Below are 55986 nucleotides of genomic sequence, written 5' to 3'. Positions count from 1 at the left end.
CGCATCGAGCAGGTCGAGCGCGCGGCGGCTCTGCTCATACCAGGCGGTGCCGGCCTCGGTCAGGCTCTGGTGGCGGCTGGAGCGGTGCAGCAGCCGCGCGCCGAGCGACTTCTCGAGCTGCGCCACGTGCTTGCTGGCCATCGGCGGCGACATGCCCAGGCGCTCGGCCGCGGCCACGAAGCTGCCGGCCTCGACGACTTCGCGAAACACCCGCAGGCTGGTCATTCGGTCCATGTGAACATCCTTCAAGGTTTCCTGCAAAGAACTGATTCGATGCATCGTAGCCTGTCGATTTCCTTGGAGGAAATGTCTACAGTCCGTGCAACGCCTTCAAGGAGCATCGACTTGACCCCCGACAACACGAAAACATCGCGACTGCCCACGTACTTCATTTCGCACGGCGGCGGCCCCTGGCCCTGGATGAAGAAGGAAATGGGCGCCACCTACGACCAGCTCGCCGCCTCGCTGGCCGACATGCCGCGCCAGATCGGCCGCACGCCCAGCGCCATCCTGATGGTGTCGGCCCACTGGGAGGCGCCGGCCTTCGCGGTGCAGGGCAACCCCCGGCCGCCCATGATCTACGACTACGGCGGCTTTCCCGCGCACACCTACGAAGTGCGCTACGACTCGCCCGGCTCGCCCGAACTCGCGCAGCGCGTGCAGTCGCTCATTGCCGCGGCCGGCCTGCCGGTGCAGATCGACCCCGAGCGCGGCTACGACCACGGCATGTTCTCGCCGATGGCCGCCATCTACCCCAAGGCCGAGGTGCCGGTGGTGCAGCTGTCGCTGCGCCGCGGGCTCGACCCGGCGGAGCACTTGGCGCTGGGCCGCGCGATTGCACCGCTGCGCGATGAAAACGTGCTGATCGTCGGCAGCGGCCTGAGCTATCACAACCTGCGCAACTTCGGCCCGCAGGCGCACGGCGTGTCGAAGGCCTTCGACGACTGGCTCGACGCCGCGGTGGTCAAGGGTTCGACGGCCGAGCGCAGCGCGCAGCTGCTCGACTGGGCGTCGGCCCCGGCGGCGCGCATGGCGCATCCGCGCGAAGAGCACCTGATCCCGCTGATGGTGGCTGTCGGCGCGGCCGAGGCCGAGGCCGGCGAGCGCATCTACCACGAGGACGCCTTCATGGGCGGCCTCGTCGTCTCCAGCTTCCGCTTCGGCGCGGCAGCCGCGTAAGAACGCGAAGAAAAAAGCGCGGCCCGTTCAGTCCCCGAACAGGTTGCGCTGGATCTGGTCCAGGTGCTGGACCAGCACGCGCTGCGCACCGGCTTCGTCGCGGTCGCGCAACGCCTCGACCAGCGCGCGGTGCTGCTGCTCGTACTGCGCGCGCCGCGGCCCGGTGAGCGACTTGGCCTTGAGCCGCCCCCATTCGCCCTGGTCGCGTACGCGCTGCGTCAGTTCCAGGATGTGCACGAAAAAGCCGTTGTGCGTGGCCACCGCCAGCGCCTTGTGCAACTCGCCGTCCCAGTGCTCGAAGCCCTCGATGGTCTGGGCCGCCTCCGATTGCTCGATGCAGTGCTGCATCGCCGCGAAGTCGGCCGCCGTGGCGTTGCGCGTGATCAGTGACGGCATCAACGGCTCGATCAGCCGGCGCGCCACCATCAACTCGGCCGGGCTCACGTTGCCGTGCAGCGAGGGCACCGACAGCGGCGCCGTTGTCGGCGTGGCGGCGGGCGCGGCGGTTGCCGCCACGAAGGTGCCGCTGCCGACCGATTGCGTGATCAGCCCACGCTCGCGAAACCCTGACAGCACGCGCCGCACCGCGCCGCGCGAGGCGCCGAAACGCTCGCTCAGCTCGCGCTCGGCCGGCAGCTTCACGCCCGCCTGCAGCGCGCCGCTCGCGATGCCTTCGCGCAGGTAGCGCGACAGCGCCTTCGCCCCTTCGGCCTTGGGCTGCAGGGCGGATGCTCCGGGCGCTGCCGTCATGGCCTCGTGCTCGCTCATTCGCTGCTCCCGGCAGATGTTGTTAGTAGTACCAATTGGTCCTTAAATTTGAGGAATTGGTATTGATGATGGTTCATTTTGGTTCTACATTGCGCTTCCCGCAACTGTCCTATTCTGCCGTCGCGACGACGCCTTCCATTCCCATGAAATTCGCATCCGTTTCCCTGGCCGATCGCGCCGTTCCCGCGCTCGTCGATACGCAGGCGCAGCGCTTCTGGCCGCTCGCCGACCTGGTGCCTGGCTTCGCCGGCGACCTCGTCGAGCTGATCGAACGCTTCGGCGAGCTGAAGAACCAATTGGTCGCCAAGGGCGAGGGCCAGCCGCTGGCCGGTGCCAGGCTGCTGGCGCCCATTGCGCACCCGCGCCGCAACATCTTCTGCGTGGGCAAGAACTACGCGGAGCACGCGGCCGAGTTCAGCAAGTCGGGTTTCGACAGCAGTGCCAAGGAGGGCGAGCACGCGCCCGAGGCGCCGGTGGTCTTCACCAAGCCCTTCACCTCGGTGATCGGCCCCGGCGACACCATTCCGCCGCACAAGGACGTGGTGAAGCAGCTCGACTACGAGGCCGAACTCACGGTCGTCATCGGCAAGGGCGGCCGCGGCATCCGCAAGGCCGACGCGCTGGACCACGTGTTCGGCTACACCATCGTCAACGACGTCACCGCACGCGACCTGCAGAAGCTGCACCGGCAGTGGTTCCTGGGCAAGGCGCTCGACGGCTTCTGCCCGATGGGCCCGTACCTGGTGACGGCCGACGAACTCGACGCGGCCAACCTCGACGTGAAGTGCTGGATCAACGGCGAGCTGCGGCAGAACGCCAACACCGCGCAGCTGATCTTCGACATACCCACGCTCATCGAGACCCTCTCGGCCGGCATCGCGCTGATGCCCGGCGACCTGATCGCGACCGGCACGCCGGCCGGCGTGGGCATCGGCTTCACGCCGCCGAAGTTCCTGCAGACCCACGACACCGTGCGCATCGAGATCCAGCACATCGGCGTGCTGGAAAACACGGTCGGCTGAACGCCCCTGCAAGACAACACACACAAGAACACAAGGAGACAAGCCATGTCGAAGCAAGGATCGGTGCGCGGGCTCGCCGCGCTGGCGCTCGCCGCTTTTTCGCTGGGGCAGGGCGCCGCGGCGCATGCCGAGGACGCGTCGGCCTACCCGTCGCGCACGGTGACCATCGTCGTGCCCTTCGGGCCGGGCGGCTCGGCCGACGTGTATGCCCGCGTGCTCGCTGAAAAGCTGGGCCGCGAAACCGGCAAGTCGTTCATCGTGGAGAACCGGCCCGGCGCCGGCGCGGTGATCGGCACGCAGTTCGTCGCCAAGGCCGCGCCCGACGGCTACACACTGCTCATGATGTCGAACACGCAGACCGTGAACGAGTCGCTGCTGCACCAGAAGCCCTACGAGCTGATGCGCGACTTCACGGCGGTAGCGCCGGTGAACGAGGCGCCGCTGGTGCTGGTGGTGCGCTCGGGCCTCGCGCCGAAGACGCTACCCGAACTCATCCGCCAGGCCAAGTCGAGCCCGGGCAAGCTCAACTACGCCTCTTCCGGCACGGGCACGCCGTACCACATGGCCGGCGAGCTCTTCAAGAGCATGGCGGGCGTGGACATCGTGCACATCCCCTACAAGAGCAGCGGCGGCGCACGCACCGACGTGCTCGGCGGCCAGGTCGACATGATGTTCGACGCCGTCGGCACCATGACCGACCTGATCGCCACCGGCAAGGTGCGTGCGCTGGCCACCACCGGCAAGACGCGCTCCAGCGTGATGCCCGACGTGCCCACCATGGCCGAGCTGGGCCTGCCCGACTACACCGCGACGATCTGGCTCGGCATCCTCGCGCCCAAGGGCACGCCGCAGCCGGTCGTCGACCTGCTCAACCAGAAGATCGCCAAGGTGGTGCAAGACCCGGCCACGCGCGCGCTGTGGGCCAAGAGCGGCATCGACGGCATGGCGATGTCGCCCTCGGGGTTCACGCAGTACCTGAACCAGGACATCGCGAAGTGGCGAAAGATCGTCGAGTCGGCCCACATCACGGTGGACTGATGACGCAGGGCGACGCCATCGCACTCACCGTCAACGGTGTGCCGCGCGTGCTGGCGGTGGAGCCCGACCGCACGCTGCTCGACGTGCTGCGCAACGACCTCGGCCTGCGCGCGAGCCACTTCGGCTGCGGCGCCGGCGAGTGCGGCGCCTGCATGGTGCTGCTCGACGGCCGCGCGGTGCCCAGCTGCGACACGCCGATGTGGTCGGCCGCCGGCAAGCATGTGCGGACCGCCGAGGGCCTGGGCACGCGCGCCGCGCCGCACCCGGTGCAGAGCGCCTTCGTGGCGGAGCAGGCGGCGCAGTGCGGCTACTGCACCTCGGGCATGCTGGTCTCGGCGGTGGCGCTGCTGCAGTGCAACCCTTGCCCCGGCGATGCCGACATCCGCGAAGGCATGGCGCGCAACCTGTGCCGTTGCGGCACGCACCCGCGGGTGATGCGCGCCATCGTCCGTGCGGCTGCGGCAATGGGCCAGGGGCGCGCGGCATGAGCGGCACGGCCGCGCTGCCGCCGAGCCTGCAGGCCAATCCGCGGCTGTCTACCTGGCTGCGCATGGACCGTGCGGGGCATGTAGACCATGTAGGCCATGTGGGCCATGTCGCGGTGCACTCGGGCAAGGTCGAACTCGGCCAGGGCATCCTCGGCGCGCTGGCGCAGATCGTGGCGGAAGAACTCGACCTCGACCTTGCGCAGGTGCGCATGGTGCCCGCCGCAACCGGCCTCAGCCCCGACGAGGCCATGACCTCGGGCAGCCTGTCGGTGCAGCATTCGGGCGCCGCGCTGCGTCAGGTGTGCGCGCAGGCGCGTGCCCTCCATGTCGAATGGGCGGCGGCGCTGCATGGCATCGGCCCCGCCGACCTGCGCGTGGCCGGCGGCGAGATCTACCATGGCGAGCGGCGCATCTCGGACTACTGGGAGATCGCCGCACTCGCAGGCCCGGCGCTGCTCGACGTGGACGCCACCGCCGGCACCATGCCCAAGCGGGCGGGCGACTACCGCATCGTCGGGCGTGTGCAGCCGCGCGACGACATCGCCGAGAAGGTCTTCGGCGAATTCATGTTCATCCACGACATGGTGCTGCCGCGCATGGCGCACGGGCGCATCGTGCGGCCGCCGTCGCCGCATGCCGAGCTCGTGGCGTGCCCGTTCGACGAAGTGCGCGCCTGGGGCGGCGTGCTCGCCGTGCTGCGCGACGGCTCGCAGCTCGGCGTGGTGGCCGAGACCGAATCGCTGGCCGAGCGCGCCGCCGCGCGAATCGCCAGGCTGGCGGTGTGGACCGAGGCCGAGCGGCTGCCCGACGAAGCGGCGCTGCGGCCCTGGCTGAAATCGCTGCCGTTCACCGCGCTCGAACTCGGCGCGCGTTCTGACAAGACGCCGGCGCCTGCCGCGCGCACCGTGCGCGCGTCGTACTCGAAGCCCTTCATCCGCCATGCGTCCATCGGTCCTTCGTGCGCGCTCGCGCTGTCGGCGCACGACGGGCTGCAGGTCTGGAGCCACAGCCAGGGCATCTACAACCTGCGCAAGGACCTTGCCATGGCGCTCGGCTTGCCGCCGGAACGCATCCGCGTGCAGCACGTGCAGGGCGCCGGCTGCTACGGCCACAACGGCGCGGACGACGTGGCCTTCGACGCCGCCTGGCTCGCGCGTGCCTGTGCCGGGCGGCCGGTGCGGGTGCAATGGTCGCGCGCGGACGAGTTGTGCTGGTCGCCCGTCGGCCCGGCGATGGCGGTCGACCTCGAGGCCGATCTCGACGCGGCAGGCCGCGTGGTCGCCTGGCGGCACCAGTCCTGGAGCCCGGGCCATGGGCTGCGCCCCGGGCGCGGCGCCACGCCGACGCTGCTGGGCAGCTGGTTCCTCGCGCAGCCTTTCGAACGCGTGGCATCGACCGACGCGCCGCGTGCGGCGGGTGGCGGCGGCGACCGCAATGCCGATCCGATCTACGCCTTTCCCGGGTTCGACGTCGTCTGCCGGCGCGTGCTGGACGTGCCCATGCGCACGTCGGCGCTGCGCGCGCTCGGCGCCTTCGCCAACGTGTTCGCCATCGAGTCCTTCATGGACGAGCTGGCGCTGTGCAGCGGCACCGACCCGCTGGACTACCGCATCGCCCAGCTCGAAGACCTGCGCGCCGTGGCGGTGTTGCGGGCCGTCTCGGCGCAAGCCGGGTGGCAGCCGCGCGCGGTGCCGGCCGGCGGGGGCCGCGGCCGGGGCATCGGCTTCGCCCGCTACAAGAACACCGGCGCCTACTGCGCCGTCGTCGCCGAGGTGGAGGTCGAAGAGCGCGTGCACGTGCGGCGGCTGCACATCGCGGTGGATGTGGGCCTGGCCGTCAACCCCGACGGCGTGCGCCAGCAGATCGAGGGCGGCGCGCTGCAGGCCGCCAGCTGGGCGTTGATGGAAGCCGCGCACTTCGACCGCATGCGCATGCGCGACCCCGGCTGGGAGGACTACCCGATCCTGCGCTTCCCCGATGTGCCGCACATCGACGTGCAGGTGCTGCCGGCCGACGGCTTCGCCTCGCTCGGCGCGGGCGAGGCCTCGCTGGGCCCGACCGCCGCGGCCATCGCGAACGCGGTGTTCGACGCGCTGGGCGTGCGCGTGCGCGACCTGCCGATGCGGCCCGAGCGCATCGTGCAGGCCATGGATGACATGGACGCCTGAAGCTGGCGGCGCCTGTGTTTCCTTTTCTTTTGATATCGATGGAACAACAATGAAACTGACCCTCTTCAGCGGCGGCGCCGCGCAGGCCGTGGTGACCGGCCTGCAACAGGACTTCGAGCAGGCACACGGCTGCACCCTCGCGCCGACCTTCGGTGCCGTGGGCACCATGCGCGACAAGCTGCTCGCCGGCGAGCCCTGCGACCTGCTGGTGCTTTCCGCGTCGTTGATCGAGCAGCTCACGGCGCAGGGCCACGTGGTGCCCGGCAGCGCGCGGGCGCTCGGCCCGGTGGCCACGGGCATCGCGGTGCGCAACGGCACGCCCGAGGTGGCGGTCGGCAACGGCGAGGCGCTGAAGGCCACGCTCTCGGCCGCGCGCGGCCTCTACGTGCCGGACATGACCCGGTCGAGCGCGGGCATCCACATCGCCGGCATGCTGAAGGCGCTGGGACTCGTCGAGGTGCTGGCCGGCCGGATCCACGAGTTTCCGAATGGCGCCACCGCGATGCGCGAGCTTGCGCGCAGCGAGGGCGAGGGCATGCTCGGCTGCACGCAGGTGACGGAGATCATGTACACGCCCGGCGTGCGGCTGGTGGGCGAGCTGCCCGCCGAGCACGCGCTGAGCACCGTGTACACCGCGGCCGTGTGCAGCCGTGCGCAGGCGCCAGAGCTTGCGGCCGCGTTCGTCGAGGTGCTGGCCGGCGAGGCCAGTGCCGCGCTGCGCGGGCGCAGCGGCTTCGGCCTGTGAATCTCAGCCGCTGAACGTCAGCGGCTGAAATTCAGGGGCTGAGCTTCAGCTGTTGCGCCGCTGCACGCCGTCGGCGTCGACCAGCCCGACGCGCGTCTGCCGCCCCCAGGTGCCGCGCCCCGTCAGGAAGGTCCACCAGCCCCAGGCCGCGCCGGTGTGGCGCAGGATCTGGAAGGTGAAGGGTTCGACCAGCGCGGCCAGGAAGGCCTGCGCCATGTTGGCCTCGCTGGCCTGGCCGATCCAGCGGCGGTACAGGTACACCGACCACAGGTGAAACACCAGGTCGAGCACGATCTTCGCGCCGATCACCCCGGCCACCGGCGCCAGCACGCCGAAGTTGCCGCGCACCAGGTACATCAGCAACAGCCCGAAAGCCGCCAGTCCGTACAGCGGCTGCAGCGTGTCGATGGCTTTCACCGGCAGCATCGCCACGCCGAGCCAGCCGTAGCGCCGGTCACCGACCATGGCGCGGTACCAGTACTGGGTCTGCAAAAAGCCGCCGAACCAGCGGCGGCGCTGGCGCAGGAAGGCACCGGTGCTGCTGGGCGCGTCGGTGTGCGCCTGCGCGTCGCCCAGCACGCGCACCGTCCACGGCAGGCCGTGCACCCGGGCGTGGTGGTGCAGGCGGTGAATGAGTTCGTAGTCTTCCACCAGGCAGTCGGTGTCGAAGCCGCCCACGGTGCGCACCGCGTCCGTTCTGAAACCTGCGAAGGCGCCCGAGATCAGCAGCAGCCCGTTGACCCGCATCCACGCATAGCGCGACAGAAAGTTGCGGATGTACTCGTACGTCTGGAACCACTGGAAGCAGCGCCCGGCCAGCGTGCGGCTGCACACGGGGGTGATGACGCCGGTGGCGGCCACCAGGTCGGGCTCTTCGGTGAAGGCACGGCGCACCGCGCCGATGGCCTGGCTGTCGAGCAGCGTGTCGCCGTCCACGGTCAGCACCGTGTCGGTGTCGATGCACAGGATGGCCGCGTTCAGCGCCACCGCCTTGCCGCCGTGCGGCAGGCGCAGCCAGTAAAGCGACGGGTGCGTGGTGCTGGCCGCGCTCAGAGCGCCCAGGGCGGGGGCGACGAGCCCGTAGCGCGTGGCCAGCAGCTCGGCCGTGCCGTCGCTGGAGCCGTCGTCCGCAACCACGATGCGGTCGGGCACGTCGCTCTGGCCGAGCAGGGCGGCCAGCGTGACGGGCAGCACGGCGGCCTCGTTGTGCGAGGCGACGATCACGCCCAGCGTGGTGCGCCTTGTGCCCGCGGCGGACGTGCCGGCGGGCAGGGGCCGGGCGCGCAGGATCGGCAGCGTCATCCACGCCACGAACAGCAGCAGCACCGTGTCGTACACCACATAGGCCACGCCCACCGACCAGGCCCGCACGTTGCCGAGCTTGAACGCCATGGCGAAAAGCAGCACCCACAGCACAAGCACGCCGCCGTGAATCAGCCAGCTGCGCAGGGGGGTGCGGGGGGGAGAGAGGCGCGGCGACGCTGCCAGGAAGGCGCTGTGGAGTGGATCGTTCAAGAGAAGGTGCCCGGGCGACTGGTCGTTGATACGCAAAAACTCGGCCTGCGGTTTCGAAAGGCCCGAACAAACCCGGGACAATCGCATGCGCCACTGACTGAGTCGGCTCCCGCCCGAAAATTCCCCGCATGCTCGCACAAACCCGCTACACCCGAACCGCCATCGCGCTGCACTGGCTGATTGCCGTGCTCATGGCCGTCAACATCGCCCTGATCCTGCTCGTCGAGCGGTACCCCGACGACTGGGTGCGCCCGGCCGTGGACACCCACAAGTCGATCGGCATCACGGTGCTGGGCCTGGTGCTCCTGCGCATCCTGTGGCGCCTGACGCACAAGCCGCCGGCCATGCCGGGCTCGTTCGGCGCGCTCGAGCGCCTTGCGGCCCATGCGGCCCACGGGGCGCTGTATGCGCTGATGATCCTGCTGCCGGTGTCGGGCTGGATGCACGACTCGGCCTGGAAGGACGCCGGCGCGAACCCGATGTTCCTTTTCGGCCTGTTCGAATGGCCGCGCATCGGCTGGATCATGGCCATCGAGCCGGCGGTCAAGGAAACCTGGCACACCGTGCTGGGCGGGGTGCACACCTGGGCGGGCTATGTGCTGTACGTGATCTTCGCGCTGCACGTGCTGGGCGCGCTCAAGCACCAGTTTCTCGACGGCGAGCGCGAACTGCAGCGGATGTGGCCGTGACCGCGCAACGCAGCGAAGAGGCCCGCGAGGCCATCGCGCGCATCGACGCGCTGTCCACCCACCACGACCCGGTGCACGAGGGCGTGCGCGTGCGCTGGCGCCGCTTCGGCACCGACACCGCCCGCCCACCGCTGGTGCTGCTGCACGGCGGCCACGGCAGCTGGATGCACTGGCTGCGAAACGCGCAGGCCTTGTCGGCCCGCCGCACGCTGTGGCTGCCCGACATGCCGGGCTTCAACGAGTCCGGCACGCCGCCGCGCGTGGCACCCGGCGAAGACTCGCTGCCGCCCTTGCTGGCCGCGCTGGGCGGCACGCTGGACCAGCTCATCGGCGCGGGCACGCCCATCGACCTGGGCGGCTTTTCCTTCGGAGGCCTGACGGCCGCACGCTTCGCGGTGCAGCGCGGCGCCGTTCGCCGCCTGGCGCTCGTGGGCAGCGGCGGCCACGGCACGATGCGCCGCGTGACGGCGCAGATGATCAACTGGCGCGCCGCGCCCGACCGCGAGGCGGAACGCGCCGCCCTGCTGAACAACCTGGCCGCGCTGATGCTGCACGACCCCGCCGCCATCGACGCGCTGGCCTTCGAGATCCACGACGTCTCATGCCACGGCACGCGCTTTCGCAGCAAGGAGGTGTCGCAGTCGGGCGGCCTGCAGCAGGCACTGGATGCACTCGGTCTGCCCACGCTGCTGCTCTGGGGCGAATACGACGTCACCGCCGACCCGCGCCCGCTGGTGGCGCAGCTGGTGGCCGAAGGGCCGCACCGCGAGGGCGCGGTGATCGACGGCGCCGGGCACTGGGCGCAGTACGAGCGCGCCGACGAGGTCAGCGCGCGGCTGGTGACGTTCTTCGGCGGCTGAGCACGGCCCGCGCCTCCCGGTTCTTCTTTTCTGTGAACGGCCTGCCGGCTGTCAGTCGAGCTTGATGCCGGCGTCGCGAATCAACTTGCCGTAGCGCGCCGCGTCGCTCTTGAGCAACCTGGCGAACTGCTCCGGCGGACCGGCCAGCGTCACGCCGCCCGCCGCGGCCAGTTGTTCGCGCACCTCGGTCGAGGCCAGCGCCTTCTGCACCGCGTCGTGCACCGCCGCCAGCACGGGCTTGGGCGTACCGGCCGGTGCCACGAAGCCGTACCACACGCTGGCCTCGAAGCCGGGGTAGCCCGACTCCGCCACCGTCGGCACGCCGGGCAGCACGGCGGAGCGCTCGGCACTCATCACCGCCAGCACGCGCAGCTTGCCGGCCTTGACCAGAGGCAACACCTCCAGCGCGTTGACCGCGACCACGTCCACATGCCCGCCGAGCACATCGGTGATCGCCTGCGCGCCGCCCTTGTAGGGCACATGGCGCAACTGCAGGCCGGCGGTGTGCTGGAAGAGTTCCATCGCCAGGTGCGGCGTCGAGCCGTTGCCCGGCGTGGCAACCGTCACGTTGCCCGGCTTGGCCTTGGCGGCGGCCACCAGTTCGGCCACGGTCTTGATGGCCGAGCCTTCGCGCACGGTGAACACCACCGGCACGCGCCCGACCAGCGCCACCGGTGCGATGTCGCGGTCCAGGTCGTAGGGCGCGGGCTCGAACAGCGAGGGGTTCACCGCCAGCGCGTTGGCCGCCAGCAGCAGCGTGTAGCCGTCGGGCGCGGCGCTGGTCAGCGCCTTCACCGCGATGTTGGTGCCCGCGCCGGGCTTGTTCTCCACGATGACGGGTTGGCCCAGCGTGGCTGTCATGCGCTGGCCGACCGAGCGCGCGATGGCGTCGACCGCGCCGCCGGCGCTGTAGCCGACGAGGATCTTCACCGGCTTCGAGGGGTAGGCGTCGGCGGCTGCCGCCGTGTTCAGGGCGCAGATTGCCAGCAGGCCGGCGAGGGCGCATGCGGCGGTGCGAAGAAGTTGTCTCATGGTCGGTTTCCTTGTGTGTCGTGTGTTCAACGGGCCGGCGTTGTAGGGGCCTTGTCCCATGCCTGGGGTGCCGCGTCCTTGCCGGCCACCGAATACAGCGCGCCGGGCGCATTGCGCGTCTGCTGGAAGTCTTCGAGCGACTGGCCGCGCATGGCGGCGTAGATGTGCAGGTTCGACACGCCCAGCACCGCGCCCAGCTTCTCCAGCATGAAGAAGATCACGCCGTAGTGAATGAGGCCGCGCCAGTCGCGCCGGCGCACCAGTTCGCGTTCCTGCGGCGTGAGCGCGGCCGCCTCGAAGGCGGATTCCTCGTCCGCCAGGAAGGCCGTGCGGTGGGCCGGCCGCGTCATGCCATGCAGGAACTTGTTGAGCCGGTAGGCACGCACGCTGGTCTCCAGCGTGAAGGGGTAGCTGCCCTCCAGCGCCTCGACGCCGGCCAGTTGTTCGTCCATGTGGCGGCGGTGCCGCTGCACCTCGCCCGCCACCGGCGGGCTCGCCAGGTTCTCGTAGATGGCGGTGGCAATGCCGGTCATCGACGGCAGGTAATAGCTCTGGTGCGTCTTGCGCACGTTCGACGACAGCGCGCCGCGCATCACCAGCCACATGATCACTTCGGCGCCTTCCATGCCGCCCAGCGTGGCCAGCTCGGCCTGGGTCATCTCGGTCAGGCGCACCGGGTCGTTCTCGACCAGGTCCAGGAACTGCGCGTCCCAGGCGGGGTTGTTGAAGCCCGCGCGCTCGCCGTGCACCTGGTGCGACAGCCCGCCGGTGGCCACGATGGCCACCTTCAGGTCTTCGGGGTAGCTTTCGATGGCGCGGCGCAGCGCCTGCCCCAGGCGCCAGCAGCGCCGCGCCGAGGGCACGGGCGACTGCAGCACGCCCACCTGCAGCGGAATCACCGGCACCGGCCACGCGGGCGCGTGCGCGCACAGCAGCGACAGCGGCGAGAACACGCCGTGGTCCAGCGCGCGGTCCTGGAAGAAGGACATGTCGAACTCGTCCGCCACCAGCGAGCGCCCGATGTGCTGCGCCAGCGCCGGATGGCCCGCCAGCGCGGGCAGGTCGCGCGCGCCGCCGCCTTCGTCGGCCACCGCATGCTGCGCGCCCACGCCGAGCGAGAACGCCGAGTAGTGGTCGAAGAAGAACGAGCTGACGTGGTCGTTGTAGATGAAGAACAGCGCGTCGGGCTTGTTGTCCTCCAGCCAGCGCCGCGCCGGCGCGAAGGCCTCGAAGATCGGCGCCCACACCGGGTCCTGCTGCTTGTTCCTGTCGTAGGCAAAGCCGATGGTGGGCGTGTGCGAGCACGCGACGGCGCCGATGATGCGAGCCATGGTGTGTGTCCTGTGCCTGGGCTTCAGTCGACGTAGCGCAGTCCGGCCTTGGCCAGCGGCTCGCGCATGCCGTACATGTCCAGCCCGAGCTCGCCTGCCGCGAAGCGCGCGCGCTTGGTGGTCTCGTTGGCTTCGCGGGCCTCGGCCGCATCGGCCACCTCCTGCGCGCGCGCGGCCGGCACCACCACCACGCCGTCGATGTCGGCCACGATCACGTCGCCCGGGTGCACCAGCGCGCCCGCGCACACCACCGGCACGTTGACCGAGCCGAGCGTGGCCTTGATGGTGCCCTTGGCGTGGATGGCGCGGCTGAACACCGGGAAGTTCATCGCGTGGAGGTCGCGCACGTCGCGCACGCCGCCGTCGATCACCAGGCCCATGCAGCCGCGCGCCTTGAAAGAGGTAGCGAGCAGGTCGCCGAAGAAACCGTCGGTGCTGTCGCTGGTGCAGGCGGCCACCACCACGTCGCCGGGGCGGATCTGCTCGGCCGCCACATGCAGCATCCAGTTGTCGCCGGGCTGCAGCAGCACGGTGACGGCCGGGCCGCAGAAGCGTGCGTCGGGGTGGATCGGGCGGATGCGCGGCTGCATCAGCCCGAGCCGGCCCAGTGCCTCGTGCACGGTAGACACGCCGAAGCGCGAGAGCTTCTCGACGGCGGCCGGGTCGGCGCGCTCGATGGTGCGATGCACGACGCCGAGCTGTTGAAGGTTGGAAGTCGTGGTCATGTCAGAGGCCCTTGGCTTGGAGTGCGCGGTCCAGCCGCGGGTAGACGCGGCGCGCGTTGCCTTCGTAGATCTGGTGGCGCGCGGCGGCGTCCAGCGTGGTGGCGGCGTCGATGTAGCGGCGCGTGTCGTCGTAGGGGAAACCGGTCTCGGGGTCGATGCCGCGCACCGCGCCGATCATTTCGCTCGCAAACAGGATGTTGTCGACCGGAATCACGCGCGTGAGCAGGTCGATGCCCGGCTGGTGGTACACGCAGGTGTCGAAGAAGATGTTGTGCAGCAGGTGGTCTTTGAGCAGCGGCTTCTTCATCTCCTGTGCCAGGCCCCTGAAGCGCCCCCAGTGGTAGGGCACCGCGCCGCCGCCGTGCGGAATCACGAAGCGCAGCGTGGGGAAGTCGGTGAACAGGTCGGAGCTCAGGCACTGCATGAAGGCGGTGGTGTCCGCGTTCAGGTAGTGCGCGCCGGTGGTGTGGAAGCAGTCGTTGCAGCTGGTGCTCACGTGCACCATGGCCGGAATGTCGTGTTCCACCATCTTTTCGTACAGCGGGTACCAGTGGCGGTCGGACAGCGGCGGCGAGGTCCAGTGCCCGCCCGACGGGTCGGGGTTCAGGTTGATGCCGACGAAGCCGTAGTCCTGCACGCAGCGTTCCAGTTCGGGAATGCAGGTGCGCGGGTCCACGCCCGGCGACTGTGGCAGCATGGCGGCGCCCACGAAGTGGTCGGGAAACAGCTGCGCCACGCGGTGGCACAGCTCGTTGCAGAGGGCGGCCCAGGTGGCGCTGGTCTCGAAGCCGCCGATGTGGTGCGCCATGAAGCTGGCACGCGGCGAGAAGATGGTCAGGTCGCTGCCGCGCTCGCGCATCTTGTGCAGCTGGTTCTGCTCGATGGATTCGCGCAGCTCGTCGTCGCTGATGCGCAATGAGGCGGCAGAGGGCGCTTCGCCCGGGTTGCCCAGGCTGGCGATCTGGCGCTTGCGCCATGTTTCCAGCGCGGCGGGGGCGGTCGTGTAGTGGCCGTGGCAATCGATGATCACGGGGTCTCCGTAGGGGTTGAATGGTGGGCTGCGCCGGGCACCAGGACGTGTCCTCGGAACAGCGGCCGCGCGGTGCGCAGCAGCGCGGCGCCGGCGATGCCGCAGCCGCTCGCGTCCATCAGCAGGCGCACGGTGAATTCGCCGGTGGGATGTTCCACCGACAGGTCGTGCAGGCGTTGCGCAGGGCTGGGCGCTGCATCGGGTGCGATGACGCACAGCCCTTCCATCACGGTGCCCGGCACCACGCAGGCCGACGCCACCGACACCGCACCCAGCACGCCGATGGCGTCATGGCATTTGCGCGGAATGAAGGTGCGCGTGTTCAGCGTGCCGCCGGCCAGCGCGGCCGAGACCAGCGTCATCTTGGGCACCACCTTGGTGCTGACGTCGCCCAGGCCCATGCGCTCCCCGGCCTGCAGGCGGATCGATTCGATGCGCGCCTTCAGCGCCGCATGGGCGTCGAGTTCGGCCGGCGTCTCGCGCCCGGTGGCGCCGAGGTCGGCCGCGCGCATCAGCACCACCGGCATGCCATTGTCGATGCAGGTCACCTCGACGCCGTCGATGCGTTCGCGCGCCTCACCCGTGGGCAGCAGTGCGCCGCAGCTGGACCCGAGGATGTCGGAGAAGCGCAGCTCCACCGGGGCGCCGTGCCCGGGCACGCCGCTGATGGCCGTGTCGCCGCTGTAGCGCACGCGGCCGCCGGGCGTCTGCACCACCGCATCGCAATACGACGCCGTGTTCACCATGCGGATGCGCACCACCGACTGGCCGTCCTGCGCCGGCACCAGGCCCTCGTCCAGCGCGAAGGGGCCGACCGCCGAGAGGATGTTGCCGCAGGTCGGCGCGTAGTCGATGCGCGACTCGGTGGCCACGACCTGGCCGAAGAGGTAGTCCACATCGGCGCGCGGGTCGGTGGACGGCGAGACGATCGCGACCTTGGTGGTCAGCGGATGCCCGCCGCCGATGCCGTCGATCTGCCGAGGCTCGGTGTGGCCCATGGCGGCGAGGATGAGGGCGTCCCTTTCGGCGGGCTCGCCGGGCAGGTCTTTCGCGTGGAAGAAGGCCGCCTTCGACGTGCCGCCGCGCATCCATGTGCAGGGCAGCGAAATCAGGTCGGGGGAGGGTTCGCAAGGCATGCGGCCAGTGTGAGCGCGCAGCGCCTCCGGCGGGTTGAGTTCCACGCGCACTGCGTTCTCATTTGTTTATCGATACCGGGTTAACCCTTGCCCCTGAATGAGCGAATGGCATCTGTCACTGATCGGCAGAATCGCTGCATGGCGGCAAAGAAACTTATCGACACCGAAAAGGCGACCAACGCGGGCGGTGCATTGCAGCTCAACCTGCGGCATCTCCAGGCCTTCTCGGCCGTGGCCGCCGCCGGCAGCGTCACGCAGGCGGGGGACGCCCTGTTTCGCGTCGCCTCGGCGGTGACCCGTGCGGTGGCGGAACTGGAGGCATGCCTGGGCGTGTCGCTGTTCGAGCGCAAGGCCCGCGGCATGCTGATGAACGTCTACGGCGAGGCCGTGCGTGTGCGCGCCCAGCGGGTGGAGCAGGAGTTCGCGGCGGCCTGCCTGGAGCTCGCGGGCAGCGACGCCGCGGCGCCGACACAGGCCATCGAGGCGCGCAGCCTGCTGGCGTCGATGTTCAGTGCGCGCCGGCTTGCGTTGTTCGCCAGCCTGTCGGAGCTGCACAACATGCCCGCGGTGGCCGCCGCCTTCGGTGTGACACAGCCGGCCCTCAGTGCGCTGGTGCGCGAGCTGGAGTCGCGCACCGGCCGCACGCTGTTCACACGCACGGCGCGCGGCGTCACGCCCACGCGCGCGGGCAGCCTGCTGGCCTTTCGCTGCAAGCGCGCGCTGGCCGAGCTGCGCAGCATCGGGCCGGACCTCGCGGCCTTGCGCGGCGCGGTCGAGGGCCGTGTGGCGGTGGGCGCGCTGCCGCTGTCGCGCACGCTGATCCTGCCGTCGGCCATCGCGGCGCTGGTGGCGCGGCACCCGCGGCTGCATGTGAGCACCGTTGAAAGTCCGTACGAAGCGCTGGCCGCCGCGCTGCGCAGCGGCGACATCGACTTCATCATCGGCGCGCTGCGCCCGCCGGAAGAGGCCAGGGACCTGGTGCAGGAGTCGCTGTTCGAAGACCGCATCTCGCTCATCGTGCGCGCCGGCCATCCGCTGGCCGGGCTGCCGCGCATCGGGCGGGCGGCCCTGCAGCGGGCCCAATGGGTGCTGTCGCGCCCCGGCTCCCCGTCGCGCGAGTTGCTGGAGCGCGCCTTCCGCGAAGCGGGCCGTGCGGCCCCCGTGCCCACGGTGGAAACAGGCGACCTGGCCCTGTTGCGCGGCCTGCTGCTGCAAAGCGACATGGTGACCGCCATGTCGGCGCACCAGCTGCACTACGAGATCGACACCGGCGCGCTGGTGGTGCTGAACCATCCGCTGGAGAGCACCCGGCGGCGCATTGGCATCACGCAGCGCAAGGGCGCGCTGGCGTCGCCGGCCGCCAGGGCCCTGATCGATGCGGTGCGGCAGGTGGTGGCTGCCAGGCTTTGAGCGGCCCCGGGGTCATGCAGCGGCCAACCGCGTATTCCTCGGTCATGCCGATGCGCCGCCGTGCAGCGGGATGGCCGCGTGGCACGGGCCGGCGGTCGGCTCCGGCTTCATCGGTCAGTTGATTCGCGCGTCGCTCAGGTGCATGTCCTGGAACTGGCTTCCGGTGAAGTCGACCTGTTCGCCCTGCAGGCCGGTCGCGTTCACTCGTTCGCCGGTGCAGTCGCGCAGGTTCACCTGCGTCCAGGTGCTGGCGTCGAAACTCAGGTCTGTCCAGTTGCACTGGCTGAACGAGCAGTTGCCGAGCCTGCTGGCGTCGAGCTGCGTGCCGGCGAAGGTGCAATTGACGAAAGTGCACCCGCTGATGGCAATGCGCCGCATGTCGCATTGCCGGAACGAACAGCCGCTGAACTGGCAGCCGGTCCACACGGCGTCTTGCAGCGAGGTCGCAATGAAACTGCTGCCGCTGAACGTGCTGGCGGTGAAGGTGATCAGGTTCAGGTCCAGCCCCGCATAGGCGTTGCCGTCGCTCTGGCCTGCCACGCCGGCCGGCGCACCGCCGATGCCCTTGCGCCATTTGTCATGGGACTGGATGAGCAGAAGCGCGCTCATGCCGCGCGACCCCGGCTTCGAAGGGGTCGACGACCGCCTTGCGGGGCCAGGAACATCGGTCGATCGGACGAATGGGCAGTCGGGAGACTGCAGGAGGACGGGGACGGGTGCATGCGTTGAGCCTGTGTGATGAACGACGGGCCGGAAGTCTGCGGCCCGTGGCTTGCGCACCCTTGCAAACAATGGTCAACAGCCTGTCGACACAGCGATCCGCCCCGGAGAACGTGAAAAACGCACGAGAGGGCTGGGGCGCATGCACTTGAACCAGCGCGACGAACCGGCCTGACCGCTGCGATTTCCCCGTTGCCGGCACATCTCCGGCAGCGCGGGCAAGCTTCTTGCGGCAGGGGCCTTGCCGCCCGGGCAACCCCCATGGCGGCGGGCGGCGCACGGACGTAGATTCCGGCATCGACCCCAGAGTCGCTTCCCCCACCTTGATCCGCAGGAGTGTCCATGGACGCATGGTCGAGCCAGCAGCTTTCCCCCTTGTACGGACGCGAGGTCTTCCGCTCGCGCGAGGCGGACGAGACCCATGCGCGCGTGTCCCGCGAGCTCAAGCCGCACCGCAGCGTATGGGGGCGCGGCGACGTCGACGCCGTCTTCTGCCGCGCCGAGCTGAGCGCACTGTCCTTGTGCATCCTGCGCTATGGCTGCGACGTCGACATCGAGCCCGATGCGCTCGGCAACTTCGTGCTGGTGCAGATGCCGCTGCGCGGCCATGCCGACATCCACACCGGCGGGCAGACGCTGCAGATCCATCCCGGCCAGGGCGCGGTCATTTCCGCGCACAAGCCGGTGCGGCTGCGCTGGCATGCCGACTGCGAACAGCTGATGCTGAAGATCGAACTCAGCCGCTTGCAGGAGGTGGCGCGCCATGCCTTCGCCCTGCGCGGCACCGACGCCGTGGGCGAGATCGATTTCGAGATGCCCTTTCGCCTGGACGACGCCGCCGGTACGCAGTGGTGCCGCATGGTGGCGGGCCTGGCGTCGCTGTTGCCTTCGAGCGACTTCGAGGCCTACGACCCGCGATGGCTCGCGCACTGCGAAGACAACCTGATGCTCTACCTGCTGTGCCACCGGCCGAATTCGGTGCTGCAGCGGCACGCCGCGGTGCGGCGCGGCTCCGAAGAAGCCGGCCTGCGGCAGCTGCGCCGGGCCGAGGAGTTCATGCGCGAGCGGCTCGACACGCCGATCGCGCTCGAAGACGTGGCGCAGGCCGTGGGCCTGACGCGCCGCGGCCTGGCCCTGCTGTTCAGGCGCTACCGGGAGCTGTCGCCCGGCGAGGTGCTGCGCAACATGCGGCTGGACGCCGCGCACGCGCAGCTGGCGCGCAACGACGGCGCCAGCGTGACCGAGGTGGCCCTCAACTGCGGCTTCTCGCACCTGAGCCGCTTTGCCGCCTGCTACCGCGAGCGCTTCGGGCAGCTGCCGCGCGACACCTCGTCGGGTGCCGCGCGCACATCGGTCGCCAGGCACTGACGGCGCAGCGCCCGGCGCGCAACCGGCGCCGAAGCGCTCAGGACTTCATCCGGCACTGCGCGGCCGAGGTGTCCTGGTAGTTCTGCAGCACGGTGCCGATCACCTTGTTCGAGATTCGCCCGCTGGCGTCCTTGCCGATCACGCGCAGGTAGTAGTTCTGAATGGGGAAGTTGTTCGCGCCGTAGCGGAAGTCGCCGCGCACCGACTTGTAGTTGGCCGCCTTGATCGCCTTCAGCAGCGCGGGGCGGTCGGCCACCTTGCCGCCCACGTCGCGCACTGCCGCGTCCATGGCCATCAGCACGTCGTAGGCCTGGCCCGCGTAGAACGACGGGTTGCGTCCGTTGTTCTGCTCGCGAAAGGCCGCCACGAAGCGCTGGTTGGCCGGGTTGTCGAGGTCGAAGGACCAGTGCGCGGTGTTGAACAGGCCGAGCATCGGCTCGCCGACCGCGGGAATCATGTCCTCGTCGGCCGAGAAGGCGGTGGAGATCAGCGCCACGTCCTTCGACAGCCCCGCGCCCACGAACTGCTTGATGAAGCTCACGCCCATGGCGCCGGGCAGGAAGAAGTAGAGCGCGTCGGGCTTGGACGCGCGAATCTGCGCCAGCTCCGCCGAGTAGTCGAGCTGGCCCAGCTTGGTGTAGAGCTCGTCGCCCACCGTGCCCTTGAAGGTGCGCTTGAAGCCGGTGATCGCGTCCTTGCCCCCGGGGTAGCTGGGCGCAATGAGCGCCACCTTCTTGAACGCCTTGTCGGAGGCGAACTTGCCGGCCGCCTCGTGGTACGCGTCGTTGGGGTAGGAGGCGCCGAAGAAGTACGGGTTGCAGCGCGCCCCCGAGTAGTCGCTCGGGCCCGTGTTGCTCGACAGGTAGGGCACCTTGGCTGCGAAGAGCGGCGGGCCCACCGCCAGTGCGACCGAGGAGCCGACCGGGCCGGTGAACAGGTCGATCCTGTCGCGCATGAGCATGCGGTCGACCGCCTGGCGCGCGGTTTCGGGGTTGCCGGCGGTGTCGGCCTCCACGTACTCGACCGGCACGCCGCCGAGCTTGCCGCCCAGCTGCTTCATCGCCACGGCGAAGCCGGCCTTGGCCTCGGCGCCGCCGACGGCGAACGGGCCCGAGAGGTCCATGGCGAGGCCGACCTTCACGGTCTGTGCCTGCGCCTGGGCCAGCGTGGGCAATGCCAGCGCGCAAGCCATGACGGCGAGCGCGCACAGGGCGGTTCTGGGGAATTCCTGCGACATGGTGGACAAGCTCCTCGGTAGGGGAAATTCGTTGAACGTGGGGTGCGATGCAGGCCGCAGTCTGTGGGCCGCCGCGGCACGCCGCTATCCGTTTCGTGCAGCGAGGGTGGCTGCACGAAATGGACAGACAGCAGGGGCGGGCGGTCCACAGAATCGCCGCCGAACCCCACCACTCCAGAGACACCACGATGAGCAACTACATCGACATTCCGGCCGGAGACGGCTCGCAGACTTTCCGCGGCTACCTGGCCTTGCCTGCCTCGGGGCGCGGTCCCGGCATCGTGCTGTGCCAGGAGATCTTCGGCATCAACGACTACGTGCGCGAGGTCGCCGACCTCTACGCGCAGGAAGGCTACGTGGTGCTCGCCCCCGATCTGTTCTGGCGCATGGAGCCCAACGTCGAGCTGGGCTATTCGCCCGAAGACTGGCAGCGCGCCTTCGGCTTCTTCCAGAAGTTCGACATCGACGCCGGCATTGCGGACGTCACGGCCAGCGTGCAGGCCCTGCGCGCGCACCCGGCGTGCACCGGAAAGGTCGGCGCGCTGGGCTTTTGCCTGGGCGGCAAGCTGGCCTTCCTGGCGGCGGCGCATTCGGGCGTGGATGCGGCGGTGGGCTACTACGGCGTGGGCATCGAGGGTGCGCTCGACCTGGTACCGAAGATCGAATGCCCGATCGCCTTGCACTTCGCGGAACTCGACCAGTTCTGCCCGTCCGAGGCGCGTGCCCAGGTGCTCGAGGCCTTTGCCGGCAAGCCCGGCGCGCAGATGTATGTGTACCCCGGCGTCGACCACGCCTTCGCGCGCACCGGCGGCGACCATTTCGACAAGCCTTCCACGCTCATGGCGCACCAGCGCTCCATGGCGCTGTTCAAGGAAGCGATCGGCCCGGTCTACGACCTGTCGGCGCTGTGGGACAAGCACTGCGAGTACGAGTTCGCCACGCGCGACGTGGTCGCCACCATGGCCACGATGGTGAGCGAGCCCTACGTCAACCACATTCCGACCATGACCGGCGGCGTGGGCGCGAAGGAGCTGTCGCGCTTCTACAAGCACCACTTCATTCCGACCACGCCGCCGGACACGCGGCTCACGCCCATCTCGCGCACCGTGGGCGCGACGCAGATCGTCGACGAAATGCTGTTCTGCTTCACCCACACGGTGGAGATCGACTGGATGCTCCCGGGCATCGCACCCACCGGCAAGGCGGTGGAGATTCCGCTGGTGGCCATCGTGAAGTTTCGCGGCGACAAGCTTTTTCACGAGCACATCTACTGGGACCAGGCCAGCGTGCTGGTGCAGATCGGCCTGCTCGACGCCAAGGGCCTGCCCGTGGCCGGCGTGGAGACCGCGCGCAAGCTGGTGGACGAGACGCTGCCGTCGAACACGCTGATGCCGCGCTGGGCGAAATCGACCGCGCTGACCATCGCCGACCCGGCGCTGCCGCTGGGATGACGGGCGCTCCGCACATGCTGGAACTGGTCGTCGCGTCGGTCACGCCGCTCACCCCGGCCATCAAGGCCTTCGTGCTCCGCAGCGCGAACGGTGCGCCCCTGCCGCCGTTCGCGCCGGGTGCGCACCTGGGTGTGCAGGTGATGCAGCCCAACGGGCGAACCGGGCAGCGCGCGTATTCGCTGGTGAAACCGCACGACGGCGCGCAGGGCTACGAGATCGCGGTGCTGCACGAACCGCAGGGGGCGGGCGGCTCGGCCTGGATGCACGGGCTGGCCGCCGGCGCGGTGCTGGCCGCCCACCCGCCGCGCAACGACTTCGCGCTGCACGCGGGCAGCGCGCCGCCGTTGCTGGTGGCGGGCGGCATCGGCATCACGCCGCTGCTGTGCATGGCGCGGTCGCTCGTGGCCGAAAACAGGCCCTTCGACTTGTTCTACGCCACGCGCAGCGAAGACGCCACGGCCTATCTGGCGGAAGTGCGCGCGCTCGGCGGCACCGTGGTGCACGACGGCGGCGACCCTGCGCGCGGGCTCGACCTGCGCACGCTGCTGGCCGCACCGGCGCCCGGGCGCCACCTGCACGTGTGCGGCCCGCGCGGCCTGGTGCAGGCCGTGGTGGACACCGCCCGCACCCTCGGCTGGCCCGGCGACCACGTGCACTTCGAACTCTTCGCGGGCGCGCTCGAACAGGCCGGCGATGCGGCCTTCGAGGTGCGCACCCTGCGCTCGGGCCGGACGCTGACCGTGCCGCCGGACCGCAGCCTGCTCGACGTGCTCATCGCCGCGGGGCTCGACCCGCTGTACGACTGCCGCCAGGGCGACTGCGGCGTGTGCGCCGTCGACGTGGTGGAGGGCGTGCCCGACCACCGCGACCACAACCTCAGCGCCCGCGAAAAGGCGAGCGGCAAGACCCTTTGCACCTGCGTGTCGCGCGCGAAGACCGCGCACCTGGTGCTCGACATCTGACGACAAGGCTTCAGGAGACCCACCCATGACCATCGATCCGAGCACGCTCGTGCAGCCCGACCGCGTGCACAAGCGCGTCTACACCGACCCCGCCATCTTCGAGCTGGAGATGGACCGCGTCTTCGGCCAGGCCTGGCTCTACGTCGGCCACGAGAGCCAAGTGCCCAAGCCCGGCGACTACTTCACCACCCGGCTGGGCCGCGAGCCCGTGGTGATGCTGCGGCACACCGACGGCGCCGTGCACGTGCTGTTCAACCGCTGCCCGCACAAGGGCGCCAAGATCGTGCCCGACGGCAGCGGCAGCGCGGGCAAGTTCTTGCGCTGCCTGTACCACGGCTGGACCTTCAAGTGCGACGGCAGCCTGCTCTCGGTGCCGCTGCGCAGCGGCTACGAAGACACCGCGCTCGACCTGAAAGACCCGCAGTACGGCGTGCGCAAGGTGGCGCGCGTGGCCACGCACCGCGGCTTCGTGTTCGCGAGCCTCGCGGCCGAAGGCCCCGAGCTGAAAGACTTTTTGGGCGGCGTGGCCACCTCGCTCGACAACTTCTGCGACCGCGCGCCCGAGGGCGAGGTGGAGGTGGCCGGCGGCGTTCAGCGCGTGATCCAGCGCAACAACTGGAAGATCTTCTTCGAGAACCTGCACGACACCATCCACGCGGTGGCCACGCACGAGTCGTCGTGGCGCGCGGCCAAGGAAGAGTACGAGGCCATGCCGGCGGGCACGCCCAAGCCCTTCGAGGTGGTGATCGTCGACGGCAACGGCGAGCCGCTGGACTTCTGGGAAAAGCTGGAGCTGAAGGGCTACGACAACGGCCACGGCTTCATGGAAGGCATCTTCGTGCCGCCAACCGATCCGGTGAGCCTGGCCTACGTGGCCTCGCTGGAGGCCGCGCACGGCGCACAGCGCGCCGAAGAAATCCTGCGCGTGAACCGGCACAACACCATCGTCTACCCGAGCTGTTCGCCGCACACCTCGTTCCAGCAGATACGGGTGATACGGCCGCTGTCGGTGGACCGCACGCTGGTCGAGATCTTCAGCTTCCGCCTGAAGGGCGCGCCGGAGGCCACCTTCCAGCGCACGCTGAAGTACACCAACATCGTCAATTCGCCCTCGTCCAACGTGATGCCCGACGACCTGGAGGCCTACAACCGCGTGCAGGAAGGCCTGGGCAGCGAAGGCGGCGACTGGGTCAGCATGCACCGCGCGGCCGGGCGCGACCAGCCGCTGCCGGGCGGGCGCGCCTCCAACGGCAACAGCGAGATGCCGTCGCGCAACATGTTCGCGGCCTGGGCTTCGTACATGGGTGCGGGTGCGGGTGCGGATGCCCCGGCGGGAGACAAGGCATGAACTTCATCGACTGGCAAGAGCAGCAGGACGTCACGCAGTTCTTGCACCACGAGGCGCGCCTGCTCGACGAGCACCGCTGGGACGAATGGCAGAAGCTCTTCACGCCCGACGGGCTGTACTGGGTGCCGCTGGTGCACGGCCAGACCGACCACCTCAACCATGCCTCGCTGTTCTGCGAAGACGCGCTGCTGCGCTCCATGCGCGCACGCCGGCTCGAGCAGGCCCGCGCCTATTCGCAGCAGCCCGTGACGCGCACCGTGCACGTGGTCGGCAACATCGCGCTCGAATCGCGCGACGAAGCAGGCTGCACGGTGCGCTCGACCTTCATGCTGCTGGAGTGGCGCAAGACCGAGCAGCGTGTGTTCGGCGGCAGCGTGCTGCACACCTTGCGCAAGGCGGAACAGGCCGGCGGCGGCTTTCGCATCCAGACCAAGCGCATCGACCTCGTCAACTGCGACGCACCGCACGAAGCCCTGCAGGTGTTCATGTGAAGGCCGCGCTGCTGGCCATGCACTACCAGAACGACGTGCTGCACGTCGACGGCAAGGTGCGCGTGGGCGTGGCCGCCGACGACCCGGCGCGCCCGCGGCTCATTGCCTCGGCCGCGCGCCTGATCGCGGCCGCACGGGCGAACGGGGTGCCGGTGATCTTCGTGCGCATCGCCTTTGCGCCCGGCTATGCGGACTGCCTGAGCAACTGCACGCTGTTTCGCCGCGTGGCCGAGACCGGTGCCGTGCAGGACGGCAGCTGGGGCGCCGAGTTCTACGCCGAGCTGGCGCCGGTTTCGGGCGAAGCCGTGGTCACCCACAAGCGCAACAACCCTTTCTGGGCCAGCGGGCTCGAGGAGGCGGTGCGCGCCACCGGCGCGGGCCGGCTTTATGTGGCGGGCATCGCGACCAACCATGTGGTCGAGCATGGCGCGCGCCATGCGAGCGACCTGGGCTACGACGTGGCGGTGGTGGCCGACGCCTGCAGCACCGCGCAGGCGCACCTGCATGCGGCCAGCCTGGAAACCCTGGCGATGCTGGCGCACGTGATTCGCGTGGATGATGCGGTCACTCAAATGAAGGGCCCGCCATGAAGTTGCAAGACAAGGTCGCCGTCGTCACCGGCGCGGCCGCCATGCTCGGCAGCGCCATCGTTCGCGCGTTGGTGCAGGCCGGCGCGCGCGTGCTGGCGGTGGACATCGACGTGCCGCGCGGCCAGGCGCTGGCCGCCGAACTGGGGCCGCGCTGCCGCTTCGTGGCCTGCGACATCGCCAGCGACGACGCGCTCGACGCGCTGGTGGCCGACGTGCTGCGGGTGGAGGGGCGCATCGACTTCCTGGTCAACAACGCGGTGGTCTATGGCGACGCCGGCCTGGCCGCTGCGCGCGGCGAGTGGCTGAGCGCGCTGAACGTCAACCTGGTTTCCGGCGCGATGCTGGTGCAGAAGACCGCCGACGCGCTGGCGGCGCAGCGTGGCGCCATCGTGAACATGGGCAGCGTGGGCGGCAAGTTCGGCACGGCGGGCAGGGCGCTCTACCCGGCGGCCAAGGCCGCCATCCTGCAGCTCACGCGCAACCAGGCCGCCAGCCTGGCGCCGCGCGGCGTGCGGGTGAACTCGGTGTCGCCGGGGTGGACCTGGTCGGACGCCCTGTCGCGCATGGCCGGCGCCGACCGCGCACTCGCCGACCGCGTCGGCGCGCCGATGCACCCGCTGGGCCGCGTGGGCGACGGCGACGACGTGGCGCAGGTGGTGCTGTTTCTGTGCTCGGACGCGGCACGCTTCGTGACCGGCGCGGACATTCCGGTCGACGGCGGCTTCTCGATGCTGGGGCCCGACCAGGGGCACTCGGCGCGCGACTGGTTCGAGGCGCAGCCGGACTGAGGCGCGCGGACGCGCCAGCTTGCCGGTGCGCCAGTGCGCCAGTGCCTCAGCGAGTCAGTGCGTCAGCGCAGCACCAGCACCGGCAGTGCCGAGTGCGTCAGCACATGCTGCGTCTCGCTGCCCAGCAACAGGCGCTTGAGGCCCTTGCGCCCGTGGGAGGCCATCACGATCAGGTCGCTGCCGTGCTTCTTCGCGGCCGCGATGATCGATTCGGCCACCAGGTCGGAGCTGATGCGCGCGGTCTTCACCTGCACGCCGCTGGCCTGCGCGCGCTCGCGGACGGCGTCGAGCATCGCCTGCGCCTTGTCGGCCCATTGCTTCTCGACGCGGCCGATGTCGTCGGGCGAGAAGGTCATCGCGCCCTCCAGGTAGCTCTGTGGGTAGCGCGGCACGACGGTCAGCGCCACCAGCTCGGCGCCGTTGCCGGCCGCCAGCGCAACGGCGGCCTTGACCGCCTTCTTCGAGAGCGTGGAGCCATCGGTGGCGACGAGGATGTGCTTGAACATGAAAGCGCCTTTCGGGTGTGAGGTGCCAGCTTAGGCAGCCCGTGGGCGCGGCGCGTTGCGCCAGATCAAGCAGTGGCGGCGTCGGTTCGCCATCGGTCGAAGTCCGGTGGCGCCATCGGGCGCGCGATGAAGTAACCCTGGACCCCGTCGCAACCGCAACTGGCGGCCAGGTCGAACTGTTCCTGCGTTTCCACGCCCTCGGCGACCACCAGCAGCCCCAGCGCGTGCGCGAGCTGGACGATGGACCGGAACACCGCGGCATCGCCCGCGCTCTCGCCGGCATTGACGATGAAGCTGCGGTCCAGCTTCACCGACGTCAGGGGCATGCGAGGCAGCTGCGACAGCGTCGAGTAGCCCACGCCGAAGTCGTCCATCGCCACCTTGAATCCGTGCTGGCGCGCGCGCTCCAGCGCGGCGACCGCGTGCGCGTCGGCGAACACGCCCTCGGTCACCTCGATGCAGAAGCGGCCGGCCGGCAGGTCCTGCCGGGCCAGGAGCGCCAGCAGGTCGGCCACCACATCGCCGGCGGCGAACTGGGCGGGCGACACGTTCAGGTTGATCACCGGCCATTGGCCGGGCGCCGTCCGCTCCCAGGCCGCCGCCTGGTCGACCGCCAGGCCGAGCAGCTTGCGCCCTAGCGCGGCGATCAACCCCTTGCGTTCAGCCAGCGGAATGAAACGGTCGGGCGGGACGGCGCCAAGCCGCGGGTGACGCCACCTTGCCAACGACTCCACGGCCATGATCCTTCGGTCGGCCACGCCCACCACGGGCTGGAACGACAGCCAGAGTTCATCGTCGCTGGCCAAGGCCTGGTGGAGGTCCTGCTCGAGCTCGACCTCCTGCTGGCGCGTGTCGTGCATGGCTTTCGCGAACGCCACGGCCTGGTTGCCGCCGCGGGCCTTGGCGACGTACATGGCCTGGTCGGCCGCCTGCGCCAGGTTGGCGCCGGCGGCTTTCTGCGCATGCGCGGTACCCACGCTCGCCACCAGCCTGAAGCTTCGTCCGCGCACCTCGTAAGGCCGGGCCAGCGAGCGGCTGACCGCGTGGCCCAGTTGCTCGGCCTCCCCGGGGCTCAGGTCCGCGCAATAGATGGCGAACTCATCGCCGCCGATGCGGCCCACCGGCGCGCCATTCGCCGCGGCACGCAGCCGCGTCGCCACCTCGACCAGCACGCGGTCGCCTTCTTCATGGCCGAAGGCCTCGTTGACCGCCCGGAAACCGTCCAGGTCGATCAGCACCTCGCTCGCACCCGGGCCCGCGGCTGCCGTCCCGCTTCGGCGCAGGTCCATCATCTTGTTGCGGGTGAGCAGCCCCGTCAGGGCGTCGTGGTCGGCCGCTCGCCGCGTCAGGCGTTCGGCAATGCCACGCAGCCGATCCACGCCATGGGCGCGCACGGTAACGATGGTGACCACGGCCCAGATCAACGCGATGATGAAGGCGCCTTGGTAGACCAGCAGCACGCCGTCCGGCGGCAGCTGCATGCCCGGGTTGCCGAGCCACCTCGACATGAGCCAGACCCCCAGTGCCAGCAGCAGCGTGGTGCTGCCGAGCAGGCGGCGCGCCAGGCGGCCCGGCTCGGAGCCTGCGGTCAGGGCCTGCATGAAAGACCGGCGCGAGGTCGCCAGCAGAAGCGCCAGCGCCAGCGATGCCGTGCCCGCCACGGTCCAGGGCGCCATGGCGCCCTTGAAGGCCAGCAGCCCGCCAAGGTAGCCCACAAGTGCCACGAAGAGCACTGCCAGTGAAGCCGCAGCCAGGAGCTGCGATACCAACGGCTGCCGCATGCGCCGCGCAATTTCGCCAAGGCACAGCAGCAGCAACGTCCAGGCGACATTCAGCGGCATCGTGATGTGGTTGCCCGTGGCTTGCCGATGCGCTTCGAACGTGCCGCGAAACGGTGTCAATGCGTTGAAGAGCCGGTCGCCCGTCAGGGGGACCAGCAGCCTGATCGAGACGAGGCACAGGGCGGCCGCCACGGCGATTCGAGCGACCGTTCGGGGAAGCCCGGTCGTCTTGCCGGGCATCAGCGCGATCGTGAGCAGCAGCAGGCACAGCGCCGTGCCGGGGTGGGTGGCAGGCAGGTTGGCGACCGGGCGCCACATGCCCGGCACATCCAGTGCGTAACCGAGCAGGACCCAGAGGCCGATGCTGCTGCCGATGGCGGTACCCGCAATGCGGGCCACACGCGGCAGCCGCCATCGTGCGGGGTGCTCAGTCATGCGGCCATCGCGGAAGGCGGATCGCCTCGGCAAGGCGGCACCGGCGCCTGGGATCAGAAATACCGACGGGCAGAGCTGGGTGCATCGGTGCGATGAGTTCTGCAATCGCCGGCGAAAGCCGATCCGCATCGAAGAACCTTTGGCGCACTGTAGCAGGGGAGATTGCACCTTTCGACTGACAGTTTCGATTCTGGCTGGCGCGATCGGCCATCCGTTCAGCATCGCGCGATGGTCGCTGCGGCTTCGCCGGGCAGTCGCCTGTCAAGGCAGTTCCGGATCTCTTGGCGGCTTCAGACCGAGACCGAGCCAGTTCGGCGGCAGTGCTTCATCGACGACAGCGCTGCGAACGGCCTTCCACCCGCGCGCCGTGATCGCCGTCACGGCGGCCGCATCCTGCACCTGCAACCGGACCTCGTCGCCAGGCCACGGAATCCGGGCCTCGACCAGACCCGCGGCCTGCAGCACCCGCAACCGGTCGATGCTCACCGGCTCGGACACCGTGCAAGGCGGCGGCGCCTCGGCCAGCGCCCGCAGGAGATTCATGCACATCGTCGCGCTCCCGGCCGTGCCATGGCGTCAGCCCATCAGCGTGCGCAGGCTGGCCAGCGCGACCTTCGGGTCGGCGATGCCGTGGTAGATGGGCGGCACTTCCTTGTCCACGCCCATGAGACCGTACACGCCATGCATGGCGCCGCGCACCGAGTACTCGACGGTGAAGACCACGTCCTCCGCAATCTCCACGTACTGGCCCAGCAGCGCGAAGTTCTTCGCGCCGTGCGGAATGACGGCCGGCCGGTCCGTCGGGGCCCGGCATTCGAACTCGCTGGTGATGTACGGCATCATCACCGGCACCACCGTGGTGGTGCGCCGCACCTCGTCCAGGATGTCCTCGAAGCCCAGGTGGTGGATGAGTTCGGTCAGTATTTCCTGCCCCGTGGCCTGCGCCATCGTGCGGTCGATGAAGTTGCCCTGCGTTTCCAGCAGCAGGCCGTAGCCCCACAGCGTGAACACGCACTCGGGCTGTGCGTCGAAGTGCGGCGGGTGCGGCACCACGATCGACATCAGCCAGCTCGAATCCTTGAAGGTCATCAGGCCGCCCGTGCCGGGCGCGTTGCCCGAGAAGGCCTGGATGCGCTCCAGCAGCAACGGGCTGCGCAGCGTGAGCGTGAAAGACTCCCACTTGCTCTCGTCCACGTTGCCGCAGAAGGCCTCGGGCCGGCCCAGGCCCGGGGCCTTGCGCGCCAGGTTCTTCCACAGCGTCCAGGCGCCGTCGTGCGGCACCCGCACGAGCTCGGGCGCCTGATGGTCGGTGCCGTTGCGCGAGTCGGCGGTCATGGAGCCGAGCGTGAGCAGTGCGCACTCCTGCGGCCCCAGCTGGTACGACAGCGGCCTGCCGTCGCGCATGCAGTGCAGCGTCTGCAACCGCAGGCCGCTGTCCGCGCTGTCGTGGGTGTCGTGGGTGTCGGTTTTGGCAAAGTCCGCATCGACCACGCGCGTGCCGAACTCGAACAGCACGCCGTGCGCTCGCAGCCAGCGCACCATCGGCCGCACGATGGTGTCGTACTGGTTGAGCTCGGTGCGGCGCACGCCGCCCAGCGTGTGGATGCGCGGCAGCTCCTGCAGGAAGCGCAGCATGTAGCGCTTGAGCTCGACCGCGCTGTGCCAGTTCTGGAACGCGAAGGTGGTGCGCCACATGGCCCAGAAGTTGGTGTCCAGGAAGTGCGGGGAGAACCACTCCTCGATGCGCCGGGTGCCCAGCACGCGCTCGGGCATGGCCAGCAGACGCATCAGTTCCAGCCGGTCCTGCAGGTCGAAGCCGAGGTCGCTGGCGTCCAGGATGCAGTGGTGCCGGTCGATCAGCCGCGCGTTCGCGTCGGAGTGCACCTGCCGGTTGAAGTCGCGCACCTCCTCGTGCACCGTGCGCGCGGGGGTGTTCAGCGACGGGATGCTGTCGAGCACGTTCCACAGGCAGGTGTAGGTCTCGTCGGTGAACATGCGCCCGCCGCGCGTCACGTAGCCCTGCTTCGCGTCGCCCGCGCCGTCGAGCGCACCGCCGGGCAGCGGCGACTCCTCCAGGATGCGGATGCGCGAGCCGTGCATGCCGCCGTCGCGAATCAGCAGCACGGCCGCGCTCAGCGCCCCGATGCCGCTGCCGACGATGGTGGCCTGGGTGAAAGGGGGCATGGGGTGTTCCTCGGGAAAGCGGTGGCGCAAGCGCTGTGTTGCCCGAGCGTACGGACGCGGGCGCGTCGCGGGCTTGACGCAGCGCAAGCCACGCGGCGAGGGCGCGGCCTAAGGTGGCGCCATGTGGCGCCATCGGCCCCCGCCTTCCCGGCCTTGCCTCACGTTCCCCAAGGAGCTTTTCCATGCAGACCCCCAGATCCATCCTGCTTCACCTCGACAGCTCGGCGCGCGCGGTGGAGCGCATCCGGCTCGCGCGCCAGTTGGCCGAGACCTTCGACGCGCAGGTCACGGCGCAGCCGTGCACGCTGTCGTCGCTGATGCGCTATCCGCTCGCGCTGGAAGGCGCGGCCGAGGCGGTGGCGATCATGCAGTCGCTCGACAAGGAAGCGCGCGACCGCATGCACGCGGCCTTCGCCGTCCAGAGCGCGGGCTCGCGGCGCATGCACTGGCTGGAGCCGATGCCCGATGCGCCCTGGGGCTTCGCCCGGCGCGCGCTCTATGCCGACCTGGTGGTGATGGGCCAGCGCGACCGCAACGACCCGTTCGACGCCGAGCTGCCCGCGGACTTCCTCACCAGCGTGCTGGTCGACAGCGGCCGGCCCGCGCTGGTGCTGCCCTGCGTGGGCCCGGTGGCCCCCATCGGCCACACGGTGCTGCTGGCCTGGAAGGAAACGCGCGAATCGGCGCGCGCGGTGACGGCGGCGCTGCCTTGGCTGCGCACCGCGTCGCGCGTGCATGCGGTGTCCTACGGCGGCGAGGCCGAGGTGTCGCTGGAGGGCCTGCGCGGCTACCTGCGCGCCCAGGGCATCGTCGAGCCGACGCTGCACTTCGGCGACAAGGACGAGGGCGACGTGGGCAACCGGCTGCTTTCCCTGTCCGCGGACCTCGGCGCCGACCTGCTGGTGATGGGCTGCTACGGCCACAGCCGCGCGCGCGAGTGGGTGATGGGCGGCGCCACGCTGTCGATCCTGCAGTCGATGACGCTGCCGGTGCTGATGTCGCACTGAACGGCGGGCCGCACCCCTGGCTGCAAGTCTGGCCGCACCACGGATCGGGGCGGCAGCGTCAGGCGAGCGTTTCCACCAACAGGGCCTGCAGCATGAAGCGCCGGTTGTCGCCCGGCGCGGCCTCTTCGCCGAGGCTGTCCGCCAGGCGCGCCGAGGCGTGCGTGTCGCAGGCGATGTCGTCGTACACGGGAATGCCGGCGGCCTGGCCGATCTGCCGCACCAGCGCGGCCGGCATGCCCTGGCAGATCACCGCGTCGTACAGCCGCCCGAGCGTGCGGCCGGTGTGCTGCACCTCGCGCGGGTCGCCGGCGCCCGACAGGTTCCAGCGTACCGTGGCCACGTGCGCGCCCAGTTCGCCGGCGGCGCGCAGCAACGGCGCCGGGTCGTCCACGACCGCAGCGGCGCGCAGCAGTCCGATGTTCTTGCCGCGCAGCAGCAGCGGCAGGGCATTCGTGCGCGCAAGGTGGCGCAGGCGCAGCGCCAGCCCGAGCAGTTCGGCCGCATCCGGCGGTGGCGGAACATTCGAGGTGCGCAGATCGGTGGGTTCGGATGGCAAGAGCATGGCGCGACAAGTGCGTGACGACAGCAAGGCTAGTTCGCCGCCGCGCGCGGCACTTGATGCGCGTCAAGGGCCGCGTGTCGCGCCGGCGTTGATACACGCCGGACACATGCCGGACACCGGGCATTCACCGAGCGTTACCCGCCGATGCGCAGCGTTGTCGCTGCGTTGCCGTGCGCTTCCTAGCATCGGTCCATCGACACGCGACACCCCCGTTGCGCCCAAGGAGTTCCAGATGCCTGATTTCACCGCCACCGAGAACACCACCGAAACGCTGAAGCGCCTGGCCGCGCAGCTGCAGCCGGAGCGCCGTCTGGTGCACACCGGCGACGTGGTCTACCAGGCGGGGGAGCGCTTCGAGCACCTGTACATCCTGAACTCCGGCTTCTACAAGATCGTGAACCTCACGGCCGACGGCCGCGAGCAGGTGGTGGGGCTGAAGTTCCGCGGCGACTGGCTCGGCTTCGAAGGCATTGCCGGTGGCTGCTACGGCTGCGACGCGGTGGCCATGGACACGGGCGAGGTCTGGGTGGTGTCCTACGACGCGCTGATCGCGGCCAGCCGGGTGCACCCCGACCTGCTGCAGGTGCTGCACGCCGCCATGAGCCGCGAGATTGCAAGCGACCGCGACTCGCTGATGTCGGTCTGCACGCTGCCGGCCGACGCACGGGTGGCCGACTTTTTGCGCTACTGGGCCGAGTCGCTGGCCGAGCGCGGCATGCGCACCGACCAGATCACGCTGCGCATGACGCGCGCCGAAATCGGCAACTACCTGGGCATGACGCTGGAGACGGTGAGCCGGGCGCTGTCGCGGCTGGCGCGCGACAAGGTCATCGGCTTTGCCGAGAAGGGCCGGCGCGACGTGCAGATTCCCGACGTGGGTGCGCTGTCGGCCTTCGTGCAGCGCTGCCTGGCACCGGTGGCGGTGTCGGCGCCCGCCATGCTGCAGTGAGGCCTCAGGCCAGCAGCCGCGCAATGGCGCGCGCAAGCTCGCCGCGCGTGTAGGGCTTGGGCAGCAGTTCCCAGCTGGGTGGCATGTCGCGGTCGGCCTCCAGCAGCTCCGACGAGAAGCCTGACATCAGCAGGATTGCCAGGCGCGGAAACAGCTGCTGCGCCTCGGTGGCGAGCTGCGTGCCGCGCATGCCTGCGCCGAGCGCGATGTCGCTCAGCAGCAGGTCGAAGGGGGCGGTGGCGTTCTGCAGGACCGACAGGGCCTCTTCACCGTTGGCCGCCGATGCCACCTTGCAACCCAGCGTGACCAGGAAGGTGTGCGCCACCTTTCGCACCTCGGCGTCGTCCTCGACCAGCATCACCCGCAGGCCGGCGGGAACGGATGCATCGGCGCGCTCTTCTTCCGTTGGCGGCGGCGCGGCGCGGCTGCCGCGTTCCAGCTGCGGCAGGTAGAGCGTGACCGTGGTGCCCGCACCCGGCTGGCTCTCGATCGCGATGGCGCCCTTCGACTGCTTGACGAAGCCGTACACCGTGCTCAGGCCCAGCCCGGTCCCGCGGCCGGCCTCCTTGGTGGTGAAGAAGGGCTCGAAGGCGCGCTCCTTCACGTCCTCGGCCATGCCGGTGCCGCTGTCGGAAATGGAAAGGGCCACGAAGCGGCCGTGCCCCTGCATGTTCGGGTCGTTGCGCTCCGTGCGCAGTGCGAGCGGCAGCAGGCCGCAGTCTTCGGAGCGAAAGTGCAGGGTGCCGCCTTCGGGCATGGCGTCGCGCGCGTTGATGGCGATGTTCAGCAGCGCCGACTCCAGCTGCACCGGGTCGGCCAGCACCGGCGGGCAGGCCGGGCCGGTGTCGATGGCGATGTGAATGCGCTGGTCCAGCGTGCGGCGCAGCATGTCGGCCAGCGAATGGAGCAGGGCGTGGGTGTCGACCACGTCGGGCTGCAGCATCTGCCGGCGCGAGAAGGCCAGCAGCTTGCCGGTGAGCTCGGCACCGCGCCGGCTGGCGCGCATGGCCGCCCCCACCAGCTGCTGCGCATGGGTGTCCTGCGCCAGCGCGGGCAGCTCCTCGAGCACCTGCAGGTTGCCCATGATCACGGTGAGCAGGTTGTTGAAGTCGTGCGCGATGCCGCCGGTGAGCTGGCCGACGCTTTCGAGCCGCTGGGCGTGGGCCAGCGCCTCTTCGGTGCGCACGCGCTGCAGGCTGGTGGCCAGCAGGTTGGACAGCGACTCCAGGAAGCGCAGCTCCTCGTCGCCGAAGCGCTTGGCCTGCCGCGAGCGCACCGACAGCATGCCGATCACGCGGCCACGGTCGGACAGCGGCACCGCGAGCGCGCTGACCAGCCCGGCCGCCAGGTAGGCGGGCGGCACCGCGAAGCGCTGCTCGCTGCGGTAGTCCGCAATCACCACCGGGCGCCCTTGAGACAGCACGTAGCCCGGTGGCGTGTCGGGCCGGTTGGCGATGCGCGCGCCGATCTCCTCGCCCGCCACGTTGCCCACGCCGCTGGCCACGCGGAACTCGAGCCCGCTGTCTTCGAGCAGCAGCACCATCGCCACCTCGACCTCCAGGCCTGCGGCGGCGATGTGCGGCACCTGCTCGAGCACCACCTGCAGGTCGCGCGTGTCCACCGCCAACCGGCCCAGCTGCGCCAGGTGGTCGCTGTAGCGTGCGCGCTGCAGCGCCTGCTTCACGCGCGGGTAGGCGCCGATGTCGCGGATCGCGGCCACCACGAAGGGCAGGCCGTGGTCCTGCAGCGGGCTGAGCGCGATCTCGACCATGACCTCGCTGCCGTCCTTGCACTTGGCGACCAGCTCCATGTGCGTGCCCATGGGACGCGGGCGCGGCGCGCGGCCGTAGGCCTCGCGGTAGGACGCATGGCGCGGGCGGATGCTGTCGGGCACCAGCACGTCGACGTTCAGCCCGATGAGCTCTTCGACGGCATAGCCCAGCAGCGCGGCGGCCGAAGGGTTGGCCAGCATGATGACCCCGGCCTGGTCGACCAGCAGCAGCGAGTCGGGGTAGGCGATGAAGAGCGAGCGGAACACGCTGCCTTCCTCGATGCCGGACGGCAGCGACAGCAGGAAAGGGGGGCGCGGTGCGTCAGCCATGGGACACGGGCGGCACCAGGATGTAGCCCGCGCCGCGCACCGACTTGATGAGCTGCGGTTCGTCCGCGTCGGCCTCGATCTTCTTGCGCAGCCGGCCGACCTGCACGTCGATCGTGCGATCGAAGGGGGCGGCTTCGCGCCCGCGGGTCTGCTCCAGCAGAAAGTCGCGCGACAGCACGCGTCCGGGGTGCCGTGCAAAGGCGCACAGCAGGTCGAACTCGCCGCCGGTGAGCGCCACGTCCTGGCCGTTCGGGTCGGTGAGGCGGCGCGCGGCGGCGTCCAACTGCCAGCCGGCGAAGCGCAACTGCTCGACGGCGCCCACGGGCGCTGCAAGGACCGCGACCGGCGCTTCGGGCGTCGTGCGGCGCAGCACCGCCTTCACGCGCGCCACCAGCTCGCGCAGGTCGAAGGGCTTGGTCACGTAGTCGTCGGCACCCACTTCCAGGCCGACCACCTTGTCCACCGCGTCGCCGCGCCCGGTGACGATGACCAGGCCGCAGCGCCAGCTTTCGCGCATGCGCCGCGCAATGGAAAAACCGTCTTCGCCGGGCAGGCCGAGGTCGAGCAGCACCAGGTCGGCCGGGTCGGCCGCCATGAGCGCCATGAGGGCGCGGCCGTTGTGCAGCTGGGTCACGCGAAAGCCGTGGCTCTGCAAATAGGTGGCCAGGAGCTGCGTGATGTCGACTTCGTCGTCGAGCACCGCGATGTGGGGTGCGGGTTTCATGCGAGAGGGGGCGTCGGGAATCCGGGGGAGCGTAGCACGCATGCCTTGGAAGCAGCCCCTGTGCGGGGCGAGGTTTCCAGCGCCGGTTTTCGGCGGCGCCATGCTTGATCTGGCGCAAGGGTCTCTCGCGCCCGGCTGCACAGAATTGCCGCTTCGTTCAAGAGGCACGCATGCATTCACTGTTTTTTTCGGGCGTTCTGGATCTTCCCTGGTGGGGCTGCGTGCTCGTCGCGCTGGCGCTCACGCACGTCACCATCGCTTCGGTCACCATCTTCCTGCACCGCCACCAGGCGCACCGCGCGCTCGACCTGCATCCGGCGGTCAGCCATTTCTTCCGTTTCTGGCTGTGGCTCACCACGGGCATGGTCACCAGGCAGTGGGCCGCGGTGCACCGCAAGCACCACGCCAAGTGCGAGACGCCCGAAGACCCGCACAGCCCCCAGGTGTATGGCCTGAGCCGCGTGCTGTGGGGCGGCGTGGCGCTGTATGCGCGCGAGGCGGCCAACAAGGAAACGCTGGCGCGCTACGGCCACGGCACGCCGGACGACTGGATCGAGCGCCGGCTGTACACCCGCCACCAGGTCATGGGCATCGTGCTGATGGGTGTGCTCGACATGGCGCTGTTCGGCGTGGTGCCGGGCGCGCTGATCCTGCTCACGCAGATCGCGTGGATTCCCTTCTGGGCGGCCGGCGTGGTGAACGGCATCGGCCACTGTTGGGGTTACCGCAACTGGCCGGCGGCCGACGCCAGCACCAACATCTTTCCCATCGGCATCGTGATCGGCGGCGAGGAACTGCACAACAACCACCATGCCTTTCCAACCTCGGCCAAGCTGTCGAGCAAGTGGTACGAGTTCGACATCGGCTGGCTCTACATCCGCACGCTGCAGGCGCTGGGTCTGGCGAAGGTCAAGCACCTGGCGCCGAAGCCGCGGCTGGTGGCGCCCCGGCCCGTCGTCGACATCGACACGGTGCAGGCGGTCATTCGCCATCACTACGACGTGCTGTCGAGCTACACGCGCTCGCTGAAGACGGCCTATGCCCGCGAGTTCGGCCGGCTGCGCGAAGCGTCGCCGCAGGAGGCGCGTGCGCTGCGCGGCGTGAAGCGCTGGCTCGGTACCGACGAACGCGCGCTGGACGCCTCCCGGCAGGCACAGATGCTGGCGGCGCTGGGCGCCTCGCATGCGCTGGCGACCATGTACGCCATGCGGCGCGAGCTCATGGTGCTGTGGGCTCGCTCGGGCGCCACGGGTGACCAGCTCGTGCGGCGCCTGCAGGACTGGTGCGAACGCGCGGAAGACAGCGGCATCGCACCGCTGGCCGACTTCTCGATGCGGCTGCGGTCCTACGCCTGAGCCTGCGGCCGGGCCCGAAGCGCCTTCGTCGCTGGCTGGCTACTGGCTGGCGACTTCGCCAACCGGCAGCGTGAAGTGCTCGGACTCGACCCGGGCCAGTTCCTCGGGCGCGCGGATCAGCAGCACCGGCACGGGCGCCATGCGCAGGATGTGCTCCGCGCTGCTGCCCATCACCCAGCGGCCCAGGCCGCGGCGGCCATGGGTGCCGATCACGATCAGCTCGGCGTGCGAGGCCACGGCTTGCGCGATGACCTGGTCGTGCACCGCGCCCCTGACGCTGTCGCACAGCACCACGTCCGCTTCCACGCCTTGCGAGGCGGCCTGTGCGCGGCCTTCCTGCAGCAGCGCCGAGGCCTTGGCGCGCAGCTCTTCGAGCCAGTTGCCGGCGTAACCGGCGTAGGCGTCCATGGCAAGCGCGAACGAGAGCTCGTCGATCACGTGCACCAGCCGCAGTCGCCCGCCGGTGAGCTGGGCCAGGCGGATCGCCTCGGCGAGGCCGCGGGTGGATGTCGAACTGCCGTCGATGGGAACAAGGATTCGCTGGTACATGGCATGCCTCCGGGGCGAGTGGGTGTGAATGCCAGTATCGGGAGCGCGCTGTGGCGCGGCATTGATATCGATCAAGCCCGTGCAGCCCGCCAGGCGCGATGCTGGCGGCATGCAAGCCACACCCCTCGCGACACACGCCGCCGTGCGCATCATCCGCCAGGAGCATGCCGCGCTCGCGGCGATGCTGCGCTCCATCGTCATGCTGCTGGAGCAGCACCGCCGCAAGGGAACCCTGCCCGACTTCGCGGTGCTGCGGGCCATGCTGTTCTACGTGGACGAATTTCCCGAGCAGCGGCACCACCGCAAGGAAACAGAGTTGCTGTTTCCCAAGCTGCGCGCGCGCACGCCCATGTCGCGCGACCTGCTGGACAAGCTCGACAACGACCACGCCTGGGGCGAGCGCCGCATCCGCCATGTCGAGCACGCGCTGCTGGCCTTCGAGATGCTCGGCGAACCGCGGCGCGAGGCCTTCGAGACGGCGATGGGGAAGTACGTCGACTTCTACCTCGAACACATGGCCATGGAAGAGCGCGAGATTCTGCCGCTGGCCGAACGTGTGCTGAGCGACGACGACTGGCGCGAGCTGGACGAGGCCTTTGCGCAGAACCGCGACCCGCTCACCGGGCACGTGCCCGACCTGGCCTACAACGCGCTGTTCACACGCATCGTGAACAGCGTGCCCGCGCCCATCGGACTGGGGCCGGCGCTCTGACGCCGGATCGTCGAGCGCGGCTTTGCAGGGCTTGAGAAGAACTGCGAGCTGCTGCTCGACACCCGCCTTCGGTCCGTTCAACGGAGCTGTATTCAGGGGAGCACAGCACGCGACACCGGCGTTGCGTTGAAGGGCCGGAGCAGGTACGGCGCCGGGCCGGGTCCTTCGGCCTCCCGGCTCAGCTTCCCGGCATGTGGGGCGGATTCAACGCCACGCGCTTGGCCGACTTCCTGCGCATGCGGATGTTGAGCATCTCCACGGTCAGCGAGAAGGCCATTGCGAAGTAAACGTAGCCCTTGGGCACGTGGTGCTCGAAGCCCTCCGCCACCAGCACGACGCCCACCACCACCAGGAACGAGAGCGCCAGCATCTTGATGGTGGGGTGGTTCGAGACGAAGCGCCCGATCGGGCCGGCGAACACCATCATCAGCAGCACGGACACGATCACCGCGGCAATCATGATTCGCACGTCGTCCACCATGCCGACCGCCGTGATGATCGAGTCCAGCGAGAACACCAGGTCGATCACCATGATCTGCAGCAGCACGGAGGCCAGGGTCGCCTTGACTGCGGTGGACTTCTGCGTGTGCTCGCCTTCCAGCGACTGATGGACCTCGGTGGTGCTCTTCCAGATCAGGAACAGCCCGCCCAGGATCAGGATCAGGTCGCGGCCCGAAATCTCGTGCCCGAACAGCGAGAAGAGCGGCGTGACCAGGCCGACGATCCAGGCCAGCACCAGCAGCAGCCCGATGCGCATGAACATGGCCATGAACAGGCCCGCCCGCCGCGCAAATTCGCGCTGGGCGGGCGGCAGTTTGTCGACCAGGATGGAGATGAAGATGATGTTGTCGATGCCCAGCACGAGCTCGAGCGCGGTCAACGTGGCGAAGGCGATCCAGGCTTGAGGATCGGTGAGAAGTTCAAGCATCGAGGTCTTTCGGTAACGGCAGTGCGGGGACGCAACCATCGGTGTTGCAGGCGCAACTTTACGGTATCTGCAGCCCGACCTTCGCGCTCGACACGCCGTGGTGCGTGAGCCAGCCCCACGGCGATCCGCTCGACATGGCAGACGCCGACCCGGCGATCTGGGCGCACGCCGAACGTGTCGTCAGATCCGATCGGAGCTTCACGCCGGCCGATGAATGGGCCGCGCGTTTCGCACGGCGCCGTGCGCCCCTGTCCTCAATGCGCGTCGGTCAACTGATCGAGGATGGCCGGGTTCTCCAGCGTCGACACGTCCTGCGTGATCGCCTCGCCCTTGGCCACCGAGCGCAGCAGGCGGCGCATGATCTTGCCGCTGCGCGTCTTGGGCAGGTTGTCGGCAAAGCGGATGTCGCGGGGCTTGGCGATGGGACCGATTTCCTTGCCGATCCAGGCGCGCAACTCCGCGGCCAGGCGGTCCGCTTCGGCACCCACCGGGCGCGGTTGCTTGAGCACCACGAAGGCGCAGATGGCCTCGCCCGTGGTGTCGTCGGGCCGCCCGACCACCGCCGCCTCGGCCACCAGCGCGGTGCACGCCACCAGCGCCGACTCGATCTCCATGGTGCCCATGCGGTGGCCGCTCACGTTCAGCACGTCGTCGATGCGCCCGCCAATGGTGAAGTAGCCGGTGAGGGCATCGCGCGCGGCGCCGTCGCCGGCCAGGTAGTAGCCGCGCAGCTCCTGCGGGTAGTAGCTCGAGCGGTAGCGCGCGTCGTCCCCCCAGACCGCGCGGATCATGCTCGGCCAGGGCTTCTTGATGACCAGCAGGCCGCTCTCGCCGTGGGGCACGTCGTTGCCGGTCTCGTCGACGATCGCCGCGGCGATGCCCGGGAAGGGCAGGGTGCAGGAGCCCGGCACCAGGTCGGTGGCGCCCGGCAGCGGCGTGATCATGTGGCCGCCGGTTTCGGTCTGCCACCAGGTGTCGAGCACCGGGCAGCGCCCGCCGCCCACGTGCAGGCGGTACCACTCCCACGCGGCCGGGTTGATCGGCTCGCCCACCGAGCCCAGCACGCGCAGGCTGCGCAGGTCGTAGCGGTCGGGGTGCACGGCGGCGTTGCCCTCGGCCGCCTTGATGAGCGAGCGGATGGCGGTGGGCGCGGTGTAGAACGCCGTGACCTTGTGCCGCTCGATCATCTGCCAGAAGCGTCCGGCGTCGGGGTAGGTCGGAACGCCCTCGAACACCACCTCGGTGGCGCCGATGGCCAGCGGGCCGTAGGCGATGTAGGTGTGGCCGGTGACCCAGCCGATGTCCGCGGTGCACCAGAACACGTCGTCGTCGTGCAGGTCGAAGGTCCATTTCGTCGTGACCGCCGCATGCAGCAGGTAGCCACCGCTGCAGTGCTGCACGCCCTTGGGCTTGCCGGTGGAGCCCGAGGTGTAGAGCAGGAAGAGCGGGTGCTCGGCACCCACCCATTCGGGTTCGCAGCTGTCCGGCTGCGCGGCCGTGGCCTCGTGCATCCACACGTCGCGCGGCGTCCATGCGACGGGCCCGCCGGTGCGCCGGTAGACGATCACCGTCTGCACGGCCTCGCAGCCGCCCAGCGCGATCGCCTCGTCGACCATGGCCTTCAACGGCAGGTGCTTGCCGGCGCGCACCTGCTGGTCGGCGGTGATGACCACCGCCGCGCCCGTGTCCGCGATGCGGTCGCGCAGCGCCTGCGCCGAGAAGCCGCCGAACACCACCGAATGCACCGCGCCCAATCGCGCGCAGGCCTGCATTGCCACCACGCCCTCGACCGACATCGGCATGTAGATGACCACGCGGTCACCCTTCCTCACGCCGCGCGCCTTCAGCGCGTTGGCCATGCGGCAGGTCTGCGCGAGCAATTGCGCATAGGTCGTGTGGGTGACGTTGCCGTCATCGGACTCGAAGACGATGGCTGTCTTCTCGCCGCGCCCGGCTGCCACCTGGCGGTCCAGGCAGTTCCACGAGACGTTGAGCGTGCCGTCCTCGAACCATCGGTAGAAGGGCGCGCGGCTCTCGTCGAGCACTGTCGAAAAAGGGGTTTTCCAGCCGACGAATTCGCGCGCGAGGCGGGCCCAATAGCCCTCGTAGTCGGCGTCGGCCTCGGCCACCAGGGCGTCGTAGGCGGCGCGGCCCGCGACATGCGCGGTGCGGGCGAGCGCCGCGGGCGGCGCGTAGGTGGGCAGCTTGGGCATCAGGTCGGGAGCGTTCATGTCTCGGGTCTTTCTGGGTTGCGGGAGCACGCCGTGACGCCGCAGGCGCGCGCAGGCATGAAGGGATGGACGTGGGCAGGCGTGAGCGCATGGTGACCCATGGCCGCGTGGCAAAGCTTGCGCCAGCGCAAGCCCGGGTGCGCCGCCTGGTCCCTTAATGGGCCCACCCGCCTACAAGGAGACACCATGGAAGACGATCTGGTCGCGCGCATCGCCGCGCATCCCCAATACATACAGCTCAAGCGGCGCCGCAACCGCTTCGGCTGGTCGCTCGCGCTGATGATGCTCGTCGTGTACTACGGCTTCGTGCTGCTGGTCGCGTTCGATAAGGAGCTTCTCGCGCGGCGCCTCGGCGACGGCGTGATGACGCTGGGCATGCCGATCGGCTTCGGCGTGATCCTCTTCACGGTGGCCATCACGGGCTACTACGTGCGCCGCGCCAATGCCGAGTTCGACACCCTGTCCGACGCCGTGGTCAAGTCCGTGCAGCCGGGAGCGAAGAAGTGAACAACATTCGCCGTCTTTTCCGCAGTGCGGCACTGATGCTCGCTGCTTGCGCCATGTCGGCTGGCGCGCTCGCCGCGGGCGCCGACCTGGGCCAGCTGCAGCGCCAGCCCACCAACTGGACCGCGATCGGCATGTTCGCGCTGTTCGTGGTGGGAACGCTCTTCATCACCAAGTGGGCCGCCGCGCGCACGCGCTCGGCGGCGGACTTCTATACGGCCGGAGGCGGCATCACGGGCTTCCAGAACGGCCTGGCCATCGCGGGCGACTACATGTCGGCGGCATCGTTCCTCGGGATCTCGGCCGCGGTGATGGCCACCGGCTACGACGGCCTGATCTATTCGATCGGCTTCCTGGTGGGCTGGCCGGTCATCACCTTCCTGATGGCCGAGCGGCTGCGCAACCTCGGCAAGTTCACCTTCGCGGACGTGGCGGCCTTTCGCTTCAAGCAGGCGCCGGTGCGCATCTTCGCGGCCTCGGGCACGCTGGTGGTGGTGGCCTTCTACCTCATCGCGCAGATGGTGGGCGCGGGCCAGCTGATCAAGCTGCTGTTCGGGCTGGAGTACTGGATCGCCGTGGTCATCGTGGGCTCGCTCATGATGGTCTACGTGCTGTTCGGCGGCATGACCGCCACCACCTGGGTGCAGATCATCAAGGCCGGGCTGCTGCTGGGCGGGGCGAGCTTCATGGCGCTCTCGGTGCTGTGGCACTTCGGCTTCAGCCCCGAGGCGATGTTCGCCGGCGCGGTGAAGGTCAAGACGGACCTGGCGCTCAAGGACGGCAAGACCGCCCAGGTGGCGGCCAGCATCGGGCAGTCGATCATGGGGCCGGGCAATTTCGTGAAGGACCCGATCTCGGCGATTTCCTTCGGCATGGCGCTCATGTTCGGCACCGCCGGGCTGCCGCACATCCTGATGCGCTTCTTCACCGTGCCCAGCGCCAAGGAGGCACGCAAGTCGGTCATGTGGGCCACGGGCTGGATCGGCTATTTCTACCTGCTGACCTTCATCATCGGCTTCGGCGCCATCACGTTCGTGCTGACCAACCCCGACTTCCTCGACGCCAACGGCGTGCTCAAGGGCGGCGGCAACATGGCGGCGGTGCACCTGGCCAACGCGGTGGGCGGCAACGTGTTCCTGGGCTTCATCTCGGCCGTGGCGTTCGCCACCATCCTGGCGGTGGTGGCCGGGCTCACCCTGTCGGGCGCCTCGGCGGTGTCGCACGACCTGTATGCGACGGTCATCAAGAAGGGCGACGCGGGCAGCGCGGCGGAACTGCGCGTCTCGAAGATCACCACGCTGGCGCTGGGCGCGCTGGCGGTGGTGCTGGGCATCGTGTTCGAGAAGCAGAACATCGCCTTCATGGTGTCGCTGGCCTTCGCGATCGCGGCGTCGGCCAACTTCCCGGTGCTCTTCATGTCGGTGCTCTGGAAGGGCTGCACCACGCGCGGCGCGGTGATCGGCGGCTTCCTCGGCCTGGTGTCGTCGGTGGGGCTGACGGTGCTCTCGCCCTCGGTGTGGGAGGCCACGCTCGGCCATGCGGCGGGCTCGTCGCCGTTCCCGTACACGTCGCCGTGCCTGTTCTCGATGAGCATCGCGTTCGCGGGCATCTGGCTGTTCTCGGTGCTGGACCGCAGCGCGCGCGCCACGGTGGACCGCGACGGCTTCCTGGCCCAGCAGGTGCGCTCGGAGACCGGCATCGGCGCCCATGGCGCCAGCGGCCACTGAGCCGCTGTGGGCCGGCGCACGGCTTGCGCCCGCTTCAACGGCCTCTGACTAAGCTTATGAGGAGGAAGTATTTGCAATTTACATGATCAATGCCCCATGATCATGAAAATGGATACTGAAACCGATGGAACTCCGGCAGCTTGAGGCCTTCGCTGCCGTCATGTCGACCGGCAGCGTCACCGGCGCTGCGCGGTTGCTGTCGCGTTCCCAGCCCGCGGTTTCCCGCCTGGTGCAGGAACTGGAAGCCGAGATCGGCTATGCGCTGTTCAACCGCCACGGCCCCCGCGTGACGCCCACCGAGCAGGGCTTCCTGCTCTATGAAGACGTCGACCGCGCGCTGGGCAGCCTCCAGCAGATCCACCTGCGCGCGGCCGACATCGCGCGCGGCAGTTCGCAGCCGTTGTTGCTGGCGGCCACCTCCGCGCTGGCGCTCGGGCTGCTTCCGCAGGCGCTGCGGCGCGTGGAGGCGCAGGCCGGCGCCGTGCCCATCCAGCTGCGCAGTGCGTCGCCCGAACAGGTGGTGCATGCGGTGCTCAGCGGCGCGGTGCAGCTCGGCGCGAGCAGCCTGCCGCTGGAGCACCGGGGCCTCGAGGTGCACTGGATCGGCGAGATGCCGTGCGTGGCGGTGCTGCCGCATGACGACCCGCTCGCCGCGCACGCGGTGGTGCCGCTGGCGGCGCTGGCGCAGCGCCGCCTGATCACCATGAGCAACCCCTTCCGCCTGCGCCACCGGCTCGACGCGACGCTGGCACGTGCCGGCCACAGCCCGGCGCGCAGGGAAGCGCTGATCGAGACCAATTCGTCGGTCAATGCACAGGCGCTGGCGCGCGCCGGCCTGGGCGTGGCGGTGCTGGAGCCGCTGACCGCCTGCGGTGCGCCGCTCGAAGGCCTGGCCGTGCGGCCGCTCGATACCAACATTCCCTTCGTCTTCGGCGTGGTCACGCCGCAGGCCAAGCCGATCACGCCGCCGGTGCGCGCGCTGATCGACGCGCTGCTGGCCGCCGCCCTTGCGCTGCCGCATTTCGTGCAGCACGACGCGTCGGCCCATGCCGCGCTGCTGCGCACCCTGTACGGCACCGACCTTGACGATCCCGGCGACGGCGATGCCGTGGCCGGCGACGACAGCCCTTCCTGAAAAACCCTGCGATGAACGCTCCCACCGAACAACCCCTCACGGCCGCGCCCATCGGCCTGGCCGCGCTCGAGGCGCGCCTGCGGCAAGACCTGTCGTGGCTCGGCCTGCCGGCCAAACGCTGGGTGCCGTCGACCCCGGCGCAAGGCGAGGTGCCGCTCGACGTGGCGATCGTCGGCGGCGGCATGGCGGGCCTGGCGCTGCTGGCCACGCTCACGCACCTGGGCCTGCACGCCCGCATCTACGACCGGTCGCCTGCCGGCTTCGAAGGCCCCTGGGCCACCACCGCGCGCATGGAAACGCTGCGCTCGCCCAAGGAACTCACCGGCCCCGCGCTGGGCCTGCCGGCGCTGACCTTTCGCGCCTGGTTCGAGGCGCAGTGGGGCCTGGCGGCCTGGGACGCGCTCGACAAGATCCCGCGCCTGCAATGGGCCGAGTACCTGCGCTGGTACCGCCGCGTGCTCGGCCTCGACGTGCGCAACGAACAGCAGGTGAGGGCGGTGCTGCCCCGCGCCGACGGCGTGGTGCAGCTCGACCTGGCCGATCTTGCTGCCGAAGGCAAGCCGTACAGCGTGCAGGCGCGCCATGTGGTGCTCGCGACCGGCCGCGACGGCCTGGGCGGCGCCTGGGTGCCCGATTGGGCGGCTTCGCTGCCGCGCGACCGCTGGGCCCATTCGTCGGGGCGCTGGGACGCCGCGAGCCTGCGCGGCAAACGCGTCGCGGTGGTCGGCGGCGGCGCCTCGGCCATGGACGCCGCCGCGACCGCGCTCGAGGCCGGCGCCGCGCGCGTCGACCTGCTGATCCGCCGCGCCGACCTGCCGCGCGTCAACAAGGGCAAGGGCGCGGGCAACCCGGGCATGGTCCACGGTTTCTGGCAACTGCCGGACGAGTGGAAATGGCGCATGCGCCACTACATCAACGTGCAGCAGGTGCCGCCGCCGCACGGCAGCACGCTGCGCGTGTCGCGCCATGCGAACGCGCACTTCCAGCTCGGCACGCCGGTGCTGGGTGCTGCCCGGCGCGCCGACGGTGCGCTGCGCCTGGACACGGCCAAGGGACCGCTGGCGGCGGACTTCGTCGTGTTCAGCACGGGCTTTCGCACCGACTGGGCGCTGCGGCCCGAGTTCGCTGCTTTTTCGTCGCAGGTGCGCGTGTGGCAGGACCGCTTCACGCCGCCCGAAGGCACCGCCGACAGCGAACTCGCGGAATCGCCGGACCTCGGGCCCCTCTTCGAGTTCCAGCCGAAGGCGCCCGGCGCCTGCCCCGGCCTGGAGCGCGTGCACTGCTTCAACTACGCGGCCTCGCTCTCGCACGGCGCCGCAGCCGGCGACATTCCGCAGATCACCGACGGCGCCCAGCGCCTGGCGCGCGGCCTTGCGGCGAAGCTGCTGAGCGAGGACGCCGACCACCACTTCGCCGCCATGCAGCGCTATGCCGAACCCGAGCTCGACGGCGACGAATGGACGCCCTCGGCGCTGCCGCCTTACAGCGAACCCGTCGAGCATGACGCCGCGCCCGGCCGCGAGGTGACGCCGTGACCGGCTGGCTGCTGCGCCGGCTGCTGCAGGCGCTGCTCGTGGTGGTGGCGATGACGCTGATCGTCTTCGTCGGCCTGCATGCCATCGGCAACCCGATCGACATCCTGATCGGCGAGGACATGAACCAGCAGGAGCGCCTGGCCGCCATCGCCCGGCTCGGGCTCGACCAGCCGCTGTGGCGCCAGTACCTGGCCTTCGTGGACGGCGCCTTGCACGGCAGCCTGGGCCGCAGCTTCGTCTACCAGGAGGACGCGGTGCGCCTCATCCTGCAGCGCCTGCCCGCGACGATGGAGCTGGCCTTCGCGGCGCTGCTGATGGCCATCGTGGTGGGCGTGCCGCTGGGTCTGTTCGCGGGCATGAAGCCCGAGCATCCGGTGTCGCGCGTGCTGATGGCGACCAGCATCGTCGGCTTCTCGCTGCCGGCGTTCTGGGTGGCGCTGATGCTGATCATGGTGTTCAGCGTGCAGCTCGGCTGGCTGCCCGCCAGCGGGCGCGGCGCCACGCGGGAGCTGTTCGGCGTGCAGTGGTCCTGGCTCACGCTCGACGGCTGGCAGCATCTGCTGCTGCCGGCGTTCAACCTGGCGCTCTTCAAAATCTCTCTGGTGCTTCGGCTCACGCGCGCCGGGGTGCGCGAGGTGCTGCCGCAGGACTACGTGAAGTTCGCGCGCGCCAAGGGCCTCACGCCAACGCGCGTGGTGCTGATGCACGTGCTGCGCAACACCATGATCCCGCTGGTCACGGTGCTGGGGCTGGAGCTGGGCGCGACCATCGCCTATGCGGTGGTCACCGAGACCATCTTCGCCTGGCCGGGGGCGGGCAAGCTGATCCTGGACAGCATCAATTCGCTCGACCGGCCCGTGGTGGTGGCCTACCTGATGGTGGTCGTCGTGATCTTCGTGACGCTGAACCTCATCGTCGACCTGCTCTACAAATTGCTCGACCCGCGCGTGCGGCTGGAAGGTGCGAAATGAGCGCAGCGAAGAGCTACGACGAACGCTCGATCTGGTGGCGCGTGGCCGCCGACTTCCTGCACTCGCGCATCGCCGTCGGCGGGTTGGTGCTGCTGGCCGTCGTGGTGCTGGCCGCGCTGCTCGCGCCCTGGATCACGCCGCAGAACCCCTACGACCTGCTGCAGCTCGACGTGCTCGACGCGCGCCTGCCGCCGGGCTCCCACAGCAGCGAGGGCGGCTACACCTACTGGCTCGGCACCGACGGGCAAGGCCGCGACCTGTACTCGGCCATCGTCTATGGCTTGCGCATCAGCCTGACGGTGGGCGTGGGCTCGGCGCTGATCGCCGCGGTGGTCGGCACGCTGGTCGGCCTCATTGCCGCCTATGCCGGCGGCAAGGTCGACGCGCTGCTGATGCGGCTGGTGGACCTGCTGCTGTCGTTTCCCACCATCCTGATGGCGCTGATGATCCTGGCGTACGTGGGCAAGGGCGTGGGCAACGTGATGCTCACGCTGGTGCTGCTCGAATGGGCCTACTACGCGCGCACCGCGCGCGGCCAGGCGCTGGTCGAGGCGCGGCGCGAGTACGTGGACGCGGCGCGCGGGCAGGGCATTGCGCGCTGGCGCATCGTCACCGGCCACATCCTGCCGAACTGCCTGCCGCCGCTGCTGGTGATCGGCGCGCTGCAGATCGCGCGCGCCATCACGCTGGAGGCGACGCTGTCGTTCCTGGGGCTGGGCGTGCCGATCACCGAGCCATCGCTGGGGCTGCTGATCTCCAACGGCTACCAGTACCTGCTGTCCAACGAGTACTGGATCAGCTTCTTTCCCGGCGTCGCCCTGCTGGCCGCCATCGTCGCGATCAACCTGGTGGGCGACCAGCTGCGCGACGTGCTGAACCCGAGGTTGCAGAAATGAGCGCCGTACCCGTGCAAGACCTCGAGGTGCCGACGCTCGAAGTGCGCAACCTGCAAACGCGCTTCCACACGCGCGCCGGCGTGCTGCCGGTGGTCGACGGGGTGTCGTTCACGCTGGGCCGCGGCAAGGTGCTGGGGCTGGTGGGCGAGTCGGGCTCGGGCAAGTCGGTGACCGGCTTCTCGATCATGGGCCTGGTCGATCCGCCCGGACGGGTCGAGGGCGGGCAGGTGCTGTTCCAGGGCCGCGAGCTCACGCAGCTGCCGGCCACCGAGCGGCGCGAGCTGCGCGGCAACCGCATCGCGATGATCTTCCAGGACCCGATGGCCACGCTCAACCCGGTGCTGCGCGTGGACACGCAGATGATCGAGGCGGTGAAGGCGCACCAGCGCGTTTCCACCGAGGAAGCGCGCCGCCATGCGCGCGACACGCTGGGGCGCATGGGCATTCCGAGCCCCGACGAGCGGCTGCGCGCGTATCCGCATCAGCTGTCGGGCGGCATGCGCCAGCGGGTGGCCATTGCCATCGCGATGCTGCACGGACCCGACCTGATCATTGCGGACGAGCCCACCACCGCGCTCGACGTGACGATCCAGGCGCAGATCCTGTCGGAAGTGCAGAAGCTGGTGCGCGAGACCGGCACCTCGCTCATCTGGATCAGCCACGACCTCTCGGTGGTGGCGAGCCTGGCCGACGAGATTGCCGTGATGTACGCCGGGCGCATCGTCGAGCACGGCACGGTGGCCGACGTGCTCGACCATCCGCAGCATCCGTACACGCGCGGGCTGATCGACAGCCTGCCGAGCGCCAACGAACGCGGCGCGCGGCTGCGGCAGATCCAGGGCATGACGCCGAGCCTGCTCGACATGCCGGCCGGCTGCGCCTTCGCGCCGCGCTGCCCGCATGCGGACGCCGCCTGCGGGCAGCGGCCGGGGGTGTCGCGCCCGCGGCACGATGCGCCGTGGCACGAGGTGCGCTGCTTTCATCCGCAGGGCGACAGACCCGTGCGCACGCTGCCGGCCGCGTTGCCCGCCGCGGCTCGCGCCCCCGCACAGGAAAACGATGTACCGCTGATCGAGCTGCGCCAGGTCGCGCAGCGCTTCGGCGCCACGCCGCCGCCCGGCGCGGTGGGCCGCACGCTGCGCAGCATCGGCCTGAGCAAGCCGCCGGTGGTCACGCACGCGGTCGACGGCGTCGACCTGTCGGTGCGGCCCGGCGAGGTGGTCGGGCTGGTCGGCGAATCGGGCTGCGGCAAGTCGACGCTGGGCCGCATCGCCGCGGGCCTGCTCACGCCGACCGAGGGCGAGGTGATCGTCGGCGGCAAGCCGGTGGCGAGCCTGTCGGCCGAGGAACAGCTCGCCGCGCGCCTGCGCATCCAGATGGTGTTCCAGGACCCGTATGCGAGCCTGAACCCGCGCCTGCGCGTCTCGCGCATCGTGGGCGAGGCCGCGCTGCTGCACGGCCTGACCGATGCCGCCGGGCAGGACGACTACGTGTGCGCCCAGCTGCGGCGCGCCGGGCTCGACCCCGCGCTGCGCCATCGCTACCCGCACCAGTTCAGCGGCGGCCAGCGCCAGCGCATCGGCATTGCACGCGCGCTCGCGGTGCAGCCCTCGATGCTGGTGTGCGACGAGGCGGTGGCCGCGCTGGACGTGTCGATCCAGGCGCAGATCCTCAACCTCTTCATGGACCTGCGCGACCAGCTCGGGCTGGCCTACCTGTTCATCAGCCACGACCTGGGCGTGATCGAGCACCTGTGCGACCGCGTGGTCGTGATGTACCTGGGCCGCGTGGTGGAAAGCGCACCGGTGGCCGAGCTGTTCGCGCGGCCCGCCCATCCCTACACGCAGGCGCTGCTGGCCGAGATTCCGAGCATCGAGGCGCGGCGCACCACCTTCAGCGCCATTCGCGGCGAAATTCCGAGCCCGATCGCGCCGCCCACGGGCTGCCACTTCCATCCGCGATGTCCGCAGGCGATGCCGCGCTGCAGCACCGAGGCGCCGCGGCTGCGCGGCATCGCGATACGGCACGAAACCGCGTGCCACCTGTACGACGCGAACTGACTTCCTGCTTCTACCGCCCCCTGTTTTCGCCAAAGGATTTTTCATGAACCGCCTGCTTCCCATCGTTGCCGCCACGCTGCTCGCCACGGGCGCCGCCGCATCGGCCCAGACGCTGTCCATCGGCTTCGCGGACCCGGTCTCCTCGGTCGACCCGCAGCTCAACAACCATGCGGGCGACCGTTCGCTCGCGCTGCATTTCTGGGACTCGGTCGTCAACTCGCGCGACGGCGGCAAGCTGGAACCCGCGCTGGCGTCGAGCTGGAAGACGCTGGACGACAAGACCTGGGAATTCAAGCTGCGCACCGACATCAAGTGGCAGGACGGCACGCCGTTCACGGCCGAAGACATCGTGTATTCGTTCCAGCGCGCGCGCAACGTGCCGGGCAGCGTGGCCTCTTATTCGGGCGCGCTGCGCTCGGTGGAGTCCGCCACCGCCAAGGACCCGGCCACGCTCGTCATCAAGACCAACACGCCCAACCCGATGCTGCCGCTGGAGATCGCGTCGATCTACATCGTGAGCAAGCACGTGGGCGAGAAGTCGAAAACCGAGGACTACAACGCGGGCCGCGCCGTGGTCGGCACCGGCCCCTACAAGTTCGTTTCCTACGTGCCGGGCGACCGCACGGTGTTCGAGCGCAACCCCGGCTACTACGGCCCCAAGCCACTGTGGGAGAAGGTCAACTACCGCTTCATCAACAACGGCGCGGCGCGCACCGCGGCGCTGCTGGCCGGCGATGTGGACGTGATCGACAAGGTGGCCGTCACCGACGTCGAGAAGCTGCGCAAGGACCCGAAGGTCAGCGTGTACACGTACCCGGGCCTGCGCGTGCTGCTGCTGCAGCCGAGCTTCAAGGCGGGCCCCAACGAGTTCATCACCGACAACGCGGGCAAGCCGCTGGAGAAGAACCCGCTGCTCGACGTGCGCGTGCGCCAGGCGCTGTCGCTGTCGATCAACCGCAAGGCCATCGTCGACCGGGTGCTGCAGGGCACGGTGACCGAGGCCAACCAGTGGATGCCCAGGAACAGCTTCGGCTACAACCCCGAGGTGCCCGCCATCGCCTACAACCCCGAGCAGGCGAAGAAGCTGCTGGCCGAGGCCGGTTTTCCGCAGGGCTTCCAGATTGCGATCCACGTGCCGGGCGACCGCTATCCGCAGGCGCCCGAGACGGTGCAGGCCGTGGCGCAGTTCTGGAGCCGCATCGGCGTGAAGACCAAGGTCGAGGTGGTGCCGTGGGCCGTGTACTCGAGCCGCGCGAACAAGAACGACTTTGCGGTCAGCGTGATCGCCTGGGGCAACGGCACCGGCGAGGCCGGCTACGGCCTGCTGCAGACCCTGACCACGCCCGACGCCAAGCGCGGGCGCGGCTCGAACAACTGGGGCCGCTACAGCAACGAGTCGGTCGACAAGGCGCTGGACGCCGCCACGGTCGAGTTCGATGCCAAGCGCCGCGAAGCCGTCTTCCGCCACGCGGCCAAGCTGGTGACCGACGACGTGGGCCAGATCCCGCTGTACCACTACCAGAACATCTGGGCCGCGAAGAAGGGCCTGAAGGTCGAGCCGCTGCTGAGCGACCGCACGACGGCAATGCAGGTCACCAGGCTCAAGTGAGGGTGCGCACATGCTGAGCATCACGCCGGAGGACGCGCTGATCGACATGCCGCGGCGCATCGCGGTCGAAGGGCTGGCGCCGGGCGAGCAGATCGAGATCGCGAGCACGACGCTGCGCGGCGCGGCCGTGCCCTGGCGCGCATCGGCGAGTTTCGTGGCAGATGCGCAGGGCACCGTCGACCTGCAACGCGACGCGCCGCTCTCGGGCAGCTACCAAGGCGTGTCGGCAATGGGCCTGGTCTGGTCCCAGGTGCCAGACACACCTGGTGCGCGCGAGCAGTTCGGTGCCGAGCCGGGCGCTGCGCTGCGCACCGACATCACCGTGCGCCGCGCCGGCGATGCGAGCGACATCCATGGTGGCTTCGTGCAGCGCCTGGCGGGGCAGGGCGTGACACGCACCGAGGTGCGCGAAGAAGGCCTGGTCGGCACGCTCTACCTGCCCGCCGGTCCGGGGCCGCATCCGGCCGTGATGATCCTGAACGGCTCCGGTGGCGGCATCAACGAGCCGCGCGCCGCGCTGTACGCCTCGCACGGCTATGCGGCCTTTGCGCTCGCGTACTTCAAGGCGCCGGGCCTGTCGGACTACATCTCGAACACCAAGCTCGAATATTTCGAGACCGCGCTGGCCTGGCTGCATCGCACGGTGCGGCCGGCCGACGGCTTCGTCGCGCTCAGCGGCCAGTCGCGCGGCGGCGAGCTGGTGCTGCTGCTGGGTACGCTGTTTCCGGAATCGGTCTCGGCCGTCATCGGCTACGTGCCCGGCGCCGTGGTGCATTGCGCGCAGAACGCCTGCGACCCGGCGCTCGGCCGCGAAGGCCCGGCCTGGATCTTTCGTGGACAGCCGCTGCCGCATGTGTGGGAGCACAACCGCACGGCCACCTGGGCGCCCTGGGACGAAGGCCCGGAGCCGCGCCGCCATGCCGATGCGCTCATGACCGCGCTGCAGGACCCCGAGGCCGTGGAGCGCGCGCGCATCAAGGTCGAGCAGATCCGCGGCCCGGTGATGCTGCTGTCTGCCACCGACGACGGCTCCTGGCCGTCGAGCCTGTACAGCCGCATGGTGACCGAGCGCCTCGCGCAGTTCGCGCATCCGCACGCGGTGGAACACCTCGATTTCGCGGGCGCGGGCCATTCGATCCTGTTTCCCTATGTGCCGACCACGCAGCTGGGCTATGCGCATCCGGTGTCGGGCCGGCGCAGCACCTCGGGCGGCACGCCCGCGAACAACGCGCATGCGGACGAGGCCTCCTGGCAGGGCGTGCTGCGCTTCCTGCAGCAGGCCGTGGCCGCACGCAACACATCCTTCGGAGACAACGCCCATGACTGATTCAAGCCCTTCCGCCGATCTCGCCGACATTGCCGACCTCGTGGACGCCTGCGTGCCGCTGGCCGCCGGCAGCGCTGCGCATGCGGTGCGCCACCAGCGCGACAAGGTGGTGGCTGCCACGCAGGGCAGCTACGACGCCTTGTTCGATCCGCAGTTGTCGGGCCCGCCGCTGGCCGAGCGGCTGCTGGCCGCCCACGCCATCGCGCGCAGCGCGGGCAGCGCCGCGCTGCAGGCGCACTACCGCGCGCGGCTCGATGCGCTGGCGCCGCTGAGTGCGGCGCAGCAGGCGGCGGCCGACGGCGCGCCGGTCGAAGCGCTCGGCGCTGAGCCGCGGCTGCAGGCGGTGCTCGCGTTCACGCGCACGCTGACCGACCGTCCCGTGGAGGGCGACCGCGAGGCGCTGCTGAAGCTGCCCGCGGCCGGCCTCTCGACGCCCGAGGTGGTGGCGCTGGCGCAGCTGATCGCCTTCGTGGCCTACCAGGTGCGCGTGGTCGCGGGCCTGCAGGCGCTGGCCGCCCTCGCTGACGACGGCGGCGGCGGCAACGGCGCCGCACCCGTGGTGGACGACCAGGCGGCGCCCTTCGTCCACCCGGCCAACCTGCCGCCGCCGGGCGAGCCGCTGCGCATCGACGGCTACACCAGCGAAACGCTGGGCTGGAAGGCCTGGCTGCCGGTGATCGACCTGGCGCAGGCCTCGCCCGAGCAGGTGCGGGTGCTCGACAGCAGCCACCCGAAGGCGCGCAGCTCCGACTACTACCTGCTGCTGGTGCACCAGCCGCGCATCCTGCAGGAGCGCGCCACGGTGTTCAACGCCATCATGTACGCGCCGGGCGGCCTGTCGCGCGCCGAGCGCGAGCTGGCCAGCGCGGTGGTGTCGCGCGTCAACGGCTGCGTGTACTGCGCTTCGGTGCACGCGCAGCGCTTCGAGCAACTGGCGCGGCGCAACGACGTGATCGCGCAGGTCTTCACCGACCCGGAGACGGCCGGCACCACGGCGCGCGAACGCGCCATCGTGCAGCTGTCGATCGCGCTCACGCGCGAGCCGGGCGGCTTCGGTGCGGCGCAACTGCAGGCCGTGCGTGCCGCCTGCCTCACGCCGCTCGAGCTCCTGGACACCGTGCACGCGGTGGCGATCTTCGCTTGGGCCAACCGCCTGATGCTGAACCTGGGCGAGCCGGTGTTTCCTGCGCGCGGCTGAACGCCCGCCTGCACCGCGATCGCATCGATCGCGTCGCTGCATCCCGGTGCTCTGGATTCCGCAGGCGTGCGAGTCCTGCTTCAAGCTTCGTGTGCCGGGTCAAGAGGCATTGACCCAAGGCTGCGCAGCCAGCGGCGTGTCCGTGGTCGCTAGCCATCCTCCGCCCAGCGTCTTGTAGAACGTCACCAGGTTGGTGAAGCGCGACAGGCGCGTGCCGATCAGGTCTTGCTGGGCCGTGTAGAGCGAGCGCTGCGAGTCGAGCACGCTCAGGTAGCTGTCCACGCCGCGCTGGAAACGCGCCTGCGACAGGCGATAGCTCTCCGCCGTCGCATTGACCAGCGACTGCTGTGCGTCGAGCTGGCGCCCGAGCGTGTTGCGTTGGGCCAGCGCGTCCGACACTTCGCGGAACGCCGTCTGGATCGCCTTCTCGTACTGCGCCACCGAGATGTCGCGGCTCACGGTGGCGATCTTCAGGTTGGCCCGGTTGGCACCGCCGTCGAAGATCGGCAGCGTGACCTGCGGCGCGAAGCTCCAGGCGCCCGAGCCGCCCTTGAACAGGCCCGAGAGCTGGCTGCTCGACGTGCCGGCCGAAGCGGTGAGGCTGATGCTCGGATAGAAGGCCGCGCGCGCCGCGCCGATGTAGGCATTGGCGGCCTTGAGATCGCGCTCGGCCTGCACGATGTCGGGGCGGCGCTGCAGCAGGTCGGAAGGCAGCCCCGGCGGAATGGTGGCCAGCGGGTTCGCCGCCGCGGTCGTGCCGTCCGGCAAGGCCTTGGGCAGCAGCTCGCTCGGCACGTCGGCGCCCACGAGCAGCACGAGCGCATTGCGGTCCTGCGCCACCTGCGAGGTGTAGCGCTCGACGTCGACACGCGCGGCGTCCACGCTGGTCTGCGCCTGGCTCAGCGTGAG

General features: G+C 69.9%; 51 protein-coding genes and 1 pseudogene (2 of these 52 only partly in view). 31 read left to right on the top strand and 21 right to left on the bottom strand.

Translation table 11 applies throughout. From position 1 onward, the window contains the following. Positions 1–234, bottom strand: the 5' end (the start) of a protein-coding gene (locus AC0IYU_RS09400; RefSeq protein ID WP_472115636.1) for a LysR family transcriptional regulator. It extends 729 nt beyond the left edge of the window; the window shows 234 of its 963 coding nt (coding positions 1–234); its start codon is at positions 232–234; the stop codon falls past the left edge of the window. A gap of 111 nt (positions 235–345) precedes the next feature. Here AC0IYU_RS09400 and AC0IYU_RS09395 point away from each other — a divergent pair, with 111 nt between their 5' ends. Continuing rightward, the gene (locus AC0IYU_RS09395; protein ID WP_472115633.1) at positions 346–1179 is read left to right on the top strand and encodes a DODA-type extradiol aromatic ring-opening family dioxygenase; all 834 of its coding nucleotides are present in this window, start codon (positions 346–348) and stop codon (positions 1177–1179) included. 27 nt (positions 1180–1206) lie between these two features. Here the strand turns inward: AC0IYU_RS09395 and AC0IYU_RS09390 are convergent, their stop codons facing one another. Continuing rightward, complete coding sequence (locus AC0IYU_RS09390) at positions 1207–1947, bottom strand: FadR/GntR family transcriptional regulator (protein WP_472115629.1); 741 nt, start codon at positions 1945–1947, stop codon at positions 1207–1209. Between the two features lie 143 nt (positions 1948–2090). Here AC0IYU_RS09390 and AC0IYU_RS09385 point away from each other — a divergent pair, with 143 nt between their 5' ends. The 5 genes from AC0IYU_RS09385 to AC0IYU_RS09365 are packed head-to-tail and all read left to right on the top strand — an operon-like array spanning position 2091 to position 7408. Further along, positions 2091–2969, top strand: coding sequence for a fumarylacetoacetate hydrolase family protein (locus tag AC0IYU_RS09385; RefSeq protein ID WP_472115626.1), 879 nt, complete (start codon positions 2091–2093; stop codon positions 2967–2969). Between the two features lie 45 nt (positions 2970–3014). Continuing rightward, positions 3015–4007 (top strand): tripartite tricarboxylate transporter substrate binding protein, encoded by a 993-nt coding sequence (locus AC0IYU_RS09380; RefSeq protein ID WP_472115623.1) that lies wholly within the window; start codon positions 3015–3017, stop codon positions 4005–4007. Continuing rightward, positions 4007–4495: a (2Fe-2S)-binding protein gene (locus AC0IYU_RS09375; RefSeq protein ID WP_472115620.1), complete on the top strand. Its 489-nt coding sequence runs from the start codon at positions 4007–4009 to the stop codon at positions 4493–4495. Before AC0IYU_RS09380 ends, AC0IYU_RS09375 begins: the two co-directional genes overlap by 1 nt. Continuing rightward, a complete protein-coding gene (locus AC0IYU_RS09370; RefSeq protein WP_472115617.1) occupies positions 4492–6663 on the top strand; it encodes a xanthine dehydrogenase family protein molybdopterin-binding subunit in 2172 nt (723 codons plus the stop codon). The genes AC0IYU_RS09375 and AC0IYU_RS09370 overlap by 4 nt, the downstream gene beginning before the upstream one ends. Before the next feature lie 49 nt (positions 6664–6712). Further along, on the top strand, positions 6713–7408 hold the full coding sequence (locus AC0IYU_RS09365) for a substrate-binding domain-containing protein (RefSeq protein WP_472115614.1): 696 nt from the start codon (positions 6713–6715) through the stop codon (positions 7406–7408). Between the two features lie 45 nt (positions 7409–7453). Here AC0IYU_RS09365 and AC0IYU_RS09360 read toward each other — a convergent pair whose 3' ends face one another. Further along, the gene (locus tag AC0IYU_RS09360) at positions 7454–8923 is read right to left on the bottom strand and encodes a glycosyltransferase family 2 protein (protein ID WP_472115611.1); all 1470 of its coding nucleotides are present in this window, start codon (positions 8921–8923) and stop codon (positions 7454–7456) included. A 128-nt stretch (positions 8924–9051) separates the two neighbouring features. Here AC0IYU_RS09360 and AC0IYU_RS09355 point away from each other — a divergent pair, with 128 nt between their 5' ends. Further along, positions 9052–9612 carry a cytochrome b gene (locus AC0IYU_RS09355; RefSeq protein WP_472115608.1) on the top strand — a complete coding sequence of 187 codons (561 nt, stop codon included), beginning with the start codon at positions 9052–9054 and terminating at the stop codon, positions 9610–9612. Further along, on the top strand, positions 9609–10472 hold the full coding sequence (locus AC0IYU_RS09350) for an alpha/beta fold hydrolase (RefSeq protein WP_472115605.1): 864 nt from the start codon (positions 9609–9611) through the stop codon (positions 10470–10472). The genes AC0IYU_RS09355 and AC0IYU_RS09350 overlap by 4 nt, the downstream gene beginning before the upstream one ends. A 51-nt stretch (positions 10473–10523) precedes the next feature. On the opposite strand, the gene AC0IYU_RS09345 is transcribed toward AC0IYU_RS09350, so the two are convergent. Genes AC0IYU_RS09345 through AC0IYU_RS09325 form a run of 5 tightly spaced genes read right to left on the bottom strand, consistent with a single transcriptional unit; the run spans position 10524 to position 15726 of the window. Next, a complete protein-coding gene (locus AC0IYU_RS09345) occupies positions 10524–11504 on the bottom strand; it encodes a tripartite tricarboxylate transporter substrate binding protein (protein WP_472115602.1) in 981 nt (326 codons plus the stop codon). A gap of 26 nt (positions 11505–11530) precedes the next feature. After that, positions 11531–12835, bottom strand: a complete 1305-nt coding sequence (locus tag AC0IYU_RS09340; protein WP_472115599.1) for a gallate dioxygenase — start codon at positions 12833–12835, stop codon at positions 11531–11533. 23 nt (positions 12836–12858) lie between these two features. Next, the gene (gene ligK / locus AC0IYU_RS09335) at positions 12859–13560 is read right to left on the bottom strand and encodes a 4-carboxy-4-hydroxy-2-oxoadipate aldolase/oxaloacetate decarboxylase (RefSeq protein ID WP_472115596.1); all 702 of its coding nucleotides are present in this window, start codon (positions 13558–13560) and stop codon (positions 12859–12861) included. 1 nt (position 13561) lies between these two features. Next, entirely contained in the window at positions 13562–14590 is a 1029-nt protein-coding gene (locus AC0IYU_RS09330) for an amidohydrolase family protein (RefSeq protein ID WP_472115593.1), read from the bottom strand. Continuing rightward, a complete protein-coding gene (locus tag AC0IYU_RS09325) occupies positions 14587–15726 on the bottom strand; it encodes a 4-oxalomesaconate tautomerase (RefSeq protein ID WP_472115590.1) in 1140 nt (379 codons plus the stop codon). The genes AC0IYU_RS09330 and AC0IYU_RS09325 overlap by 4 nt, the downstream gene beginning before the upstream one ends. 138 nt (positions 15727–15864) lie before the next feature. Between AC0IYU_RS09325 and AC0IYU_RS09320 the strand changes: the two genes are divergently transcribed. Further along, complete coding sequence (locus AC0IYU_RS09320) at positions 15865–17136, top strand: LysR family transcriptional regulator (RefSeq protein WP_472115587.1); 1272 nt, start codon at positions 15865–15867, stop codon at positions 17134–17136. Positions 17137–17250: 114 nt separating this feature from the next. Here the strand turns inward: AC0IYU_RS09320 and AC0IYU_RS09315 are convergent, their stop codons facing one another. Next, positions 17251–17745, bottom strand: a complete 495-nt coding sequence (locus AC0IYU_RS09315; RefSeq protein ID WP_472115583.1) for a pentapeptide repeat-containing protein — start codon at positions 17743–17745, stop codon at positions 17251–17253. Positions 17746–18198: 453 nt separating this feature from the next. Here AC0IYU_RS09315 and AC0IYU_RS09310 point away from each other — a divergent pair, with 453 nt between their 5' ends. After that, on the top strand, positions 18199–19224 hold the full coding sequence (locus AC0IYU_RS09310; RefSeq protein WP_472115580.1) for an AraC family transcriptional regulator: 1026 nt from the start codon (positions 18199–18201) through the stop codon (positions 19222–19224). A gap of 37 nt (positions 19225–19261) precedes the next feature. Here AC0IYU_RS09310 and AC0IYU_RS09305 read toward each other — a convergent pair whose 3' ends face one another. Then, complete coding sequence (locus AC0IYU_RS09305) at positions 19262–20461, bottom strand: ABC transporter substrate-binding protein (RefSeq protein ID WP_472115577.1); 1200 nt, start codon at positions 20459–20461, stop codon at positions 19262–19264. A gap of 188 nt (positions 20462–20649) precedes the next feature. Here AC0IYU_RS09305 and AC0IYU_RS09300 point away from each other — a divergent pair, with 188 nt between their 5' ends. The 6 genes from AC0IYU_RS09300 to AC0IYU_RS09275 are packed head-to-tail and all read left to right on the top strand — an operon-like array spanning position 20650 to position 26091. Further along, positions 20650–21912, top strand: a complete 1263-nt coding sequence (locus AC0IYU_RS09300) for a dienelactone hydrolase family protein (RefSeq protein ID WP_472115574.1) — start codon at positions 20650–20652, stop codon at positions 21910–21912. Further along, on the top strand, positions 21909–22874 hold the full coding sequence (locus AC0IYU_RS09295; protein ID WP_472115571.1) for a PDR/VanB family oxidoreductase: 966 nt from the start codon (positions 21909–21911) through the stop codon (positions 22872–22874). Before AC0IYU_RS09300 ends, AC0IYU_RS09295 begins: the two co-directional genes overlap by 4 nt. A 25-nt stretch (positions 22875–22899) precedes the next feature. Further along, positions 22900–24222 (top strand): aromatic ring-hydroxylating dioxygenase subunit alpha, encoded by a 1323-nt coding sequence (locus tag AC0IYU_RS09290; protein ID WP_472115568.1) that lies wholly within the window; start codon positions 22900–22902, stop codon positions 24220–24222. Further along, positions 24219–24713: an aromatic-ring-hydroxylating dioxygenase subunit beta gene (locus tag AC0IYU_RS09285; protein ID WP_435495990.1), complete on the top strand. Its 495-nt coding sequence runs from the start codon at positions 24219–24221 to the stop codon at positions 24711–24713. The genes AC0IYU_RS09290 and AC0IYU_RS09285 overlap by 4 nt, the downstream gene beginning before the upstream one ends. Then, entirely contained in the window at positions 24710–25303 is a 594-nt protein-coding gene (locus AC0IYU_RS09280) for a cysteine hydrolase family protein (protein WP_472115565.1), read from the top strand. The genes AC0IYU_RS09285 and AC0IYU_RS09280 overlap by 4 nt, the downstream gene beginning before the upstream one ends. Next, the gene (locus AC0IYU_RS09275; protein ID WP_472115562.1) at positions 25300–26091 is read left to right on the top strand and encodes an SDR family oxidoreductase; all 792 of its coding nucleotides are present in this window, start codon (positions 25300–25302) and stop codon (positions 26089–26091) included. Before AC0IYU_RS09280 ends, AC0IYU_RS09275 begins: the two co-directional genes overlap by 4 nt. Before the next feature lie 62 nt (positions 26092–26153). Here the strand turns inward: AC0IYU_RS09275 and AC0IYU_RS09270 are convergent, their stop codons facing one another. From AC0IYU_RS09270 to AC0IYU_RS09255, 4 genes are all read right to left on the bottom strand, one after another. After that, on the bottom strand, positions 26154–26597 hold the full coding sequence (locus AC0IYU_RS09270) for a universal stress protein (protein ID WP_435487633.1): 444 nt from the start codon (positions 26595–26597) through the stop codon (positions 26154–26156). Between the two features lie 65 nt (positions 26598–26662). Then, the gene (locus AC0IYU_RS09265; protein ID WP_472115559.1) at positions 26663–28813 is read right to left on the bottom strand and encodes a putative bifunctional diguanylate cyclase/phosphodiesterase; all 2151 of its coding nucleotides are present in this window, start codon (positions 28811–28813) and stop codon (positions 26663–26665) included. 261 nt (positions 28814–29074) lie between these two features. Then, a complete protein-coding gene (locus AC0IYU_RS09260; RefSeq protein WP_472115556.1) occupies positions 29075–29362 on the bottom strand; it encodes a hypothetical protein in 288 nt (95 codons plus the stop codon). 27 nt (positions 29363–29389) lie between these two features. Next, the gene (locus AC0IYU_RS09255; RefSeq protein ID WP_472115553.1) at positions 29390–30997 is read right to left on the bottom strand and encodes an oleate hydratase; all 1608 of its coding nucleotides are present in this window, start codon (positions 30995–30997) and stop codon (positions 29390–29392) included. A gap of 182 nt (positions 30998–31179) precedes the next feature. On the opposite strand from AC0IYU_RS09255, the gene AC0IYU_RS09250 reads away from it, so the two are divergent. Then, positions 31180–32004, top strand: a complete 825-nt coding sequence (locus tag AC0IYU_RS09250) for a universal stress protein (RefSeq protein WP_472115550.1) — start codon at positions 31180–31182, stop codon at positions 32002–32004. Between the two features lie 58 nt (positions 32005–32062). On the opposite strand, the gene AC0IYU_RS09245 is transcribed toward AC0IYU_RS09250, so the two are convergent. Beyond that, positions 32063–32566: a Rossmann-fold NAD(P)-binding domain-containing protein gene (locus tag AC0IYU_RS09245; protein ID WP_472115547.1), complete on the bottom strand. Its 504-nt coding sequence runs from the start codon at positions 32564–32566 to the stop codon at positions 32063–32065. 232 nt (positions 32567–32798) lie between these two features. Between AC0IYU_RS09245 and AC0IYU_RS09240 the strand changes: the two genes are divergently transcribed. Next, positions 32799–33515: a Crp/Fnr family transcriptional regulator gene (locus tag AC0IYU_RS09240; protein ID WP_472115545.1), complete on the top strand. Its 717-nt coding sequence runs from the start codon at positions 32799–32801 to the stop codon at positions 33513–33515. A 4-nt stretch (positions 33516–33519) separates the two neighbouring features. On the opposite strand, the gene AC0IYU_RS09235 is transcribed toward AC0IYU_RS09240, so the two are convergent. Further along, positions 33520–35616: a PAS domain S-box protein gene (locus AC0IYU_RS09235; RefSeq protein WP_472115542.1), complete on the bottom strand. Its 2097-nt coding sequence runs from the start codon at positions 35614–35616 to the stop codon at positions 33520–33522. Then, positions 35609–36340 carry a response regulator gene (locus AC0IYU_RS09230; RefSeq protein ID WP_472115539.1) on the bottom strand — a complete coding sequence of 244 codons (732 nt, stop codon included), beginning with the start codon at positions 36338–36340 and terminating at the stop codon, positions 35609–35611. Before AC0IYU_RS09230 ends, AC0IYU_RS09235 begins: the two co-directional genes overlap by 8 nt. Positions 36341–36510: 170 nt before the next feature. Between AC0IYU_RS09230 and AC0IYU_RS09225 the strand changes: the two genes are divergently transcribed. Continuing rightward, on the top strand, positions 36511–37695 hold the full coding sequence (locus tag AC0IYU_RS09225; RefSeq protein WP_472115536.1) for a DesA family fatty acid desaturase: 1185 nt from the start codon (positions 36511–36513) through the stop codon (positions 37693–37695). 39 nt (positions 37696–37734) lie between these two features. On the opposite strand, the gene AC0IYU_RS09220 is transcribed toward AC0IYU_RS09225, so the two are convergent. Then, on the bottom strand, positions 37735–38244 hold the full coding sequence (locus AC0IYU_RS09220) for a universal stress protein (protein WP_472115533.1): 510 nt from the start codon (positions 38242–38244) through the stop codon (positions 37735–37737). 109 nt (positions 38245–38353) lie between these two features. Here AC0IYU_RS09220 and AC0IYU_RS09215 point away from each other — a divergent pair, with 109 nt between their 5' ends. After that, the gene (locus AC0IYU_RS09215; RefSeq protein ID WP_472115530.1) at positions 38354–38956 is read left to right on the top strand and encodes a hemerythrin domain-containing protein; all 603 of its coding nucleotides are present in this window, start codon (positions 38354–38356) and stop codon (positions 38954–38956) included. Positions 38957–39134: 178 nt separating this feature from the next. On the opposite strand, the gene AC0IYU_RS09210 is transcribed toward AC0IYU_RS09215, so the two are convergent. Next, complete coding sequence (locus AC0IYU_RS09210) at positions 39135–39884, bottom strand: TerC family protein (protein WP_472115527.1); 750 nt, start codon at positions 39882–39884, stop codon at positions 39135–39137. A gap of 254 nt (positions 39885–40138) precedes the next feature. After that, complete coding sequence (gene acs / locus AC0IYU_RS09205) at positions 40139–42115, bottom strand: acetate--CoA ligase (protein ID WP_472115524.1); 1977 nt, start codon at positions 42113–42115, stop codon at positions 40139–40141. Between the two features lie 186 nt (positions 42116–42301). Between acs and AC0IYU_RS09200 the strand changes: the two genes are divergently transcribed. The 11 genes and pseudogenes from AC0IYU_RS09200 to AC0IYU_RS09150 all read left to right on the top strand — a co-directional run bounded on the left by AC0IYU_RS09200 (position 42302) and on the right by AC0IYU_RS09150 (position 55077). Continuing rightward, positions 42302–42622, top strand: a complete 321-nt coding sequence (locus AC0IYU_RS09200) for a DUF485 domain-containing protein (RefSeq protein ID WP_472115521.1) — start codon at positions 42302–42304, stop codon at positions 42620–42622. Positions 42623–42657: 35 nt separating this feature from the next. Beyond that, the gene (locus tag AC0IYU_RS09195) at positions 42658–44346 is read left to right on the top strand and encodes a cation acetate symporter (RefSeq protein ID WP_472116141.1); all 1689 of its coding nucleotides are present in this window, start codon (positions 42658–42660) and stop codon (positions 44344–44346) included. A gap of 124 nt (positions 44347–44470) precedes the next feature. Then, a complete protein-coding gene (locus tag AC0IYU_RS09190; RefSeq protein ID WP_472115518.1) occupies positions 44471–45481 on the top strand; it encodes a LysR family transcriptional regulator in 1011 nt (336 codons plus the stop codon). Positions 45482–45492: 11 nt separating this feature from the next. Continuing rightward, positions 45493–47016 carry a SidA/IucD/PvdA family monooxygenase gene (locus tag AC0IYU_RS09185; RefSeq protein WP_472115515.1) on the top strand — a complete coding sequence of 508 codons (1524 nt, stop codon included), beginning with the start codon at positions 45493–45495 and terminating at the stop codon, positions 47014–47016. Then, on the top strand, positions 47013–47987 hold the full coding sequence (locus AC0IYU_RS09180) for an ABC transporter permease (protein WP_472115512.1): 975 nt from the start codon (positions 47013–47015) through the stop codon (positions 47985–47987). The genes AC0IYU_RS09185 and AC0IYU_RS09180 overlap by 4 nt, the downstream gene beginning before the upstream one ends. Continuing rightward, positions 47984–48883 (top strand): ABC transporter permease, encoded by a 900-nt coding sequence (locus tag AC0IYU_RS09175; RefSeq protein WP_435439175.1) that lies wholly within the window; start codon positions 47984–47986, stop codon positions 48881–48883. The genes AC0IYU_RS09180 and AC0IYU_RS09175 overlap by 4 nt, the downstream gene beginning before the upstream one ends. Further along, a pseudogene (locus tag AC0IYU_RS09170) lies at positions 48880–49869 on the top strand (ABC transporter ATP-binding protein); the annotation flags it as partial. The gene AC0IYU_RS09175 and the pseudogene AC0IYU_RS09170, both read left to right, overlap by 4 nt. 36 nt (positions 49870–49905) lie before the next feature. Further along, entirely contained in the window at positions 49906–50943 is a 1038-nt protein-coding gene (locus AC0IYU_RS09165) for an ABC transporter ATP-binding protein (protein WP_472116138.1), read from the top strand. A gap of 43 nt (positions 50944–50986) precedes the next feature. Further along, on the top strand, positions 50987–52552 hold the full coding sequence (locus AC0IYU_RS09160) for an ABC transporter substrate-binding protein (RefSeq protein ID WP_472115508.1): 1566 nt from the start codon (positions 50987–50989) through the stop codon (positions 52550–52552). A 10-nt stretch (positions 52553–52562) separates the two neighbouring features. Further along, entirely contained in the window at positions 52563–53879 is a 1317-nt protein-coding gene (locus AC0IYU_RS09155; RefSeq protein WP_472115505.1) for an acyl-CoA thioesterase/bile acid-CoA:amino acid N-acyltransferase family protein, read from the top strand. Beyond that, positions 53872–55077: a CMD domain-containing protein gene (locus AC0IYU_RS09150; protein ID WP_472115502.1), complete on the top strand. Its 1206-nt coding sequence runs from the start codon at positions 53872–53874 to the stop codon at positions 55075–55077. Before AC0IYU_RS09155 ends, AC0IYU_RS09150 begins: the two co-directional genes overlap by 8 nt. Before the next feature lie 99 nt (positions 55078–55176). Here the strand turns inward: AC0IYU_RS09150 and adeC are convergent, their stop codons facing one another. Next, positions 55177–55986, bottom strand: the 3' portion of a protein-coding gene (gene adeC, locus AC0IYU_RS09145; protein ID WP_472115499.1) for an AdeC/AdeK/OprM family multidrug efflux complex outer membrane factor. It continues 657 nt past the right edge of the window; 810 of the gene's 1467 nt are visible here — the last part of the coding sequence; its start codon lies off the right edge, out of view — the gene reads right to left on this strand; its stop codon occupies positions 55177–55179.

It is taken from the genome of Variovorax sp. AC103, from assembly GCF_979254005.1.
The sequence above is the reverse complement of the archived record's forward strand: the minus strand, read 5'-3'. Positions and strand labels throughout refer to the sequence as shown.

What these genes read in the sequence shown, in the direction of transcription:
- AC0IYU_RS09390 (WP_472115629.1), bottom strand. Translation starts at nt 1,947, where the DNA reads ATGAGCGAGCACGAGGCCATGACGGCAGCGCCCGGAGCATCCGCCCTG.
- AC0IYU_RS09185 (WP_472115515.1), top strand. Translation starts at nt 45,493, where the DNA reads ATGAACGCTCCCACCGAACAACCCCTCACGGCCGCGCCCATCGGCCTG.
- AC0IYU_RS09370 (WP_472115617.1), top strand. Translation starts at nt 4,492, where the DNA reads ATGAGCGGCACGGCCGCGCTGCCGCCGAGCCTGCAGGCCAATCCGCGG.
- AC0IYU_RS09175 (WP_435439175.1), top strand. Translation starts at nt 47,984, where the DNA reads ATGAGCGCAGCGAAGAGCTACGACGAACGCTCGATCTGGTGGCGCGTG.
- AC0IYU_RS09230 (WP_472115539.1), bottom strand. Translation starts at nt 36,340, where the DNA reads ATGAAACCCGCACCCCACATCGCGGTGCTCGACGACGAAGTCGACATC.
- AC0IYU_RS09355 (WP_472115608.1), top strand. Translation starts at nt 9,052, where the DNA reads ATGCTCGCACAAACCCGCTACACCCGAACCGCCATCGCGCTGCACTGG.
- AC0IYU_RS09245 (WP_472115547.1), bottom strand. Translation starts at nt 32,566, where the DNA reads ATGCTCTTGCCATCCGAACCCACCGATCTGCGCACCTCGAATGTTCCG.
- AC0IYU_RS09320 (WP_472115587.1), top strand. Translation starts at nt 15,865, where the DNA reads ATGGCGGCAAAGAAACTTATCGACACCGAAAAGGCGACCAACGCGGGC.
- AC0IYU_RS09340 (WP_472115599.1), bottom strand. Translation starts at nt 12,835, where the DNA reads ATGGCTCGCATCATCGGCGCCGTCGCGTGCTCGCACACGCCCACCATC.
- AC0IYU_RS09315 (WP_472115583.1), bottom strand. Translation starts at nt 17,745, where the DNA reads ATGAGCGCGCTTCTGCTCATCCAGTCCCATGACAAATGGCGCAAGGGC.
- AC0IYU_RS09240 (WP_472115545.1), top strand. Translation starts at nt 32,799, where the DNA reads ATGCCTGATTTCACCGCCACCGAGAACACCACCGAAACGCTGAAGCGC.
- AC0IYU_RS09210 (WP_472115527.1), bottom strand. Translation starts at nt 39,884, where the DNA reads ATGCTTGAACTTCTCACCGATCCTCAAGCCTGGATCGCCTTCGCCACG.
- AC0IYU_RS09215 (WP_472115530.1), top strand. Translation starts at nt 38,354, where the DNA reads ATGCAAGCCACACCCCTCGCGACACACGCCGCCGTGCGCATCATCCGC.
- AC0IYU_RS09195 (WP_472116141.1), top strand. Translation starts at nt 42,658, where the DNA reads ATGCTCGCTGCTTGCGCCATGTCGGCTGGCGCGCTCGCCGCGGGCGCC.
- AC0IYU_RS09290 (WP_472115568.1), top strand. Translation starts at nt 22,900, where the DNA reads ATGACCATCGATCCGAGCACGCTCGTGCAGCCCGACCGCGTGCACAAG.
- ligK (WP_472115596.1), bottom strand. Translation starts at nt 13,560, where the DNA reads ATGACCACGACTTCCAACCTTCAACAGCTCGGCGTCGTGCATCGCACC.
- AC0IYU_RS09220 (WP_472115533.1), bottom strand. Translation starts at nt 38,244, where the DNA reads ATGTACCAGCGAATCCTTGTTCCCATCGACGGCAGTTCGACATCCACC.
- AC0IYU_RS09255 (WP_472115553.1), bottom strand. Translation starts at nt 30,997, where the DNA reads ATGCCCCCTTTCACCCAGGCCACCATCGTCGGCAGCGGCATCGGGGCG.
- AC0IYU_RS09385 (WP_472115626.1), top strand. Translation starts at nt 2,091, where the DNA reads ATGAAATTCGCATCCGTTTCCCTGGCCGATCGCGCCGTTCCCGCGCTC.
- AC0IYU_RS09200 (WP_472115521.1), top strand. Translation starts at nt 42,302, where the DNA reads ATGGAAGACGATCTGGTCGCGCGCATCGCCGCGCATCCCCAATACATA.
- AC0IYU_RS09325 (WP_472115590.1), bottom strand. Translation starts at nt 15,726, where the DNA reads ATGCCTTGCGAACCCTCCCCCGACCTGATTTCGCTGCCCTGCACATGG.
- AC0IYU_RS09225 (WP_472115536.1), top strand. Translation starts at nt 36,511, where the DNA reads ATGCATTCACTGTTTTTTTCGGGCGTTCTGGATCTTCCCTGGTGGGGC.
- AC0IYU_RS09295 (WP_472115571.1), top strand. Translation starts at nt 21,909, where the DNA reads ATGACGGGCGCTCCGCACATGCTGGAACTGGTCGTCGCGTCGGTCACG.
- AC0IYU_RS09155 (WP_472115505.1), top strand. Translation starts at nt 52,563, where the DNA reads ATGCTGAGCATCACGCCGGAGGACGCGCTGATCGACATGCCGCGGCGC.
- AC0IYU_RS09250 (WP_472115550.1), top strand. Translation starts at nt 31,180, where the DNA reads ATGCAGACCCCCAGATCCATCCTGCTTCACCTCGACAGCTCGGCGCGC.
- AC0IYU_RS09345 (WP_472115602.1), bottom strand. Translation starts at nt 11,504, where the DNA reads ATGAGACAACTTCTTCGCACCGCCGCATGCGCCCTCGCCGGCCTGCTG.
- AC0IYU_RS09160 (WP_472115508.1), top strand. Translation starts at nt 50,987, where the DNA reads ATGAACCGCCTGCTTCCCATCGTTGCCGCCACGCTGCTCGCCACGGGC.
- AC0IYU_RS09270 (WP_435487633.1), bottom strand. Translation starts at nt 26,597, where the DNA reads ATGTTCAAGCACATCCTCGTCGCCACCGATGGCTCCACGCTCTCGAAG.
- AC0IYU_RS09305 (WP_472115577.1), bottom strand. Translation starts at nt 20,461, where the DNA reads ATGTCGCAGGAATTCCCCAGAACCGCCCTGTGCGCGCTCGCCGTCATG.
- AC0IYU_RS09265 (WP_472115559.1), bottom strand. Translation starts at nt 28,813, where the DNA reads ATGACTGAGCACCCCGCACGATGGCGGCTGCCGCGTGTGGCCCGCATT.
- AC0IYU_RS09310 (WP_472115580.1), top strand. Translation starts at nt 18,199, where the DNA reads ATGGACGCATGGTCGAGCCAGCAGCTTTCCCCCTTGTACGGACGCGAG.
- AC0IYU_RS09285 (WP_435495990.1), top strand. Translation starts at nt 24,219, where the DNA reads ATGAACTTCATCGACTGGCAAGAGCAGCAGGACGTCACGCAGTTCTTG.
- AC0IYU_RS09260 (WP_472115556.1), bottom strand. Translation starts at nt 29,362, where the DNA reads ATGTGCATGAATCTCCTGCGGGCGCTGGCCGAGGCGCCGCCGCCTTGC.
- AC0IYU_RS09150 (WP_472115502.1), top strand. Translation starts at nt 53,872, where the DNA reads ATGACTGATTCAAGCCCTTCCGCCGATCTCGCCGACATTGCCGACCTC.
- AC0IYU_RS09190 (WP_472115518.1), top strand. Translation starts at nt 44,471, where the DNA reads ATGGAACTCCGGCAGCTTGAGGCCTTCGCTGCCGTCATGTCGACCGGC.
- AC0IYU_RS09375 (WP_472115620.1), top strand. Translation starts at nt 4,007, where the DNA reads ATGACGCAGGGCGACGCCATCGCACTCACCGTCAACGGTGTGCCGCGC.
- acs (WP_472115524.1), bottom strand. Translation starts at nt 42,115, where the DNA reads ATGAACGCTCCCGACCTGATGCCCAAGCTGCCCACCTACGCGCCGCCC.
- AC0IYU_RS09365 (WP_472115614.1), top strand. Translation starts at nt 6,713, where the DNA reads ATGAAACTGACCCTCTTCAGCGGCGGCGCCGCGCAGGCCGTGGTGACC.
- AC0IYU_RS09380 (WP_472115623.1), top strand. Translation starts at nt 3,015, where the DNA reads ATGTCGAAGCAAGGATCGGTGCGCGGGCTCGCCGCGCTGGCGCTCGCC.
- AC0IYU_RS09235 (WP_472115542.1), bottom strand. Translation starts at nt 35,616, where the DNA reads ATGGCTGACGCACCGCGCCCCCCTTTCCTGCTGTCGCTGCCGTCCGGC.
- AC0IYU_RS09300 (WP_472115574.1), top strand. Translation starts at nt 20,650, where the DNA reads ATGAGCAACTACATCGACATTCCGGCCGGAGACGGCTCGCAGACTTTC.
- AC0IYU_RS09275 (WP_472115562.1), top strand. Translation starts at nt 25,300, where the DNA reads ATGAAGTTGCAAGACAAGGTCGCCGTCGTCACCGGCGCGGCCGCCATG.